General features: G+C 69.6%; 54 protein-coding genes and 4 tRNA genes (2 of these 58 cut by a window edge). 14 read left to right on the top strand and 44 right to left on the bottom strand.

All coding sequences use genetic code 11. The features are described 5' to 3' along the window. Together ORI94_RS23555 and gdhA are read right to left on the bottom strand one after the other, a co-directional pair. A protein-coding gene (locus ORI94_RS23555) for a cupin domain-containing protein (RefSeq protein WP_266078954.1) crosses the window boundary here: on the bottom strand, window positions 1-71 show its start. It extends 262 nt beyond the left edge of the window; only the first 71 of its 333 coding nucleotides appear in the window; its start codon is at window positions 69-71; its stop codon lies beyond the left edge, outside the window. 137 nt (window positions 72-208) lie between these two features. After that, on the bottom strand, window positions 209-1,564 hold the full coding sequence (gene gdhA, locus ORI94_RS23550; RefSeq protein ID WP_266078952.1) for an NADP-specific glutamate dehydrogenase: 1,356 nt from the start codon (window positions 1,562-1,564) through the stop codon (window positions 209-211). A gap of 418 nt (window positions 1,565-1,982) precedes the next feature. Here gdhA and ORI94_RS23545 point away from each other — a divergent pair, with 418 nt between their 5' ends. Continuing rightward, window positions 1,983-2,183, top strand: a complete 201-nt coding sequence (locus tag ORI94_RS23545; RefSeq protein WP_266078950.1) for a hypothetical protein — start codon at window positions 1,983-1,985, stop codon at window positions 2,181-2,183. Between the two features lie 124 nt (window positions 2,184-2,307). On the opposite strand, the gene ORI94_RS23540 is transcribed toward ORI94_RS23545, so the two are convergent. The 18 genes from ORI94_RS23540 to ORI94_RS23455 all read right to left on the bottom strand — a co-directional run bounded on the left by ORI94_RS23540 (window position 2,308) and on the right by ORI94_RS23455 (window position 22,949). Beyond that, entirely contained in the window at window positions 2,308-2,517 is a 210-nt protein-coding gene (locus tag ORI94_RS23540; protein WP_266078948.1) for a DUF397 domain-containing protein, read from the bottom strand. 84 nt (window positions 2,518-2,601) lie between these two features. Beyond that, complete coding sequence (locus ORI94_RS23535; RefSeq protein ID WP_266078946.1) at window positions 2,602-2,823, bottom strand: hypothetical protein; 222 nt, start codon at window positions 2,821-2,823, stop codon at window positions 2,602-2,604. 11 nt (window positions 2,824-2,834) lie between these two features. Next, the gene (locus tag ORI94_RS23530; RefSeq protein ID WP_266078944.1) at window positions 2,835-3,782 is read right to left on the bottom strand and encodes a hypothetical protein; all 948 of its coding nucleotides are present in this window, start codon (window positions 3,780-3,782) and stop codon (window positions 2,835-2,837) included. 203 nt (window positions 3,783-3,985) lie between these two features. After that, window positions 3,986-5,179: an elongation factor Tu gene (tuf, locus tag ORI94_RS23525; protein WP_266078942.1), complete on the bottom strand. Its 1,194-nt coding sequence runs from the start codon at window positions 5,177-5,179 to the stop codon at window positions 3,986-3,988. 154 nt (window positions 5,180-5,333) lie between these two features. Beyond that, the gene (gene fusA, locus ORI94_RS23520; protein ID WP_042165061.1) at window positions 5,334-7,460 is read right to left on the bottom strand and encodes an elongation factor G; all 2,127 of its coding nucleotides are present in this window, start codon (window positions 7,458-7,460) and stop codon (window positions 5,334-5,336) included. A 39-nt stretch (window positions 7,461-7,499) separates the two neighbouring features. Further along, complete coding sequence (gene rpsG, locus ORI94_RS23515) at window positions 7,500-7,970, bottom strand: 30S ribosomal protein S7 (RefSeq protein WP_003974303.1); 471 nt, start codon at window positions 7,968-7,970, stop codon at window positions 7,500-7,502. A gap of 2 nt (window positions 7,971-7,972) precedes the next feature. After that, complete coding sequence (gene rpsL, locus ORI94_RS23510) at window positions 7,973-8,344, bottom strand: 30S ribosomal protein S12 (protein WP_003948652.1); 372 nt, start codon at window positions 8,342-8,344, stop codon at window positions 7,973-7,975. A gap of 341 nt (window positions 8,345-8,685) precedes the next feature. Beyond that, window positions 8,686-9,267 carry a DUF1707 and DUF4190 domain-containing protein gene (locus ORI94_RS23505; protein WP_416237873.1) on the bottom strand — a complete coding sequence of 194 codons (582 nt, stop codon included), beginning with the start codon at window positions 9,265-9,267 and terminating at the stop codon, window positions 8,686-8,688. A 163-nt stretch (window positions 9,268-9,430) separates the two neighbouring features. Next, window positions 9,431-13,345 (bottom strand): DNA-directed RNA polymerase subunit beta', encoded by a 3,915-nt coding sequence (locus ORI94_RS23500; RefSeq protein WP_266078933.1) that lies wholly within the window; start codon window positions 13,343-13,345, stop codon window positions 9,431-9,433. A gap of 111 nt (window positions 13,346-13,456) precedes the next feature. Further along, complete coding sequence (gene rpoB, locus ORI94_RS23495; RefSeq protein ID WP_266078930.1) at window positions 13,457-16,942, bottom strand: DNA-directed RNA polymerase subunit beta; 3,486 nt, start codon at window positions 16,940-16,942, stop codon at window positions 13,457-13,459. Window positions 16,943-17,585: 643 nt separating this feature from the next. Further along, the gene (gene rplL, locus ORI94_RS23490; RefSeq protein ID WP_266078928.1) at window positions 17,586-17,966 is read right to left on the bottom strand and encodes a 50S ribosomal protein L7/L12; all 381 of its coding nucleotides are present in this window, start codon (window positions 17,964-17,966) and stop codon (window positions 17,586-17,588) included. Between the two features lie 115 nt (window positions 17,967-18,081). Then, the gene (rplJ, locus tag ORI94_RS23485; RefSeq protein ID WP_042165047.1) at window positions 18,082-18,612 is read right to left on the bottom strand and encodes a 50S ribosomal protein L10; all 531 of its coding nucleotides are present in this window, start codon (window positions 18,610-18,612) and stop codon (window positions 18,082-18,084) included. Between the two features lie 354 nt (window positions 18,613-18,966). Next, complete coding sequence (locus ORI94_RS23480) at window positions 18,967-19,929, bottom strand: hypothetical protein (protein ID WP_266078925.1); 963 nt, start codon at window positions 19,927-19,929, stop codon at window positions 18,967-18,969. Window positions 19,930-20,097: 168 nt separating this feature from the next. Then, window positions 20,098-20,823 carry a 50S ribosomal protein L1 gene (gene rplA / locus ORI94_RS23475; RefSeq protein ID WP_042165044.1) on the bottom strand — a complete coding sequence of 242 codons (726 nt, stop codon included), beginning with the start codon at window positions 20,821-20,823 and terminating at the stop codon, window positions 20,098-20,100. 84 nt (window positions 20,824-20,907) lie between these two features. Beyond that, the gene (gene rplK, locus ORI94_RS23470) at window positions 20,908-21,342 is read right to left on the bottom strand and encodes a 50S ribosomal protein L11 (RefSeq protein ID WP_024883170.1); all 435 of its coding nucleotides are present in this window, start codon (window positions 21,340-21,342) and stop codon (window positions 20,908-20,910) included. 189 nt (window positions 21,343-21,531) lie between these two features. Then, window positions 21,532-22,401 (bottom strand): transcription termination/antitermination protein NusG, encoded by an 870-nt coding sequence (gene nusG / locus ORI94_RS23465; RefSeq protein ID WP_266078920.1) that lies wholly within the window; start codon window positions 22,399-22,401, stop codon window positions 21,532-21,534. 81 nt (window positions 22,402-22,482) lie between these two features. Then, on the bottom strand, window positions 22,483-22,767 hold the full coding sequence (secE, locus tag ORI94_RS23460) for a preprotein translocase subunit SecE (protein WP_257851081.1): 285 nt from the start codon (window positions 22,765-22,767) through the stop codon (window positions 22,483-22,485). A gap of 109 nt (window positions 22,768-22,876) precedes the next feature. Continuing rightward, window positions 22,877-22,949: transfer RNA gene (locus tag ORI94_RS23455), tRNA-Trp, on the bottom strand. A 271-nt stretch (window positions 22,950-23,220) separates the two neighbouring features. On the opposite strand from ORI94_RS23455, the gene ORI94_RS23450 reads away from it, so the two are divergent. Together ORI94_RS23450 and ORI94_RS23445 are read left to right on the top strand one after the other, a co-directional pair. Then, on the top strand, window positions 23,221-24,447 hold the full coding sequence (locus ORI94_RS23450) for a pyridoxal phosphate-dependent aminotransferase (protein WP_266078916.1): 1,227 nt from the start codon (window positions 23,221-23,223) through the stop codon (window positions 24,445-24,447). Window positions 24,448-24,630: 183 nt separating this feature from the next. After that, window positions 24,631-25,671, top strand: a complete 1,041-nt coding sequence (locus tag ORI94_RS23445; protein WP_266078914.1) for an adenosine deaminase — start codon at window positions 24,631-24,633, stop codon at window positions 25,669-25,671. A 42-nt stretch (window positions 25,672-25,713) separates the two neighbouring features. Here ORI94_RS23445 and ORI94_RS23440 read toward each other — a convergent pair whose 3' ends face one another. The 8 genes from ORI94_RS23440 to ORI94_RS23405 form a co-directional block, all read right to left on the bottom strand. Beyond that, a complete protein-coding gene (locus ORI94_RS23440; protein ID WP_266078912.1) occupies window positions 25,714-26,769 on the bottom strand; it encodes a UDP-N-acetylmuramate dehydrogenase in 1,056 nt (351 codons plus the stop codon). Between the two features lie 78 nt (window positions 26,770-26,847). Continuing rightward, the gene (locus ORI94_RS23435; protein ID WP_266078910.1) at window positions 26,848-27,228 is read right to left on the bottom strand and encodes a DUF3291 domain-containing protein; all 381 of its coding nucleotides are present in this window, start codon (window positions 27,226-27,228) and stop codon (window positions 26,848-26,850) included. Window positions 27,229-27,386: 158 nt separating this feature from the next. Next, window positions 27,387-27,944 (bottom strand): TetR/AcrR family transcriptional regulator, encoded by a 558-nt coding sequence (locus ORI94_RS23430; protein WP_266078909.1) that lies wholly within the window; start codon window positions 27,942-27,944, stop codon window positions 27,387-27,389. 133 nt (window positions 27,945-28,077) lie between these two features. Further along, window positions 28,078-28,506: a MaoC family dehydratase gene (locus ORI94_RS23425; RefSeq protein WP_266079121.1), complete on the bottom strand. Its 429-nt coding sequence runs from the start codon at window positions 28,504-28,506 to the stop codon at window positions 28,078-28,080. An 8-nt stretch (window positions 28,507-28,514) separates the two neighbouring features. Beyond that, complete coding sequence (locus ORI94_RS23420; RefSeq protein WP_042165022.1) at window positions 28,515-28,973, bottom strand: MaoC family dehydratase N-terminal domain-containing protein; 459 nt, start codon at window positions 28,971-28,973, stop codon at window positions 28,515-28,517. Window positions 28,974-29,076: 103 nt separating this feature from the next. After that, window positions 29,077-29,241 carry a 50S ribosomal protein L33 gene (gene rpmG / locus ORI94_RS23415; protein ID WP_003948671.1) on the bottom strand — a complete coding sequence of 55 codons (165 nt, stop codon included), beginning with the start codon at window positions 29,239-29,241 and terminating at the stop codon, window positions 29,077-29,079. Between the two features lie 94 nt (window positions 29,242-29,335). Beyond that, a tRNA-Met gene (locus ORI94_RS23410) sits at window positions 29,336-29,408 on the bottom strand. A gap of 46 nt (window positions 29,409-29,454) precedes the next feature. Continuing rightward, window positions 29,455-29,527: transfer RNA gene (locus ORI94_RS23405), tRNA-Thr, on the bottom strand. A gap of 327 nt (window positions 29,528-29,854) precedes the next feature. Here ORI94_RS23405 and ORI94_RS23400 point away from each other — a divergent pair. Beyond that, the gene (locus ORI94_RS23400) at window positions 29,855-31,135 is read left to right on the top strand and encodes an amidohydrolase family protein (protein ID WP_266078858.1); all 1,281 of its coding nucleotides are present in this window, start codon (window positions 29,855-29,857) and stop codon (window positions 31,133-31,135) included. Window positions 31,136-31,259: 124 nt separating this feature from the next. Further along, window positions 31,260-31,916: an NAD(P)H-binding protein gene (locus tag ORI94_RS23395; RefSeq protein WP_266078856.1), complete on the top strand. Its 657-nt coding sequence runs from the start codon at window positions 31,260-31,262 to the stop codon at window positions 31,914-31,916. A 46-nt stretch (window positions 31,917-31,962) separates the two neighbouring features. On the opposite strand, the gene ORI94_RS23390 is transcribed toward ORI94_RS23395, so the two are convergent. Further along, a complete protein-coding gene (locus ORI94_RS23390) occupies window positions 31,963-32,175 on the bottom strand; it encodes a hypothetical protein (RefSeq protein ID WP_042165011.1) in 213 nt (70 codons plus the stop codon). A 104-nt stretch (window positions 32,176-32,279) separates the two neighbouring features. Beyond that, window positions 32,280-32,361, bottom strand: a tRNA-Tyr gene (locus ORI94_RS23385). 239 nt (window positions 32,362-32,600) lie between these two features. Here ORI94_RS23385 and ORI94_RS23380 point away from each other — a divergent pair. Continuing rightward, entirely contained in the window at window positions 32,601-33,089 is a 489-nt protein-coding gene (locus ORI94_RS23380) for a YajQ family cyclic di-GMP-binding protein (RefSeq protein ID WP_042165009.1), read from the top strand. A 139-nt stretch (window positions 33,090-33,228) separates the two neighbouring features. Here the strand turns inward: ORI94_RS23380 and ORI94_RS23375 are convergent, their stop codons facing one another. After that, window positions 33,229-33,495: a GlsB/YeaQ/YmgE family stress response membrane protein gene (locus ORI94_RS23375; RefSeq protein WP_266078851.1), complete on the bottom strand. Its 267-nt coding sequence runs from the start codon at window positions 33,493-33,495 to the stop codon at window positions 33,229-33,231. Window positions 33,496-33,637: 142 nt separating this feature from the next. Between ORI94_RS23375 and ORI94_RS23370 the strand changes: the two genes are divergently transcribed. Further along, a complete protein-coding gene (locus tag ORI94_RS23370; protein ID WP_266078849.1) occupies window positions 33,638-34,888 on the top strand; it encodes an APC family permease in 1,251 nt (416 codons plus the stop codon). Window positions 34,889-35,133: 245 nt separating this feature from the next. Here the strand turns inward: ORI94_RS23370 and ORI94_RS23365 are convergent, their stop codons facing one another. From ORI94_RS23365 to ORI94_RS23310, 12 genes are all read right to left on the bottom strand, one after another. Further along, window positions 35,134-35,526 (bottom strand): YccF domain-containing protein, encoded by a 393-nt coding sequence (locus ORI94_RS23365; RefSeq protein ID WP_266078847.1) that lies wholly within the window; start codon window positions 35,524-35,526, stop codon window positions 35,134-35,136. Then, complete coding sequence (gene htpX, locus ORI94_RS23360) at window positions 35,523-36,386, bottom strand: zinc metalloprotease HtpX (RefSeq protein ID WP_266078845.1); 864 nt, start codon at window positions 36,384-36,386, stop codon at window positions 35,523-35,525. Before htpX ends, ORI94_RS23365 begins: the two co-directional genes overlap by 4 nt. 330 nt (window positions 36,387-36,716) lie before the next feature. Continuing rightward, the gene (locus tag ORI94_RS23355; RefSeq protein WP_266078843.1) at window positions 36,717-38,216 is read right to left on the bottom strand and encodes an NADH-quinone oxidoreductase subunit N; all 1,500 of its coding nucleotides are present in this window, start codon (window positions 38,214-38,216) and stop codon (window positions 36,717-36,719) included. Continuing rightward, on the bottom strand, window positions 38,213-39,787 hold the full coding sequence (locus ORI94_RS23350; protein ID WP_266078841.1) for a complex I subunit 4 family protein: 1,575 nt from the start codon (window positions 39,785-39,787) through the stop codon (window positions 38,213-38,215). The genes ORI94_RS23355 and ORI94_RS23350 overlap by 4 nt, the downstream gene beginning before the upstream one ends. Before the next feature lie 6 nt (window positions 39,788-39,793). Next, entirely contained in the window at window positions 39,794-41,788 is a 1,995-nt protein-coding gene (locus tag ORI94_RS23345) for an NADH-quinone oxidoreductase subunit L (protein ID WP_266078839.1), read from the bottom strand. Beyond that, window positions 41,785-42,219: an NADH-quinone oxidoreductase subunit NuoK gene (gene nuoK / locus ORI94_RS23340; protein ID WP_266078837.1), complete on the bottom strand. Its 435-nt coding sequence runs from the start codon at window positions 42,217-42,219 to the stop codon at window positions 41,785-41,787. Before nuoK ends, ORI94_RS23345 begins: the two co-directional genes overlap by 4 nt. Continuing rightward, window positions 42,219-42,905 carry an NADH-quinone oxidoreductase subunit J gene (locus ORI94_RS23335; protein ID WP_266078836.1) on the bottom strand — a complete coding sequence of 229 codons (687 nt, stop codon included), beginning with the start codon at window positions 42,903-42,905 and terminating at the stop codon, window positions 42,219-42,221. Before ORI94_RS23335 ends, nuoK begins: the two co-directional genes overlap by 1 nt. After that, complete coding sequence (locus tag ORI94_RS23330; protein WP_266078834.1) at window positions 42,902-43,510, bottom strand: NuoI/complex I 23 kDa subunit family protein; 609 nt, start codon at window positions 43,508-43,510, stop codon at window positions 42,902-42,904. Before ORI94_RS23330 ends, ORI94_RS23335 begins: the two co-directional genes overlap by 4 nt. Before the next feature lie 2 nt (window positions 43,511-43,512). Further along, window positions 43,513-44,481, bottom strand: coding sequence for a complex I subunit 1/NuoH family protein (locus ORI94_RS23325; protein ID WP_266078832.1), 969 nt, complete (start codon window positions 44,479-44,481; stop codon window positions 43,513-43,515). Further along, window positions 44,478-45,986, bottom strand: coding sequence for an NADH-quinone oxidoreductase subunit C (locus ORI94_RS23320; RefSeq protein WP_266078829.1), 1,509 nt, complete (start codon window positions 45,984-45,986; stop codon window positions 44,478-44,480). The genes ORI94_RS23325 and ORI94_RS23320 overlap by 4 nt, the downstream gene beginning before the upstream one ends. Next, entirely contained in the window at window positions 45,983-46,705 is a 723-nt protein-coding gene (locus tag ORI94_RS23315; RefSeq protein ID WP_323056082.1) for an NADH-quinone oxidoreductase subunit B family protein, read from the bottom strand. The genes ORI94_RS23320 and ORI94_RS23315 overlap by 4 nt, the downstream gene beginning before the upstream one ends. Next, the gene (locus ORI94_RS23310) at window positions 46,696-47,088 is read right to left on the bottom strand and encodes an NADH-quinone oxidoreductase subunit A (protein ID WP_266079117.1); all 393 of its coding nucleotides are present in this window, start codon (window positions 47,086-47,088) and stop codon (window positions 46,696-46,698) included. The genes ORI94_RS23315 and ORI94_RS23310 overlap by 10 nt, the downstream gene beginning before the upstream one ends. Window positions 47,089-47,380: 292 nt before the next feature. Between ORI94_RS23310 and ORI94_RS23305 the strand changes: the two genes are divergently transcribed. From ORI94_RS23305 to ORI94_RS23285, 5 genes are all read left to right on the top strand, one after another. Further along, a complete protein-coding gene (locus ORI94_RS23305; protein ID WP_266078826.1) occupies window positions 47,381-48,607 on the top strand; it encodes a sensor histidine kinase in 1,227 nt (408 codons plus the stop codon). A 204-nt stretch (window positions 48,608-48,811) separates the two neighbouring features. Further along, complete coding sequence (locus tag ORI94_RS23300; RefSeq protein WP_266078824.1) at window positions 48,812-50,212, top strand: sensor histidine kinase; 1,401 nt, start codon at window positions 48,812-48,814, stop codon at window positions 50,210-50,212. A 355-nt stretch (window positions 50,213-50,567) separates the two neighbouring features. Beyond that, the gene (locus ORI94_RS23295) at window positions 50,568-51,239 is read left to right on the top strand and encodes a response regulator transcription factor (RefSeq protein ID WP_266078821.1); all 672 of its coding nucleotides are present in this window, start codon (window positions 50,568-50,570) and stop codon (window positions 51,237-51,239) included. A gap of 350 nt (window positions 51,240-51,589) precedes the next feature. Beyond that, complete coding sequence (locus tag ORI94_RS23290; RefSeq protein ID WP_266078819.1) at window positions 51,590-53,521, top strand: 2-oxoacid:acceptor oxidoreductase subunit alpha; 1,932 nt, start codon at window positions 51,590-51,592, stop codon at window positions 53,519-53,521. Continuing rightward, window positions 53,514-54,611 carry a 2-oxoacid:ferredoxin oxidoreductase subunit beta gene (locus tag ORI94_RS23285; RefSeq protein WP_416237872.1) on the top strand — a complete coding sequence of 366 codons (1,098 nt, stop codon included), beginning with the start codon at window positions 53,514-53,516 and terminating at the stop codon, window positions 54,609-54,611. The genes ORI94_RS23290 and ORI94_RS23285 overlap by 8 nt, the downstream gene beginning before the upstream one ends. A 46-nt stretch (window positions 54,612-54,657) precedes the next feature. On the opposite strand, the gene ORI94_RS23280 is transcribed toward ORI94_RS23285, so the two are convergent. Beyond that, a complete protein-coding gene (locus tag ORI94_RS23280) occupies window positions 54,658-55,059 on the bottom strand; it encodes a winged helix-turn-helix transcriptional regulator (protein ID WP_266079113.1) in 402 nt (133 codons plus the stop codon). A gap of 174 nt (window positions 55,060-55,233) precedes the next feature. Between ORI94_RS23280 and ORI94_RS23275 the strand changes: the two genes are divergently transcribed. Then, the gene (locus ORI94_RS23275) at window positions 55,234-56,088 is read left to right on the top strand and encodes an SDR family oxidoreductase (RefSeq protein ID WP_266078817.1); all 855 of its coding nucleotides are present in this window, start codon (window positions 55,234-55,236) and stop codon (window positions 56,086-56,088) included. A gap of 167 nt (window positions 56,089-56,255) precedes the next feature. After that, window positions 56,256-56,663 carry the 5' end (the start) of an EamA family transporter RarD gene (rarD, locus tag ORI94_RS23270; protein WP_266078815.1) on the top strand. It continues 672 nt past the right edge of the window, so 408 of the gene's 1,080 nt are visible here — the first part of the coding sequence; the start codon lies at window positions 56,256-56,258; its stop codon lies off the right edge, out of view.

Raw genomic sequence — 56,663 nt, 5'->3', positions numbered from 1 at the left:
CGGCCGGTGGAGGCGGCGGCCGCGCGTTCCAGGTGCTCGCGGGCGAGTGCGTCGAGGGAGAGCTTCTGCATGGGTCCGAGTCTCCCCGGCCGGGTCGTGCGGGCACCAGGGCCATGTGGGGCAGTCCCCGGTCCGAGCGGGGAAGGGCTTCTGCCCTCCCCCGCCAGGACCGGCACCGGCACCGGCGTCAGGACCGGCACCGGCACCGTCAGATGACGCCCTGCGCCAGAACCGCGTCCGCGACCCGCTCGAAACCGGCGATGTTCGCACCCGTGACGTAGTCGCCGGGGGCGCCGTAGCGCTCGGCGGTCTCGGCGCAGGTGCGGTGGATGTCGGTCATGATGCGGGCCAGCTCGTTCTCGACCTGGTCGGCCTTCCACGTCGTACGCGACGCGTTCTGCGTCATCTCCAGGGCGCTGACCGCGACCCCGCCCGCGTTCGCCGCCTTGCCGGGGCCGAAGGCGACTCCGGCCTGCTGGAGGAGCTGGACCGCCTCCGGTGTCGTGGGCATGTTCGCGCCCTCCGAGACGGCCTTCACGCCGTTGCGGACGAGCGTGGCGGCCGAGTCCTCGTTCAGCTCGTTCTGCGTGGCCGACGGCAGGGCGATGTCGGCCGGGACCTCCCAGACCCGTCCGCCGGGCACGAACCGCGCGGAGGAGCCGCGCCGCTCGGCGTAGGTGCTCACCCGGCCGCGCTCGACCTCCTTGATCTGGCAGAGCAGCTCCAGGTCGATGCCCTTCTCGTCGACGACGTAGCCGCTGGAGTCGGAGCAGGTCACCGGGTTGGCGCCGAGGGCGATCAGCTTCTGGATGGTGTAGATCGCGACGTTCCCCGAGCCGGAGACGACCGCGGTCTGGCCCTCGAGGTCCTCGCCGCGCTCGCGCAGCATCGCCTCGGCGAACAGCACGTTGCCGTACCCGGTCGCCTCCGGCCGGATCAGCGAGCCGCCCCAGCCGGCGCGCTTGCCGGTCAGGACGCCGCCCTCCCAGCGGTTGGTGATCCGCCGGTACTGGCCGAAGAGGTACCCGATCTCGCGCGCGCCGACGCCGATGTCGCCCGCCGGGACGTCGGTGTACTCGCCGATGTGCCGGTACAGCTCCGTCATGAAGGACTGGCAGAAGCGCATGACCTCCGTGTCGCTGCGGCCCTGCGGGTCGAAGTCGCTGCCGCCCTTGCCGCCGCCGATGCCGAGCCCGGTCAGCGCGTTCTTGAAGACCTGCTCGAAGCCGAGGAACTTGATGATTCCCAGGTTCACGGAGGGGTGGAAGCGCAGGCCGCCCTTGTACGGGCCGAGGGCGCTGTTGTATTCGATCCGGAAGCCGCGGTTGACGTGCACCCGGCCCTGGTCGTCCTGCCACGGCACCCGGAAGATGATCTGCCGCTCCGGCTCGATCAACCGCTCGACGAGCCCCGGGTCCCGGTACTCGGAGCGCGCCGCGAGCGCCGGCCCGAGGCTGTCCAGCACCTCGCGTGCGGCCTGGTGGAACTCGGGTTCGGCCGGATTCCGGCGTACGAGTTCGGCGCGGAGGTGGTCGAGTGAGGTGTTGGCGGGTCGCGTCGTCACGGGAGCCCTTTCTGGCACGGCTGCCACCGGAAGCCCGGCAGCCGGTACGTCCGGTCTGATCCGGTTCGGTGAGAGATGGCGCTCGGCGCCGTTGCCGCGCGCGGGACACTTCAGTGTGACGCTTGCGTGAACACGGTGGCCAGCGGCCCACGGCCCTTGCGTCACTATGTGAGACCGGGACGCCACAAATGATCCTAACGCCCCGATGTGCGTCGGCGCTCCGTTCGGGCTCCCGCGGGAGTGGTGTCGGTTCGCAGGGTTGCCGCGGGCGCCTTCGGCACCGAGGGCCGGGACAGTGCCGCAACGCGACCACCGGCACGCACCAGGATCCCGCGCGGACCGCCTTCCCGCGGGGTCCGTCCCCGGCCCCCGGCCGGGGACGGACCCCTCCCACCCGGAAGCGTGGCTCGGGGCGACGGTGTGCGGGACGCAGTACGCGTGGACCCTGCCGACCGGCTGGCTCGCGTTCACCCTCTTCGCCCCTCCCCAGACCGGCATCGCGGGACAGGTGGGCGGGTGGCTGCTCTTCCCGGCCGGTACGACGGCGGCCGCCTGGACCGCTTCCGTCCTTCTCGCGACCGGCCTCCTGCTGTACGCCACGGCGGGCCCGGGACGGTGACGGACGCCTTCCAAAACCGCCGGCCCGAGGCGGTCCCCCGGCCCCCCTCCGGCACCAACACGTCCGCCGCCGACGCAGCCCGCTCCCGGTGACGATCAGGCGCGGAGCGGGCGCCGTCGGGGTGTCAGCGATCCGAGGCGTACGCCCCGAAGACCACCCGGACATCCGGCGTGAGCGCGAGCCGAGGAGCTGCCACGTCCTTGGAGTCACGGACGTGGACGGCACGAGGTGCTCTCGCGATCCCGGCACAGGAGTTGCCGTCGGGACCGTCGTGGTAACTGCTTTTGAACCGGACCGGTTCGCAAGCGTCCCCGGCAGAAGACTTGCGGATCATGCCGCTTCCAGCACCTGCTCGATGAAGGCCGGCGCCTCCCGCGGGATGGGAGCCTGCGCCCGGATCGTCCCCTACCGCAGTTGTTCAGCCCTCCTGGCTGTTGAAGACACCGTCCGCCGAGGAAGCCGTGACGGCCCGCCTGAACCAGAGGTCCAGCGTGTCGAAGTCGGAGCAGCCCATGACACGCTCCCGCTCCTCGTCGGACAGTTCGACACCCCGATGGTCGAGCAGAAGCAGAATGTTCGCCGCCCGGCCTTCCACCCGGCCTTCCGCCCGAAGCCGCTGAGCGGTCTGCGACTGGAACAAGGAGAGGTCCCTCAGTCCGCGGGCCCCGCCTCCCCGGCCGGCGCGAAGACCTCCGCCGCCGACGTGGCCGTGATCGCCCGGGTGAACCAGACGTCCAGGGTGTCCAGGTCGCGGCAGCCGATGACGTGTTCCCGGTCCGTTTCCGGCACCTCGACGCCCCGGCCCTGAAGCAACCGCAGGATGTCCTCCGCCCGGCCCTCGATCCGGCCCTCGTCACGGCCTTCTGCCCGGCCCTCGTCACGGCCCTCGTCACGACCCTCCGCCCGGAGCTTCTGAGCAGTCTCCGACTGGAAGAAAGAGAGGTCGACAGCCATCAGGTGCCTCCAGAGATCCGCGGCCGGCGTCTTGCCGAGGCCTTGTTCGGTGAGTTCGATGAAGGTGCCCGCGGTGTCCTCGTCCTCGGCCGACAAGCCCTTCAGTGCCTTCGCCAGCGCGTTCAGTATGGCATCGGCGTCCGGATCCCGGCGGTGCAGAGCCGCCGACAGGACCGTGAGCGGAATGTCGCGGGCGGCCTCGTCGGGGCTGGCGATCACCGGCAGGCTGTCCGGCCCCAGGACCAGAGGGCGCAGGGTGAGCGAGGGCCACTGGGGCGGGCCGATGTCGACCTGTCGGGCCGCCCAGGCCGCGGTGGACCGGTCCGCGCACACAACGAGGAGGACCGGGGGAATGCCGTACTTGGCGTACAGGTGGGAGAGGTAGTACGCCCAGCTCGCGGGCTTGCCGGGGTCCCGCTTGCCCTGGGACTCGACTGCCAGGACGAACTCGCCGTCCTCGGTGTCCATCCTCAGCAGCGTGTCCACCCGTCGCTCCACCGGACGGTTCTCCGTGAGGTCGGTGGGCAGCGGGGAAGCGGAAACAGGCGGCGGAAAGGAAACGCCGAGCCCTCTGACGGCACGGGCGAAGAGACCCGGGTCTTCCTGGAAGATCCGGTGCAGGGCCTCATGGGATGAGCTGACCATGATCCGAAACTAGAACCGCACCTCACTTCACGGGCCGCATATGCCAACCCTTCCCACGATCGAGTGACAAGCAGAACGCGAAGGTGGACACCACCGGCCACCGGCTCCCGGCAACGCGAAAGGGCCCGCACGACCGAAGTCGTGCGGGCCCTCTCAGGTGCTCGCAGTGGAGCTACCAGGTCGGATCAGCAAGCAGCCGGAGCTTACTTGTTGATCTTGGTGACCTGGCCGGCGCCCACGGTCCGGCCACCCTCACGGATGGCGAACTTCAGGCCCTCTTCCATGGCGATGGGCTGGATGAGCTCCACCTTCATCTCGGTGTTGTCACCCGGCATGACCATCTCGGTGCCCTCGGGGAGGGTCACGACGCCGGTCACGTCCGTCGTACGGAAGTAGAACTGCGGACGGTAGTTGTTGAAGAAGGGGGTGTGACGGCCACCCTCGTCCTTCGACAGGATGTAGGCCTGGGCCTCGAACTCGGTGTGCGGGGTGACCGAACCGGGCTTGATGATGACCTGGCCGCGCTCGACGTCCTCGCGCTTGATGCCGCGGAGCAGCAGACCGACGTTCTCACCGGCCTGACCCTCGTCGAGCAGCTTGCGGAACATCTCGATGCCGGTGACCGTGGTGGTGGTCTTGTCCTGCTTGATGCCCACGATGTCAACGGTCTCGTTGACCTTGAGGATGCCGCGCTCGATACGACCGGTGACGACGGTGCCACGACCGGTGATCGTGAAGACGTCCTCGATCGGCATCAGGAACGGCTTGTCGACGTCACGCTCGGGCTGCGGGATGTTCTCGTCGACGGCCTTCATCAGGTCGAGGACGGTCTGACCCCACTCCTTGTCGCCCTCGAGGGCCTTGAGCGCCGAGACCTTGACGACCGGCAGGTCGTCGCCCGGGAACTCGTACTCGGAGAGCAGCTCGCGGACCTCGAGCTCGACGAGCTCCAGGATCTCCTCGTCGTCCACCATGTCGGCCTTGTTCAGGGCGACGACGATGTACGGCACGCCGACCTGGCGGGCCAGGAGCACGTGCTCCTTGGTCTGCGGCATCGGGCCGTCGGTGGCCGCGACCACGAGGATGGCGCCGTCCATCTGCGCCGCACCCGTGATCATGTTCTTGATGTAGTCCGCGTGACCGGGGCAGTCGACGTGGGCGTAGTGCCGCGTCTCGGTCTGGTACTCGACGTGCGCGATGGAGATGGTGATACCGCGCTGGCGCTCTTCGGGAGCCTTGTCGATCTGGTCGAAGGCCGAGGCCTCGTTCAGCTCGGGGTACGCGTCATGCAGCACCTTGGTAATGGCGGCCGTGAGGGTCGTCTTACCGTGGTCGATGTGACCGATGGTGCCGATGTTGACGTGCGGCTTAGTCCGCTCGAACTTCGCCTTCGCCACTGGGGTCCTCCTGTGGAGTGGTTCTGTACGCCTTACTCATCGGCGCCAGGTGATCTTTGCTGGAAAGCCCGGGGCCGGGGGCATTCCGCCGGGTTCCGGCGGAATGCCCCAAGCAGGCTCCGGGGTCAAGCCTAAAGCGTGCGAACGGTGTCCGTTACTCGCCCTTGGCCTTCGCGATGATCTCCTCGGCGACGTTCCGCGGAACCTCGGCGTAGGAGTCGAACTGCATCGAGTAGCTTGCGCGACCCGACGTCTTGCTGCGGAGGTCCCCGACGTAGCCGAACATCTCCGAAAGGGGCACGAGGCCCTTCACGACGCGGGCACCGGCCCGCTCCTCCATGGCCTGGATCTGGCCACGGCGGGAGTTGATGTCGCCGATGACCTCACCCATGTAGTCCTCGGGCGTGGTGACCTCGACGGCCATCATCGGCTCGAGGAGCACGGGCGAAGCCTTGCGCGCGGCCTCCTTGAACGCCTGCGAACCGGCGATCTTGAAGGCGAGCTCGGAGGAGTCCACCTCGTGGTAGCCACCGTCGATGAGCGTGACGCGGACGCCCGTCATCTCGTAGCCGGCGAGGATGCCGAACTGCATGGCCTCCTGCGCACCGGCGTCCACCGAAGGAATGTACTCCTTCGGGATGCGGCCACCGGTCACCTTGTTCACGAACTCGTACGAGGCGTCGCCGCCCTCGATGGGCTCGATCGCGATCTGCACCTTGGCGAACTGACCGGTACCACCGGTCTGCTTCTTGTGGGTGTAGTCCACGCGCTCGACGGTCTTGCGGATCGTCTCACGGTAGGCGACCTGCGGCTTGCCGACGTTGGCCTCGACCTTGAACTCACGGCGCATACGGTCGACCAGCACCTCGAGGTGCAGCTCGCCCATACCGCCGATGATGGTCTGGCCCGTCTCCTCGTCCGAGTGAACCTGGAAGGACGGGTCCTCCTCGGCCAGGCGCTGGATCGCGACGCCCAGCTTCTCCTGGTCACCCTTCGACTTGGGCTCGATGGCGACCTGGATGACCGGCGCCGGGAAGTCCATGGACTCCAGGATCACCGGGCTCTTGTCGTCGGACAGCGTCTCACCGGTGGTGGTCTGCTTCAGGCCCATGACGGCGACGATGTCACCGGCGCCCACCGACGCGATCTCCTCACGCTTGTTCGCGTGCATGCGGTAGATCTTGCCGATGCGCTCCTTCTTGCCCTTGACGGAGTTCAGCACGGCGGTGCCGGACTCCAGGCGGCCCGAGTACACCCGGACGAAGGTGAGCTTGCCGAGGTGCGGGTCGCTCATGATCTTGAAGGCGAGGGCCGCGAGCGGCTCGTCCTCGGACGGCTTGCGCTTGACCACGACCTCGGGGTCCTTGACGTCGTGGCCCTCGATGGCCTCGACGTCGAGCGGGGTCGGGAGGTAGCGCACGACCGCGTCGAGCAGGGGCTGGACGCCCTTGTTCTTGAACGCGGTGCCGCAGAACACCGGGGTGACCGTGGTGTCCTCGGACTTGCCGGAGGCGATGGTGATGCGACGGATCGCGGCGTACAGCTGCTCCTCGGTGGGCTCCTGGCCCTCCAGGTACAGCTCCATGATCTCTTCGTCGTTCTCCGCGACGGCCTCGACCAGCTTGCCGCGCCACTCCTCGGCGGCCTCGGTGTGCGTGGCCGGGATGTCGACGGTGTCGTACATCTCGCCCTTGGCCGCGTCGGCGGACCACACGAGCGCCTTCATGCGGACCAGGTCCACGACGCCCTTGAAGTCGGCCTCGGCACCGATCGGCAGCTGCATGACCAGCGGCTGCGCGCCCAGGCGGTCCTTGATCATGTCGACGCAGCGGTGGAACTCCGCGCCGGTGCGGTCGAGCTTGTTGACGAAGCAGATACGCGGCACGCCGTAACGGTCGGCCTGACGCCACACCGTCTCGGACTGCGGCTCGACACCGGCGACGCCGTCGAACACGGTCACGGCACCGTCGAGCACACGCAGGGAACGCTCCACCTCGACGGTGAAGTCGACGTGCCCCGGGGTGTCGATGATGTTGATCGTGTAGTCGTCGTCCTCGAGCGGCCAGTGACAGGTGGTCGCAGCAGACGTGATCGTGATGCCACGCTCCTGCTCCTGCTCCATCCAGTCCATCGTGGCAGCGCCGTCGTGGACCTCACCGATCTTGTACGAGACGCCGGTGTAGAACAGGATCCGCTCGGTGGTGGTCGTCTTGCCCGCGTCGATGTGGGCCATGATCCCGATGTTGCGGACCTTGGCCAGGTCAAGTGAAGTGGTAGCCATAAGGCTTCAGTCTTCTCTCGGTCTCGATGTGGGTAGCGACTACCAGCGGTAGTGCGCGAAGGCCTTGTTGGACTCGGCCATCTTGTGCGTGTCCTCGCGCTTCTTCACCGCGGCACCGAGGCCGTTGCTGGCGTCGAGGAGTTCGTTGAGCAGACGCTCGGTCATGGTCTTCTCGCGACGGGCGCGGGAGTAACCCACCAGCCAGCGCAGCGCCAGGGTGTTGGCACGGCCGGGCTTGACCTCGATCGGCACCTGGTAGGTGGCGCCACCGACACGGCGGGACTTGACCTCGAGGGTCGGCTTGATGTTCTCGAGAGCGCGCTTCAGCGTGATGACCGGGTCGTTGCCCGTCTTCTCGCGAAGGCCCTCCATGGCGCCGTAGACGATGCGCTCGGCGGTGGAGCGCTTGCCGTTCAGCAGCACCTTGTTGATGAGCGACGTGACAAGAGGAGAACCGTAGACCGGGTCGATGATGACCGGGCGCTTCGGGGCGGGGCCCTTACGAGGCATTCTTACTTCTCCTTCTTGGCGCCGTAGCGGCTGCGGGCCTGCTTGCGGTTCTTGACACCCTGGGTGTCGAGCGAACCGCGGATGATCTTGTAGCGAACACCCGGCAGGTCCTTCACACGGCCGCCGCGCACGAGCACGATGGAGTGCTCCTGCAGGTTGTGTCCCTCACCCGGAATGTAAGCGGTGACCTCGATCCCGCTGGTCAGACGCACACGCGCGACCTTACGCAGGGCCGAGTTCGGCTTCTTCGGGGTGGTCGTGAACACACGCGTGCAGACACCGCGACGCTGGGGCGAACCCTCGAGCGCGGGCGTCTTGTTCTTCTCGACCTTGTCCTGCCGGCCCTTCCGGACCAGCTGCTGGATCGTAGGCACTACTTCTCCGGTTTCTGTGTGCCGAATGGTGAAGCTAACCTGGAACGTCGCCGACCCACGCGGTCGGGTGTGTCGAATCCCGCGGACTCCCACCGCCAGGCAGAAAGAGACGCATGATCACGGTGGCCGTTCACAGCCCCCGATGCGGGTGATGGCACGCGCGGAGGCCAGGGCACACCCCAGGCACAAGGTCTGAGCGTACCTACAGCATCGGCTGCGGTCAAAACAAATGGGCCTTCACCCCACCGCCGCGCGAAGCAAGTGAAGCCGGGGCATGGTCAATGATCTTCGAATGGGCGCCCTTCGGCCCTCCCGGCCACCGCCCACCGGCCGGCCGGACGTCAGCCGGACGCGCCGACCAGGACCATCAGCATGATCACCAGGGCCCAGCCGGCCGTGGACAGCCAGCCGAGCACCAGCCCGGTCATCGCGTACGCGTCACCGTTCTCCCCCGTCCGCCGGATCTCCCCGCGGGCCACGTGCCCGAGGATCACGGCCGGAATACCGGTCAGGCCACCCGTCGCCAGGCACAGCACCCCGCACACCATGGCCCCGACGGCCTTCTCGTTGGTCTTCGGCGGCCGGGCCAGGAACGTCGCCGGCGGCATGACGGGAACGGCGTGCTGCATCGCGGCGGTCTGCGGTACGGGGCCCTGCGGCAGGTCGGCCACCAGCAGCGTCAGGTCCGCCACCGTACGCGCCTGGTAGGCCCGCGCCACCCGGCGCTCGAGCTCCTGCTGGTCCAGCCGGCCCTCGGCGTACCCGGCCCGCAGCACGTCCACGGTCCGCTCCCGGTCGGCGTGCGAGGCCAGCATCGGGGGCCCGCCCTGCGGCGGTCCGACCGGTCCACCCGGTCCGCCCCACGGCTGCGGAACGCCTCGCCCCTGCCAGGGCTGCCACGACGGATACGGCGACTGCGACACCAGGTACCTCCCCCAACTGCACGTGTCATCCATGATGCGCCCCCGCGATGCCATCCGGCACCACCGCGCGTCACGAAACCGGTACAGGTCACGGGAACGCCGCAGGGCGGCCACCCCCGTACGAAACGGAAGTGACCGCCCTGCGGTACGTCGAGCGACCCGCTTACTGGTTGTACGGACCGTAGTCGTAGTCCTCCAGCGGAACGGCCTGGCCGGAGCCGGTGCCGAACGGCGAGTAGTCGATGTCGTCGTAGCCGACGGCCGAGTACATCGCGGCCTTGGCCTCCTCGGTCGGCTCGACCCGGATGTTGCGGTAGCGGGACAGGCCCGTACCGGCCGGGATGAGCTTACCGATGATGACGTTCTCCTTGAGGCCGATCAGGGAGTCGGACTTGGCGTTGATCGCCGCGTCCGTGAGGACCCTGGTCGTCTCCTGGAAGGACGCCGCCGACAGCCACGACTCGGTCGCCAGCGAGGCCTTGGTGATACCCATCAGCTGCGGACGGCCGGAGGCGGGGTGACCGCCCTCCTGCACCACACGACGGTTCTCGGTCTCGAACTTCGACCGCTCGACCAGCTCGCCGGGCAGCAGCTCGGCGTCGCCGGACTCGATGATCGTCACACGGCGGAGCATCTGCCGGATGATGATCTCGATGTGCTTGTCGTGGATCGACACACCCTGCGAGTTGTAGACCTTCTGGACCTCGCCGACCAGGTGGACCTGGACGGCCCGCTGACCCAGGATGCGCAGCACGTCGTGCGGGTTGGTGGCACCCACGGTGAGCTTCTGGCCCACCTCGACGTGATCGCCCTCGCCGACCAGCAGACGGGAGCGCTTCGAGATCGGGAACGCCGTCTCGTCGCTGCCGTCGTCCGGGGTGACGACGATCTTCTTCGTCTTCTCGGTCTCCTCGATCCGGATGCGGCCGGCGGCCTCGGAGATCGGGGCGACACCCTTCGGGGTACGGGCCTCGAAGAGCTCGACGACACGCGGCAGACCCTGCGTGATGTCGTCACCGGCCACACCACCGGTGTGGAAGGTGCGCATCGTCAGCTGGGTACCGGGCTCGCCGATGGACTGGGCGGCGATGATGCCGACCGCCTCACCGATGTCGACCAGCTTGCCGGTGGCCAGCGAACGGCCGTAGCACATGGCGCAGGTGCCGACCGCGGACTCGCAGGTCAGGATCGAACGGGTCTTGACCTCCTCGACGCCGTGGTGCACCAGCTGGTCGATGAGCACGTCACCGAGGTCCACGTTGGCCGGCGCGATCACCTTGCCGTCGATGACGACGTCCTCGGCGAGCATGCGGGCGTAGACGCTGGTCTCGACGTCGTCCGTCTTGCGCAGGGTGCCGTCACCATCGCGCTGGGCGATCCGCAGCTTCAGACCGCGCTCGGTGCCGCAGTCCTCCTCGCGGATGATGACGTCCTGGGAGACGTCGACCAGACGACGGGTGAGGTAACCCGAGTCGGCGGTCCGCAGAGCGGTGTCCGCCAGACCCTTACGGGCACCGTGCGTGGAGATGAAGTACTCCAGCACGGACAGACCCTCACGGAACGAGGCCTTGATGGGCCGCGGGATCGTCTCGTTCTTCGCGTTCGACACCAGACCACGCATACCGGCGATCTGACGCATCTGCATCATGTTGCCTCGTGCGCCCGAGTTCACCATCATGAAGATCGGGTTGGTCTTCGGGAAGTTGTCGTTCATCGCCTCGGCGACCTCGTTGGTCGCCTTGGTCCAGATCGCGATGAGCTCCTGCGTGCGCTCGTCCTTGGTGATCAGACCGCGCTCGTACTGCTTCTGGACCTTCTCGTCCTGCGCCTCGTACCCGCGGACGATCTCCTTCTTCGCCTCGGGAACGACGACGTCGGAGATGGCCACGGTGACGCCGGAACGGGTCGCCCAGTGGAAGCCGGCCGCCTTCAGGTTGTCGAGCGTCGCCGCCACGATGACCTTCGGGTAGCGCTCGGCGAGGTCGTTGACGATCTCGGAGAGCTGCTTCTTGCCGACCTCGTAGTCGACGAACGGGTAGTCCTCGGGCAGCAGCTCGTTGAAGAGCGCGCGGCCCAGCGTGGTGTTCAGCCGGAAGCTGTCACCCTGCTGCCACTCCCGCTCCCCGGCGCCCTCGTCGCCCTCCTCCCGCGCCGGCGGCATCCAGCCACGCGGCGGGATGGTGCCGACCGGGAAGCGGACGTCGATCCGCGACTGGAGCGACAGCTCGCCCGCGTCGAAGGCCATGATCGCCTCGGCGACCGAGGCGAAGGAACGCTCCTCGCCCTTGAGGTCGCGCATCTCGCCGTCGGTGGTGAGGAAGAACAGACCGAGGACCATGTCCTGGGTCGGCATCGTCACCGGACGGCCGTCGGCGGGCTTGAGGATGTTGTTCGAGGACAGCATCAGGATGCGGGCCTCGGCCTGCGCCTCCGCGGACAGCGGCAGGTGCACGGCCATCTGGTCACCGTCGAAGTCCGCGTTGAACGCGGTGCACACGAGCGGGTGGATCTGGATGGCCTTGCCCTCGACCAGCTGCGGCTCGAAGGCCTGGATGCCGAGGCGGTGCAGCGTGGGCGCACGGTTCAGCAGAACCGGGTGCTCCGCGATGACCTCTTCGAGCACGTCGTACACGACCGTGCGGCCGCGCTCGACCATGCGCTTGGCGCTCTTGATGTTCTGCGCGTGGTTCAGGTCGACCAGGCGCTTCATCACGAACGGCTTGAACAGCTCCAGCGCCATCGCCTTCGGCAGACCGCACTGGTGCAGCTTCAGCTGCGGACCGACGACGATCACGGAACGCGCCGAGTAGTCCACGCGCTTGCCGAGCAGGTTCTGACGGAAGCGACCCTGCTTGCCCTTGAGCATGTCGGACAGCGACTTCAGCGGACGGTTGCCGGGGCCCGTCACCGGACGGCCACGACGGCCGTTGTCGAAGAGCGCGTCGACGGCCTCCTGGAGCATGCGCTTCTCGTTGTTCACGATGATCTCGGGCGCGCCGAGGTCGAGAAGCCGCTTCAGGCGGTTGTTGCGGTTGATGACACGGCGGTACAGGTCGTTCAGGTCGGAGGTCGCGAAGCGGCCACCGTCCAGCTGCACCATCGGACGCAGGTCCGGCGGGATGACCGGCACGCAGTCCAGCACCATGCCCTTGGGGCTGTTGCTGGTCTGCAGGAACGCGGAGACGACCTTGAGGCGCTTGAGCGCACGGGTCTTCTTCTGGCCCTTGCCGGTACGGATGATCTCGCGGAGACGCTCGGCCTCCTCCTCGAGATCGAAGGACTCCAGGCGCTTCTGCAGCGCCGCGGCACCCATCGAACCGTCGAAGTACGTGCCGAAGCGGTCACGCAGCTCGCGGTAGAGCAGCTCGTCGCCCTCCAGGTCCTGGACCTTGAGGTTCTTGAACCGGGTCCACACCTCGTCGAGACGGTCGATCTCGCGCTGCGCACGGTCGCGCAGCTGCTTCATCTCACGCTCGGCACCCTCGCGCACCTTGCGGCGCACGTCGGCCTTGGCACCCTCGGCCTCGAGCTCGGCCAGGTCGGTCTCGAGCTTCTTGGCCCGGGCCTCCAGGTCGGCGTCGCGACGGTTCTCCACCTGCTGACGCTCGACGGAGACGTGCGCCTCCAGCGAGGGCAGGTCGCGGGTGCGGCGCTCCTCGTCGACGAACGTGATCATGTACGCCGCGAAGTAGATGACCTTCTCCAGGTCCTTCGGGGCGAGGTCGAGCAGGTAGCCGAGGCGCGACGGAACGCCCTTGAAGTACCAGATGTGCGTGACGGGGGCGGCGAGCTCGATGTGGCCCATCCGCTCACGGCGCACCTTGGCGCGCGTGACCTCGACGCCACAGCGCTCACAGATGATGCCCTTGAAACGGACACGCTTGTACTTGCCGCAGTAGCACTCCCAGTCCCGGGTCGGACCGAAGATCTTCTCGCAGAAGAGTCCGTCCTTCTCGGGCTTGAGGGTGCGGTAGTTGATGGTCTCGGGCTTCTTGACCTCGCCGTGGCTCCACTGACGGATGTCGTCCGCGGTGGCCAGGCCGATCCGGAGCTCATCGAAGAAGTTGACGTCGAGCACTATGCGTCAATCCCTCTCAGGGTTGTAAGTCATGGGGTCTGATACGGGGGTCCTGGGGCCGGCCGGAGGTTCAGGGATCTTCATCGCCGAACCTCCTGGCCAAAACTCCCGTCAGACCTCTTCGACGCTGCTCGGCTCGCGCCGGGACAGGTCGATGCCAAGCTCCTCCGCAGCGCGGAAGACGTCCTCGTCGGTGTCGCGCATCTCGATGGACATGCCGTCCGAGGACAGCACCTCCACGTTGAGGCACAGGGACTGCATCTCCTTGATGAGCACCTTGAAGGACTCGGGGATGCCGGGCTCGGGGATGTTCTCGCCCTTGACGATGGCCTCGTAGACCTTCACGCGGCCGGTGACGTCGTCGGACTTGATGGTCAGCAGCTCCTGGAGGGCGTAAGCGGCGCCGTACGCCTCCAGCGCCCACACCTCCATCTCACCGAAGCGCTGGCCACCGAACTGGGCCTTACCACCCAGCGGCTGCTGGGTGATCATCGAGTACGGACCGGTCGAACGGGCGTGCAGCTTGTCGTCGACCAGGTGGTGCAGCTTGAGGATGTACATGAAGCCGACCGAGATCGGCTCCGGGAACGGCTCACCGGAGCGGCCGTCGAACAGCCTCGCCTTGCCGGAGGGGAGCACCATGCGCTCGCCGTCCCGGTTCGGGATGGTGTGCTGCAGCAGGCCGGCCAGCTCGTCCTCACGCGCACCGTCGAAGACGGGGGTGGCGACGTTGGTACCGGGCTCGACCTTGTCGGCGCCGATCACCTGCAGGCGCTGCGCCCACTCGTCGGCGAGGCCGGAGACGTCCCAGCCGCGGCTGGCGAGCCAGCCGAGGTGGATCTCCAGGACCTGCCCCGGGTTCATCCGGGACGGCACACCGAGGGGGTTGAGGATGATGTCGACCGGGGTGCCGTCCTCCAGGAACGGCATGTCCTCGATCGGCAGGATCTTCGAGATGACGCCCTTGTTGCCGTGCCGGCCGGCGAGCTTGTCACCGTCGGTGATCTTGCGCTTCTGCGCGACGTAGACGCGCACCAGCTGGTTCACACCGGGGGGAAGCTCGTCGCCCTCCTCGCGGTCGAAGACGCGCACGCCGATGATCTTGCCGATCTCGCCGTGCGGCACCTTCAGGGAGGTGTCACGGACCTCGCGGGCCTTCTCGCCGAAGATCGCGCGCAGCAGGCGCTCCTCCGGGGTCAGCTCGGTCTCGCCCTTGGGCGTGACCTTGCCGACGAGGATGTCGCCGGCGACGACCTCGGCACCGATGCGGATGATGCCGCGCTCGTCGAGGTCGGCGAGGACCTCCTCGGAGACGTTCGGGATGTCCCGGGTGATCTCCTCGGGGCCGAGCTTGGTGTCACGGGCGTCGACCTCGTGCTCCTCGATGTGGATCGAGGAGAGGACGTCGTCCTGGACGAGGCGCTGCGACAGGATGATCGCGTCCTCGTAGTTGTGGCCCTCCCACGGCATGAACGCGACCAGCAGGTTCTTACCGAGCGCCATCTCGCCGTTCTCGGTGGCCGGACCGTCGGCGAGGACCTGGCCCTCGATGACGCGGTCGCCCTCGTTGACGATGACCTTCTGGTTGACCGAGGTGCCCTGGTTGGAGCGGGCGAACTTGGCCAGGCGGTACGTGATGTACGTGCCGTCGTCGTTGGTCGTGGTGATGTAGTCCGCGGAGACCTCCTGGACCACACCCGCCTTCTCGGCCTTGACCACGTCACCGGCGTCGGCGGCGGAGCGGTACTCCATGCCGGTGCCGACGAGCGGGGACTCGGAGCGGATCAGCGGCACGGCCTGACGCATCATGTTCGCGCCCATGAGGGCACGGTTGGCGTCGTCGTGCTCGAGGAAGGGGATCATGGCGGTCGCGACCGACACCATCTGGCGCGGCGAGACGTCCATGTAGTCGACCTCGTCGGGGCTGACGTAGTCGACCTCGCCGCCCTTGCGGCGGACCAGCACGCGGGCCTCGGCGAACCGCAGGTCGTCGTTGAGCGGCGCGTTGGCCTGCGCGATGACGAAGCGGTCCTCCTCGTCGGCGGTCAGGTAGTCGACGTCGTCGGTGACCTGGCCGTCGACCACCTTGCGGTACGGGGTCTCGACGAAGCCGAACGCGTTGACCCGGCCGTAGGAGGCGAGCGAGCCGATCAGACCGATGTTCGGTCCTTCGGGGGTCTCGATCGGGCACATGCGGCCGTAGTGCGAGGGGTGCACGTCACGGACCTCGAAGCCGGCCCGCTCACGGGAGAGACCACCCGGGCCGAGCGCGGACAGACGACGCTTGTGCGTCAGCCCGGACAGCGGGTTGTTCTGGTCCATGAACTGGGACAGCTGGCTGGTGCCGAAGAACTCCTTGATGGAGGCGACGACCGGCCGGATGTTGATCAGGGTCTGCGGCGTGATCGCCTCGACGTCCTGCGTCGTCATGCGCTCGCGCACGACGCGCTCCATCCGGGCCAGACCCGTACGGACCTGGTTCTGGATGAGCTCGCCGACGCTGCGCAGGCGGCGGTTGCCGAAGTGGTCGATGTCGTCCGTCTCGACGACGATGTTCTGGCCGCTGTCACCGACGGTCTCGATCTCGCCGGCGTGCAGCTTCACCAGGTACTTGATCGTCGAGATGACGTCCTCGACGGTCAGCACGCCCGCGTCGAGCGGTGCGTCGGCACCCAGCTTCTTGTTGACCTTGTAACGGCCGACCTTGGCCAGGTCGTAGCGCTTCGGGTTGAAGTAGAGGTTCTCGAGCAGCGTCTGCGCGGCCTCACGGGTGGGGGGCTCGCCCGGACGCAGCTTGCGGTAGATGTCGAGCAGCGCGTCGTCCTGCCCCTGGGTGTGGTCCTTCTCCAGGGTGGCGCGCATGGACTCGTACTCGCCGAACTCCTCGAGGATCTGCTCGGTGGTCCAGCCGAGCGCCTTGAGCAGGACGGTGACGGACTGCTTGCGCTTGCGGTCGACGCGGACGCCGACCATGTCGCGCTTGTCGATCTCCATCTCCAGCCAGGCACCCCGGGAGGGGATGATCTTGGCGGAGAAGATGTCCTTGTCGGACGTCTTGTCGATGCTGGAGTCGAAGTAGACACCCGGCGAACGGACCAACTGCGACACCACGACACGCTCGGTGCCGTTGATGACGAAGGTTCCCTTGTTCGTCATGAGCGGGAAGTCGCCCATGAAGACCGTCTGGGACTTGATCTCGCCGGTCTCGTTGTTGGTGAACTCGGCGGTGACGAAGAGCGGCGCCGCGTACGTGAAGTCGCGGTCCTTGCACTCGTCGATGCTGTTCTTCGGGGGCTCGAAACGGTGGTCGCGGAAGGTCAGCGACATCGACCCGGAGAAGTCCTCGATCGGGGAGATCTCCTCGAAGATCTCCTCCAGGCCGGACTTGGTGGGGACGTCCTGACCGTTCTCCAGAGCGGCCTCGACGCGAGCCTTCCAGGCGTCGTTGCCGAGCAGCCAGTCGAAGCTCTCGGTTTGCAGCGCGAGGAGGTTCGGAACCTCGAGGGGCTCCCTGATCTTTGCAAAGGAGATGCGCAGCGGGGCGGTGCTGGCAGCGTTGTTCGTATTCGAGGTCGAGGCATTGCGCGAGGCGGCCAAGAGGGGGTCCTTCCGAGGGCTCGGACTCACTACGCGCGTACCGGCCCCTCACGGGACACAACGGCAGACACTTCGCTTCCCGGCGGAAAGGGCCAGGTCGGACAGGTCTGATCGTTCATGCTCAAGTGAGGGCATGCCCCTGGTGACGGGCAGGGGACAGCTAACAGGCAGCGCAAAGGGTCAGTGTAGCCACTTGGCACACTGATGTCCAGTGCGGGTTTTCGAGACCCTCGAAGGCCCTCGTTGCTCTCAACTCCTGCGACCGACTGTTGTGACTGTGCGACACGGTCGTGCCCTCAACGCACCGTGATCCTGCCCTCTTCGCCGCCGATCCATGCCTCGGATTCGGATCCTTGTGGCGACGCGTCCTGAGAATTGCGCGCCACGTGCGGTTCGTCAAGGCCCCCTTGCCCGAACCGCCTTCCACAGGCGACCCTTCGCGGCCCGCGCGGGGCCACAACGAAGATCACCCTACCCCCCGCCGTCCCGGGTTCGAGGAAGCCGCCGCCGGGCCCGGAGACACCGAAGAGCGACCACCCGGATGGATGATCGCTCCTCGGCGCTTACGCGTTACACGCCCTGCTGGACGCGGTGCGGATCCGGCACTGCCGGACCGCGGGGGTCCTGTCGGACCCGGAAGGTACTACTTGACCTCGACGGAGGCACCGGCGCCCTCGAGGGCCTCCTTGGCCTTGTCCGCGGCTTCCTTGTTGACCTTCTCGACGACGGGCTTCGGCGCACCGTCGACCAGGTCCTTGGCCTCCTTCAGGCCGAGGGAGGTCAGCTCGCGCACGACCTTGATGACCTGGATCTTCTTGTCGCCGGCGCCGGTGAGGATGACGTCGAACTCGTCCTTCTCGGCCTCGGCCTCGACCGCGGCGGCCGGACCGGCCGGGGCCACGGCGACCGCGGCGGCGGCGGTGACGTCGAACTTCTCCTCGAAGGCCTTCACGAACTCGGAGAGCTCGATGAGGGTCATGCCCTCGAACTGGGCCAGCAGCTCGTCCTGGGTGAGCTTCGCCATGATGGCGGTCCTTCCACTAAATCGGCAGGTGCCGGGTGTACTGGGTGAGGCGGGCGTACATCGGGCCCGCTATGACCCTTGCCTCATGTCGGCGAGGGCCGGAAAGCGAGCCGAATTACTCGGCACCGCCCTGCTCGTCCTGCTTGGCGCGAAGCGCGTCCACGGTGCGGACGAGCTTCGACGGAAGCGCCTGGAAGAGCTGAGCAGTCTGGGACTGCTTGCCCTTGAAGGCACCCGCCAGCTTGGAGAGCAGAACCTCGCGGGACTCGAGGTCCGCGAGCTTCTTGATCTCATCGGCGGACATCGCCTTGCCGTCAAGGACACCGCCCTTGATGACGAGATTCGGGTTGTCCTTGGCGAAGTCACGAAGACCCTTCGCCGACTCCACCGGGTCACCGGTGACGAAGGCGACTGCCGTCGGACCGTTGAACAGGTCGTCCAGCGTCGTGATCCCGGCCTCGTTGGCCGCAATCTTGGTCAGCGTGTTCTTCACCACGGCGTACTGGGCGTTCTCACCGAGCGAACGGCGCAGCTGCTTGAGCTGTGCCACGGTGAGACCGCGGTACTCGGTCAGCACGGCGGCGCTCGAGTTGCGGAACTGGTCCGTCAGCTCGGCAACCGCGGCAGCCTTGTCGGGCCTCGCCATAGAGCCTCGGCCTCCTTCCGGGTGATTCGGACCGCGCGGACCCGAAGGAGGACTGGGGAAAACGAAACGCCCCGGGCGCAGGCGCACGGGGCTGGGCTCAACCGGTTGTCTCGCATCCTCGCGGCCGCGAGTTCCGGGAACTCTTCCACTGTCACCTGCGCGGGTCGTCCGCAGTTCAGCGGATCCTTCGGCCACCGTACCCTCTTGCAAGCGCACGGTAACGACCAGCGGTCTTTGGCTTCTTCTGGAGAGTACGGGAACGGATCGCCGCGAGGCAAATCCGTTCCCGGTGGGACGTCCAGGCCCGGCAGTCAAGGCGTCAGGACGGACGGGTCGTCGGGACGGTCACGGCACTCAGACGTCGGCCCCGGCGTCCGCGAGCCCTTCCTCGAGGCCCTGCAGCACCTCGAAGAGATCGACCGTGTCCTCGGCCGGCGGCGCCTCGACCTCGGCCTGGGCCCCGTAGTCGGAGTAGTGCGTCGTGATCTCGACCGTGCCCTCGCCCGACTCCACGCCGAGGACCATCCTGACCGGGTAGTCGTCCTCGTTGACCCAGACCTCGGTGTCGTAGCCCTTCACACCCGACTTCTCGGCGCTGGCGACGAGCTCCTCGCGCTCCTCCTCCGAGAGGAAGTCGAAGGACCCGTCGCTCTTGATGATCTCCTCGAAGGTCAGGGTGCCCTTGTAGTGCTGCGCCTGGACGCCGTCGACCTTCTGCGGGCCGACGTGCTTCAGGTTCGGCGACTCGAGCAGCAGGGCCAGCTGCTGGGCCGGGTCCTGGTTCATGCTCTCCAGGCTGCCGGTCATCTGCTTCTGCAGTTCCTCGCTTCCGGCCTCCTCGGCGATGGCCCGGAAGTCCAGCTTCATCCAGCGCTTGCCGTCCGTCTCGGCGGCCTGCTCCGCACCCATGTCCGCGTACATGACGTCGTCCAGCATGATCACGCGGGTCTCGGAGGGCGCCTCGGGATCGGCCTCCCCGACGTCGGATCCCTTGATGGTCAGATCCATGACCGCCGGGTCCCAGCCCTGGACTCCGGTCATCTCCATGGTGCCGTCGCCCGCGATGCCCATCATGTCCCCCATGCCCTGCGCTCCGGCGGGCACCGACATGGTCATCCGGACCTTGGCCGACTTCGCCTCGGCCGTCTTCTCGAAGGCGGTCCGAAGGACCTCGGACGCCTCGCCCCGGGACAGGACCTTGGGCTCCGCCGCCTTCCCCTCCGCTCCCCCGCCGCCGGCCTGACAGCCCGAGACGCCCGCGACCACCGTCACGGCCGCCACGCAGACGCCCACCCGCTTCCCTGCGGACATGCCCATGAGTCCCACCCCTGTTGTGCTGTGCCTGGTCTGTGAAGTCCGTTGAACCGTAACCCGGCCGACTGACACGAACATACGAAAAAAGCCCGTCCCCGCGCCTCTGAAGGCGTGGGGACGGACTCACGGTGTGCTCGGTGAGCGCGGGCCGGTCGGACCGGCCCGAGGGGCTCAGACCGCCGCCGGGTCCTCTTCGACGAGGAGGTTGCGGGTGCGGTTCGGGTCGAGCGGAACGCCGGGGCCGATCGTGGTGCTGATCGCGGCCTTCTTGATGTACCGGCCCTTCGCGGCGGACGGCTTCAGACGGAGGATCTCCTCCAGCGCGGCGCCGTAGTTCTCCACCAGCTTGGCGTCGTCGAAGGACGTCTTGCCGATGATGAAGTGCAGGTTCGAGTGCTTGTCGACGCGGAACTCGATCTTGCCACCCTTGATGTCGTTGACAGCCTTGGTGACGTCCGGGGTGACGGTGCCGGTCTTGGGGTTCGGCATGAGACCACGGGGACCGAGCACGCGGCCGAGGCGGCCGACCTTGCCCATGAGGTCCGGGGTGGCGACGACGGCGTCGAAGTCCAGACGGCCCTTCGACACCTCGTCGATCAGTTCGTCGGCGCCGACGATGTCGGCGCCCGCGGCACGCGCGGCCTCGGCACGGTCGCCGGTCGCGAAGACCAGGACCCGGGCGGTCTTGCCGGTGCCGTGCGGGAGGTTCACGGTGCCACGGACCATCTGGTCGGCCTTGCGCGGGTCAACGCCCAGGCGGAAGGCGACCTCGACGGTGCCGTCGAACTTCGAGGTGGAGGTCTCCTTGGCGAGACGGACGGCCTCGAGCGGGGCGTACAGCTTCTCCCGGTCGATCTTGGCGTCCGCAGCGCGGAGAGACTTGCTGCGCTTGCTCACGTGTAGCTCCTGTGGGTTCTTAGGAGTCGTGGTCCGGGCCGAGCGGGCCCTTCCACACTTCTGCTTGGCTTACGGGGGTGGAGGTCAGCCCTCGACCGTGATGCCCATGGAACGGGCGGTGCCGGCGATGATCTTCGACGCGGCGTCCAGGTCGTTGGCGTTGAGGTCGGGCATCTTGGTCGTGGCGATCTCACGGACCTGGTCGGCGGTGATCTTCGCGACCTTGGTCTTGTGCGGCTCGCCGGAGCCCTTCTCCACACCCGCGGCCTTGAGGATCATCTTCGCGGCCGGCGGGGTCTTGGTGATGAAGGTGAAGGAACGGTCCTCGTAGACCGTGATCTCCACCGGGATGACCCAGCCACGCTGCGACTCGGTCGCGGCGTTGTAGGCCTTGCAGAACTCCATGATGTTGACGCCGTGCTGACCCAGCGCGGGGCCGACCGGCGGAGCCGGGTTGGCGGCACCGGCCTGGATCTGGAGCTTGATGAGCCCCGTGACCTTCTTCTTCTTGGGAGGCATGGCTCTCCGGGTCCTTTCGGTTCGGGTCCTGCCCGTGCACCGGGAAACAACCCGGACACAGGCATACCGCACAACGATAGCGGGTACGGATGTGCGGCCAAAAACCGAGCAGGTCAGGCAGACGCCTGAGCGTTCGCCTGACCTGCCCGGAAGCTGCTGTCCAGAATGTTCGTACTGCCCAGAACCGGGTCAGTTCTTCTGGATCTGGTCGAAGGAGAGCTCGACCGGCGTCTCACGACCGAAGATCTCCACCAGGCCCTTGACCTTCTTGGAGTCGGGGTTGATCTCGTTGATGGTCGCCTGGAGGGTGGCGAACGGGCCGTCGGTGACGGTGACCGAGTCGCCGACCTCGAAGTCCAGCACCTGGACCTCGACCTTGCGCTGCGGAGCCGGCTTGCCCTCGGCCTCGGCGGCCTCGCGGGCGGCCTTCTCCTCGGCCTCCGGGGCGAGCATCTTGACGATCTCGTCCAGGGTCAGCGGGTACGGGTCGTAGGCGTTGCCCACGAAGCCGGTGACACCGGGGGTGTTGCGGACGACGCCCCAGGACTCGTTCGTCAGGTCCATGCGGACCAGGACGTAACCCGGGAGCTTGTTCTGCTTGATCGTCTTGCGGTCGCCGTTCTTGATCTGGACGACCTCTTCCTGCGGCACCTCGGCCTGGAAGATGAAGTCCTCGACGTTCAGCGAGACGGCACGCTGCTCCAGGTTGGTCTTCACCCGGTTCTCGTACCCCGCGTACGTGTGGATGACGTACCACTCGCCGGGCAGCGTCCGCAGTTCCTCGCGGAGCTTCTCGACCGGGTCGCGGTCGTCCTGGACCTCTTCGACCTCTTCGGCCTCGTGCTCGACGGCGTCGGTCTCGGCGGAGTCCGCGGCGTCGGCCTCATCGGCGTCGGGGGCCGGATCGGCCGCCGTTCCGGACTCGTCCGCGGCGGCGTCGGCAGCCTCGACCTCGGCGGAGGCCTTGGAGGCCTCGCTGTCCGCGCCCCCGACGGTGTCGAGCTCGTCCTCGACGGACTCGACCGGCTCGATGGCGTCGTTCACGTTCGGGTCAGACACGGTGGCTGCTTCTTCCTGGATACATAGGGGTGGAACACGCGAAAAGGAGCGCCGGGTACCTCGGCGCTCTTCGCAGGCGGCTCAGCCGAAGACGTACTTGGCGACGTGGCCGAGCCCGTAGTCGATCAGAGTGATCAGGCCGATCATGACGACCACAAAGATGATCACTGCGGTTGTGTACGACGTCAGCTGGTTCCGGGTCGGCCAGACAACCTTGCGAAGCTCCGCCACGATCTGGCGGTAGAAGAGCGCAAGACGCTTCAGAGGGCCCTTCTTGGCCCTCTTTCCGCCCTTGCGGTTCTTCTTGGAGTCCGGCGCCTCGTCCTCGGCATCAGGCATGTCGATGGAGCCCACGGCGTCCGTCACTCGTCCTCACCTGATTCCGGGTCATGGCCGTGCCGCGCCCGGTATGAGCCGCACGGCGGTGCATTGCTGTACGTACATGCGTACACATCCTGGCTAAGGTTGTGTGTAGCAGGGCCGGAGGGACTTGAACCCCCAACCGCTGGTTTTGGAGACCAGTGCTCTACCAATTGAGCTACGACCCTTTGTGTGTACCCCAACGTACCGCATCCGCCCGGATGCTTGGTGTGCACCCGGTGAGTGCGGCCGCAGAAGGCCAACGAGGTGTGAGTGTACGTGTTCCGGAGCCGGGCGTCGAACAGAAAGCGCCCGCGACCGGTCCCGCGGTCGAAGATCGTCCTGGTCCGAGCGGTCCTGCGGGACGGATCCGGACTGGTGTCCGGAGGCCGGCCGCGACCTGTTCAGTCCGTGAAACCCCCGTGCCGGGCAGGTTTCCGGTCTGGAACGATGGACCCCATGAGCTCTGCAACCCCTCCCACCGAGCGCCGGGTCTCCGCCCGGGTCGGTGCGATCTCCGAGTCCGCCACCCTCGCCGTGGACGCCAAGGCCAAGGCCCTCAAGGCAGCCGGGCGTCCGGTGATCGGCTTCGGCGCCGGTGAACCCGACTTCCCGACTCCGGACTACATCGTCGACGCCGCGATCGAGGCGTGCCGGAACCCGAAGTACCACCGCTACACGCCGGCCGGCGGGCTGCCCGAGCTGAAGGCCGCGATCGCCGCGAAGACGCTGCGCGACTCCGGCTACGAGGTGGACCCCGCCCAGGTCCTCGTCACCAACGGCGGAAAGCAGGCCATCTACGAGGCCTTCGCCGCGATCCTCGACCCGGGCGACGAGGTGATCGTCCCGGCCCCGTACTGGACGACGTACCCGGAGTCGATCCGGCTGGCCGGCGGCGTCCCGGTCGAGGTCGTCGCGGACGAGACGACCGGCTACCGCGTCAGCGTGGAGCAGCTGGAGGCCGCGCGGACGGAGAAGACCAAGGTCGTCCTGTTCGTCTCCCCCTCGAACCCGACCGGCGCGGTCTACAGCGCCGAGGACGCCGAGGCGATCGGCCGCTGGGCGGTCGAGCACGGTCTGTGGGTGCTGACCGACGAGATCTACGAGCACCTGGTCTACGGCGACGCCGCCTTCACCTCGCTGCCCGCCGTCCTGCCGGAGCTGCGGGACAGGTGCATCGTGGTCAACGGTGTCGCGAAGACGTACGCGATGACCGGCTGGCGGGTCGGGTGGATCATCGGTCCGAAGGACGTCGTGAAGGCCGCCACCAACCTGCAGTCGCACGCCACGTCGAACGTGTCGAACGTCGCCCAGGTGGCGGCGCTGGCCGCGGTCTCCGGCTCCCTGGACGCGGTCGCCACGATGCGTGAGGCCTTCGACCGCCGGCGCAGGACCATCGTGCGGATGCTCAACGAGATCGACGGCGTGGTCTGCCCCGAGCCCGAGGGCGCGTTCTACGCCTACCCGTCGGTGAAGGCCCTGATCGGCAAGGAGATCCGGGGCCGGCGGCCGCGGAACACCGTGGAGCTGGCCGCGCTCATCCTCGAGGAGGTCGAGGTCGCGGTCGTACCCGGCGAGGCCTTCGGCACTCCGGGATACCTTCGGTTGTCCTACGCGCTGGGCGACGAGGACCTGGTGGAGGGCGTGAGCCGGATCCAGAAGCTGCTGGCGGAGGCACAGGACTGAGTCCTGTCTCACTCGCACGAGTGAGACAGGAGTGACCGAAATCCACTCGACCGAGTGATTTGCGGGCTGTTTCCCTCCATGAGGGAAACAGCCCGCTTCTGTTTCCTCACACTGACGTGCGAGCAAGACCACGTTCAGGGAAAGCGCTACCGGCGCCGCCGGGAGGTGCGGCAGGATCCTGGAATGGAACGTGTACGTGACCTCTCCCTGCTGCCGAAGGCCCATCTGCACCTGCACTTCACCGGGTCGATGCGCCCCGCCACCGTGCTGGAACTTGCCGACAAGTACGGCGTGCGCCTCCCCGAGGCGCTGACCGACGCGCTGACCAGCGGGGAGCCGCCGAGTCTGCGGGCCACGGACGAGCGGGGCTGGTTCCGGTTCCAGCGGCTGTACGACGCGGCGCGCTCGTGCCTGAGGGAGCCGGAGGACATCCAGCGGCTGGTACGGGAGGCCGCGGAGGAGGACCTGAAGGACGGCTCGGGCTGGCTGGAGATCCAGGTCGATCCGACGTCGTACGCGCCGCGGCTGGGCGGGCTGATCCCGGCGCTGGAGGTCATCCTGGACTCGGTGGACTCGGCGCGGCGGGACACCGGGCTCGGGATCCGGGTGCTGGTCGCCGCGAACCGGATGAAGCACCACCTGGACGCGCGCACGCTGGCCCGGCTGGCGGTGCGGTACGCGGACCGGGGCGTCATCGGGTTCGGACTGTCCAACGACGAGCGGCGTGGCATGGCCCGGGAGTTCGACCGGGCGTTCGCCATCGCGCGCGAGGGCGGGCTGCTGTCCGCGCCGCACGGCGGTGAGCTGAACGGGCCCGCGTCCGTGCGGGACTGCCTGGACGACCTGGAGGCCGACCGGATCGGGCACGGGGTGCGGGCGGCGGAGGATCCGCGGCTGGTGCAGCGGCTCGCGGACCGGCAGGTGACGTGCGAGGTGTGCCCGGCGTCGAACGTGGCGCTGGGCGTCTACGAGAAGCCGGGCGACGTGCCGTTGCGGAAGCTGTTCGAGGCGGGTGTGCCGCTGGCGCTGGGGGCGGACGATCCGCTGCTGTTCGGCTCCCGGCTGGCGGCCCAGTACGAGATCGCGCGTGAGCACCACGGGTTCACGGACGCCGAGCTGGCCGAACTGGCACGGCAGTCGGTGCGCGGGTCGGCGGCGCCGGAGGCGGTCAAGGCGGAGCTGCTGGCGGGGGTCGACGCGTGGCTCACCGCGCCGGCGGGATGACGGGACGGTGGGCCTCCGCCCGGTGGGGCGGGCCGGACCCGGTCAGAGGCCGACCCCGATCGTCACCGGCTCGTTGACCAGCGTGATGCCGAAGGCTTCGCGCACGCCGGCGACCACCTCCCGGGCGAGTGCCAGCAGGTCCTCGGTGGTCGCCTCGCCGCGGTTGGTGAGGGCGAGGGTGTGCTTGGTGGAGATGCGGGCGGGGCCGGTGCCGTAGCCCTTGGTGAAGCCCGCCTTGTCGATCAGCCAGGCGGCGGAGGTCTTGGTGCGTCCCTCGCCGACGGGGTAGGCGGGGGGCTCGGTGCCGGCGCCGAGGTGCTGCCGTGCCCGGGTCCGGAAGGTGACGAACTCCTCGTCCGTGAGGATCGGGTTGGTGAAGAAGGAGCCGGCCGACCAGGTGTCGTGGTCCTCGGGATCCAGGACCATGCCCTTCCCGGCACGGAGCTTCAGGACCGTCGCGCGGGCCGTGGGCAGAGGGACGCGCTCGCCCGGCGCGACGCCGAGGACGCGGGCCGTCTCGGCGTACCGGACGGGTCCGGAGAGGCCGTCGGCGTCCTCCAGCGCGAAGCGGACGCGCAGGACGACATACCGCTCGGGGTCCGCCTTGAAGCGGCTGTGGCGGTAGGAGAAGGCGCATTCCTCGTTGGTGAGGGTGACCGTCTCGTGTGCCCGGCGGTCGTAGGCGACGACCTCGGTGACGGTGGAGGAGACCTCCTGGCCGTACGCACCGACGTTCTGGATGGGGGTGGCACCCGCCGAGCCGGGGATGCCGGCCAGGCACTCGACGCCGGCCAGGCCGGCTTCCACGGTGCGGGCGACGGCGTCGGTCCACACCTCTCCGGCCGCGAGTTCCAGACGCGTGCCGTCCAGGGTGAGGCCCTTGGTGGCGACGACGAGTGCTGTGCCGTCGAAGCCCTTGTCGCCGATGACCAGGTTGGAGCCGCCGCCGATGACCAGCAGGGGCGTACCCGCGGAGTCGGCCTCGCGGACGACGGCGATCACTTCGTCGTCGGTCGTCGCGGTGACCAGCCGGGTCGCGGGTCCGCCCAGGCGGAACGTGGTCAGCGGGGCGAGGGGAGCGTCGTGGAGTTCCTGCACGGGCTCAAGACTAAGGCCCCCGCCGGGCGGGCCTGCGGGGGCGGCGTGCGCGTTCGGGGCGCACGCGCGGGGCGTTCATCAGGTGAGGCGGCGCTGCACTTCGGTCCAGTCGACGGGGAGGTCCTCGCTCTTCGCGGTCCAGCCGGCGAACTTGGCGTCGCGCATCTGCGGGGCGAGCCCGCGGGCGGTCGGCGCGTGCGGGCCGGTACAGGCGAAGGCACCGAGGGCCTCCGGGGACTCCCAGGCGGACACGGTCCAGAACGTCCGCCGCAGCGGCTGTGCCTTCAGGGAGGCCCCGTACGCGCCGGGAGCCCTGCTCACCTGCCGCCACACGCCGGGGGTCCCGAGGAAGAACCGCAGGGCCCCCCGGAGGGTGCGGGTCTCGAAGCGGGAGGCGAAGACGTGCACTTCGGTGTGGGGCGGCGGGGTGTTCGGGACGGTCCAGGGAAGCGTGGGCATGACCGGGTCCTTCCGTGGTCGGTGAAGGGGTTCCGTCGGGTCCCGGGGCTGGGGATCCCGCGATCCTGATGATTTTTTAGTTATTGATTACTAACTTTCACGCACAAGGAAGAGGGCGGGGTCCGACTCACCGAATCACCGAATCACCGACTCATCGGCTAACCGCCGAGCCGTGCCGACGGGTCCAGCCCTTCCCAGATCCGGTGACCGGACGGGAACCCCATGGCGGACAGGCAGTTGATGAGCATGCCGTGCGCCATGAAGGTCGTCGTCTCCCTGGCGTCGGCCCCCAGGGCGAGGTGGGCGGTGCCCCACAGCCGCAGCCAGCCGGCACGCACGGTCGCGCCGAACTCCTGATCGCCCTCCTGCTCGGCGGCCGCCACCGCGAGGTACATCTGCATCTGCATCATGAGCAGCTCGGGCCGCTCCGTGATGGCCCGTGTGTAGGCGCTCGCCATGGCGTGCAGGGCCTCCTCGCCCTCCAGCCCCGCGGAGGCCTCCGCGAACATGCGGATGGTGTCCTCCACGCAGCGCTCCGCCGCCGCCAGGAAGATGGCCTTCTTGTCCGGGAAGAGCCGGAAGAGGTACGGCTGCGAGACGCCGACCCGCTTGGCGATCGCCTCGGTCGACGTGCCGTGATAGCCGCCGCGGGCGAACTCGGTACTCGCCGCGCGGATGACGCTCTCACGCCTCTCCGCTGCACTCATCCTGACCATGCCGATAAGTTAGTGCTCAATCACTAACCACGTCAAGGGGTGGACTGCCCACGGGACCCGGCACGAGACGAGGGGCGCTCCCCCTGGGGAGCGCCCCTCGCCTCGTACGTCATGCCACGGCTCCGGTGCCGGGTCAGGCGAGTCGTACGACCGCCCGCGACATCCCCAGCACTTTCTGCCCGGCGCTGGTGGCCGTGAGGTCGACACGGACCGTGTGGTCGTCGAGCTTGGCCGCGACCTTGCCGCTGACCTCGATGGTGGCGCCCCGGTCGTCGTCGGGAACAACGACCGGCCTGGTGAAGCGGACGCCGTACTCGACGACCGCCCCCGGGTCACCCACCCAGTCGGTGACCACGCGGATCGCCTCGGCCATGGTGAACATGCCGTGCGCGATGACGTCCGGCAGGCCGACTTCCTTGGCGAACCTCTCGTTCCAGTGAATGGGGTTGAAGTCGCCGGAGGCGCCCGCGTACCGGACGAGGGTGGCCCGGGTCACGGGGAACGTCCCCGTGGGCAGTTCGGTACCGACCTCGACGTCCGCGTAGGAGATCTTCGCCGTCATGATGCCGCTCACGCCCCCTCGTTCTCGCCCGCGCGGGCCACCAGCTTGATCCAGGACGTCACGACGTGCTCGCCGGCCTCGTCGTGCACCTCGCCACGGACGTCCAGGATGTCGTTGCCCGCCATCGACTTGATCGCCTCGATGGTCGAGGTGACCGTGAGCCGGTCACCGGCGCGCACCGGACGGCGGTAGGCGAACTTCTGGTCGCCGTGCACCACCCGGCTGTAGTCCAGGCCCAGCCGGGGGTCGGCGATGACGTCCCCGGCGGCCTTGAAGGTGACCGCGAACACGAAGGTCGGCGGGGCGATCACATCGGGATGGCCGAGCGCCTTGGCGGCCTCCGCGTCCGTGTACGCCGGGTTGGTGTCCCCCACCGCTTCGGCGAACTCGCGGATCTTCTCCCGGCCCACTTCATAGGGATCGGTGGGCGGGTAGCTCCGCCCCACGAAGGACTGGTCGAGCGCCATGCGCGCGGCACCTCCTGTGTCTCGTGCGGCCGTGGTCGGCCGGTGGGAAGAACGACGCGAGGCCGCCCCCGGCTACGGGGACGGCCTCGCGTACGAGCCTGATTTATCGCGTTTCGCGGTGCGCGGTGTGCGCATTGCAACGCGGGCAGTGCTTCTTCATCTCCAGACGATCCGGGTTGTTACGCCGGTTCTTCTTGGTGATGTAGTTCCGCTCCTTGCACTCCACGCAGGCCAGCGTGATCTTCGGGCGGACGTCGGTGGCAGCCACGTGAGTGCTCCTTGACGAACGGGATAGTAGAGACTGAATGAACGCAGAAAGAGTAGCCGATCGAAGGACCGACCCCACAATCGGCTACTGTGTGTAGCGGTGACCGGACTTGAACCGGTGACACAGCGATTATGAGCCGCTTGCTCTACCGACTGAGCTACACCGCTGTGATGCGATCGGATCCCGCCTCGCGACGGGAACCTCACACACCAGAGCCCCAAAACGGAATCGAACCGTTGACCTTCTCCTTACCATGGAGACGCTCTGCCGACTGAGCTATTGGGGCGAGCGAGGAAGACATTACACGCTTCGCCGCCGTTCACCCAAATCCGTTTCGCGGCCCCTGTCCCGCCCTGCCGACCGCTCCCTCCCGAGAGTCCCGGACGTCGCACCCGCCCCTCCGCGACGCTCCCACCGCACCGCGGCCGTACTCCGTCCGGCCCCTGGCCGGCCCTCACCGGAACACCCGGGACCTCACCGGTACGACTATTGCTGACTCCTGTGCTCCTGCCGCCGGGAGGCGAGCCGCCACCCTAGGCTCGACTCACTCTGCGTGATCTTCCCTCTGTGTGATCCTGCGACAGCCGTGCGCAGTCCGAGCCTCAGGAGCGCGATGCCCGACAGCCGGCCGCAGCCGCCGCCCCCCTCGTCGCCCTCGCCGCCCCCTGGCCCGGCCGGCCCGGCGCCGCTCCTGCTGTGCGGTGCGCGGCTCACCGACGGCCGGACCGTGGACGTACGGCTGGGCGGCGGACGCATCGAGGCGGTCGGCACGGCCGGCAGCCTGACCGTGGACGGCACCCCCGCGGGCGGCACCCGGGTCGATCTGACCGGCCATCTGCTCCTCCCGGCCCCCGCCGAACCGCACGCCCACGCCGACACCGCCCTCTCCGCCGAATCCGACGGCCCCGTCTCGTACGACTCCCGCGACGTCCGGCGCCGGGCGACGGAGGCCGCGCTGCTGCAGCTCGGGCACGGGGCGACGGCGGTGCGGGCACACGTGCGGGTGGACGACATGACCGGGCTCGACGCGCTCACCGCCGTACTGCAGGCGGGGCGTTCACTGCGCGGGCTGACCGAGCTGGCCACGGTGGCGATGCCGCGCGTACTGACCGGGGTGGCCGGGGCCGACGGGATCGCGATGCTGCGGGACGCGGTGAAGATGGGCGCGTCGGTGGTGGGCGGCTGCCCGGACGTCGACCCCGACCCCACGGGGTACGTGGAAGCGGTCCTGGAGGTCGCCGCCGAGCACGGCTGCCCCGTCGACCTGCACACGGACACCGCCGACCCCGCCCGCGTGGCCCGGCTCGCCGCGATGGCGGGCGGGCTGCGGCCGGGAGTGACGCTCAGCCCGTGCGGCGGCCTCGGCCGGCTGCCCACCGAAGCGGCCTCACGGACCGCGGACCAGCTGGCGGCGGCCGACGTGGCCGTGGTGTGCCTGCCCCAGGGCGGCTGCGGGGGCGTCGACCGCCGGGGCACGGGCACGGCTCCGGTACGGCTGCTGCGCGCGGCGGGCGTGCGGGTCTCGGCCGGGAGCGGCGCCCTGCGGGACGTGTCGAACCCGGTCGGCCGCGGCGACCCGCTGGAAGCGGCCTACCTGCTGGCCTCCCGCCACGGACTGTCGCCCGAGGACGCCTACGAGGCGGTGAGCACGTCGGCCCGGGCCGCCCTCGGGCTGCCCGAGGTACGGGTGGAGGCGGGCTTCCCCGCCGAACTGCTCGCGGTCCGCGGCGACCGACTGCCGGCGGCGCTGTCCCTGGCGTACAGCCGGATCGTGGTGCACCGGGGGCGCGTGGTCGCGCGGACGAGCGCGGTACGGGAGTACTGCGCCTCCTCGGCGACGACCACGGAGACGGCATCGGGCCTGCCCCGACAGGGCCGGGGAGGGACGCCGTAACCTCTCCGACCGGCCCCCCGCTCCTCCTGCGGTCCCTCCTCCTGCTCCTCCTGGTCCTCCTGCCGTTCTCCTTCCGGGCCGTGCCGTGCGGCGGATGCCATCGTCGCGGCGTACGGTCGAAGGCATGCGCATTGTCATCGCTGGTGGTCATGGTCAGATCGCGCTGCGGCTGGAGCGGTTGCTCGCCGCGCGCGGGTACGAAGTGGCGGGCATCATCCGCAAACCCGAACAGGCCGACGATCTGCGGCACCTGGGCGCCGAGCCGGTCGTGCTCGACCTGGAGTCGGCATCCGTGGAGGAGGTCGCGGAGCAACTCCGGGGCGCGGACGCCGCCGTGTTCGCCGCGGGCGCCGGGCCGGGGAGCGGCGCGGCGCGCAAGGAGTCGGTGGACAAGGCCGCGGCGGTCCTCTTCGCCGACGCGGCGGTCCGCGCGGGTGTGCGGCGGTTCGTGGTCGTCTCCTCGATGGGCGCGGACCCGGCCCACGAGGGCGACGAGATCTTCGACGTGTACCAACGCGTCAAGGGCGAGGCCGACGCCTACGTCCGCGGCCTGGACGCCCTCGACTGGACGATCCTGCGCCCCGGCTCGCTCACCGACGACGCCGGCACCGGCCTGGTCCGCCTGGAAGCCCGCACCGGCAGCGGCCCGATCCCCCGCGACGACGTGGCCGCCGTCCTGGCCGAGCTGGTGGAGGACTCCTCGACGGCCGGCCTGACCCTGGAACTGATCAGCGGCCCCTCACCGGTCCCGGTGGCGGTGAAATCGGTGGCGGGCGAATGAGCCGGGGAAGGGGTCCTGGAGGGCCCGGAAAGCTGCGCGAGGACGGCTAGAACAGCGGCATCTGCCCCGGAAACTCCGGGACGACGTACCCGTCCAGCGACGGCTGTTCGACGCCGGCCCGGGCGTACCGGCGGGACCCGGGACACGAGGTCAGCGCCCCGTGTTCCCGAGCGCCGGGCGGATCATGCCGCGCGTACCGCCCGGCCACGACGGCGATCTCACGACGACACTCGGGGCAACGCCTACGACGCGACGACATCCCGCCAGTGTCTCCCGAGCGGCCTGCCCCACGCACACCCCACCGCGAACACGGAAGACCCCCTCCGGACCGCGTCTCGCGGTCCGGAGGGGGTCTTCCCCTTGTGGCGGCGCCAGGATTCGAACCTGGGAAGGCTGAGCCGGCAGATTTACAGTCTGCTCCCTTTGGCCGCTCGGGCACACCGCCAAGGCTGCTGCCCTCGAACCGCCTTGCGGCGGCGCTCCGTGGCAACGACGTAAACGATACCTGATGAGGAGGGGTGCTTCGCCACCCGATTGATCGCCACCCGGGGACCCCGGGGTGGCTAGGCTTGTGCGGATGCGGCCCGGGACCGATACCGGGCTCGACGGCCGCCCGTACGCCGGTAGCCGGTACGCATCCGGCTCTCAGCCCGATACGCACCCCGATACAAGGAGCCACAGGACATGGCCGACTCCAGTTTCGACATCGTCTCGAAGGTCGAGCGGCAGGAGGTCGACAACGCCCTCAACCAGACCGCCAAGGAGATCTCGCAGCGCTACGACTTCAAGGGCGTGGGAGCCTCGATCTCGTGGTCCGGGGAGAAGATCCTTCTGGAGGCGAACTCCGAGGACCGGGTGAAGGCCGTCCTCGACGTCTTCCAGTCCAAGCTGATCAAGCGGGGCATCTCGCTGAAGTCCCTGGACGCCGGTGAGCCGCAGCTCTCCGGCAAGGAGTACAAGATCTTCGCATCGATCCAGGAGGGCATCTCCCAGGAGAACGCGAAGAAGGTGGCGAAGCTCATCCGGGACGAGGGCCCCAAGGGCGTGAAGGCCCAGGTGCAGGGCGAGGAACTCCGGGTCTCCTCCAAGAGCCGCGACGATCTCCAGACCGTCATCTCCCTGCTCAAGGGCCAGGACTTCGACTTCGCCCTGCAGTTCGTGAACTACCGCTGAGCCGGGTCAAAGGACGAAGCCGCGTGCGCCGTGGGCGTCGCGCGCACATCTGTCTGCGTGTGTGCGGGAGGGTGGGTGCCGCCGGGCGCCCGCCCTTCTCGGCTGTCGACGGCGTCCGGAGCGGCCCCGGCGCCGGGGCTCAGTCGCGCGAGTGGCCGAAGAGGATGCGGTAGGCGATCAGGAGGACCAGGGAGCCGCCTATCGCGGCGGCCCAGGTGGCGCCGTCGTAGAAGTCCTTGGTGATCGGGTGGTCGAGCCAACGGGCCGATACCCAGCCGCCGATGAACGCTCCGGCGACGCCGATCAGGGTCGTGCCGATGAGGCCGCCCGGATCGCGGCCCGGCAGCAGGAACTTCGCGACCGCTCCGGCCAACAGCCCCAGAATGATCCAACTGATGATCGTCATTCTCTGATCCCTGTCCTTTCGTGCCGCGCCCTCACCTGTCGCGGCCTGTGATTCCGGTCCGATCCCGGTGTTCATCCCGTCCTGGGGTGGAGGACGACGTGGGTACGCGTGACGGTTGCCGCGATCAGTAGGGTGCGGCCTCATGACATCCCCTTCCGGTTCCGGACTGCGCCGCACGCTCGGTGTGGGAGACGCCGTCGTCATCGGTCTCGGCTCCATGGTGGGGGCCGGGATCTTCGCCGCTCTGGCGCCCGCCGCGCACGCGGCCGGCTCCGGGCTCCTCCTCGGACTCGCGGTCGCCGCCGTGGTCGCCTACTGCAACGCCACGTCGTCGGCGCGCCTCGCCGCGCTGTATCCCGCCTCGGGCGGCACCTATGTCTACGGGCGGGCGCGGCTCGGCGAGTTCTGGGGGTACCTCGCAGGCTGGGCGTTCGTGGTCGGCAAGACCGCCTCCTGCGCGGCGATGGCCCTCACCGTCGGCGCGTACCTCTGGCCGGGGCAGGCCCATGCCGTGGCCGTCGCCGCGGTCGTGGCGCTGACCGCGGTGAACTACGGCGGTGTGCAGAAGTCCGCGTGGCTGACGCGGGTGATCGTGGCCGTGGTCCTCGCTGTCCTCGCCTCCGTGGTGGTCGTGTGCCTGACCTCGGGGCAGGCCGATGCCGGGCGCCTCTCCTTCGCGGCACCGGACGGCGTGGGCGGTGTACTTCAGGCCGCCGGTCTGCTGTTCTTCGCCTTCGCCGGGTATGCGCGGATCGCGACCCTCGGCGAGGAGGTGCGGGATCCTGCGCGCACCATCCCGCGCGCGATCCCGCTGGCTCTGGGTATCGCGCTGGTCGTGTACGCGGCTGTCGCGGTCGCCGTCCTTTCGGTGCTGGGGGCACAGGAACTGGGTGACTCGGGCGCGCCGCTCGCCGACGCGGTGCGGGCGGCCGGGGTTGCGGAACTGACGCCGCTGGTACGGGTGGGGGCGGCCGCGGCCGCGCTGGGATCGCTGCTCGCCCTGATCCTGGGTGTTTCACGGACGACGCTCGCCATGGCCCGGGACCGGCATCTGCCGGGGTCCCTGGCAGCCGTCCACCCCCGGTTCCAGGTGCCGCACCGGGCCGAGCTGGCCGTGGGAGCGGTGGTCGCCGTCCTGGCCGCCACGGTGGACGTACGGGGCGCGATCGGGTTCTCCTCCTTCGGGGTGCTGGCGTACTACGCGGTGGCCAACGCGTCGGCCTGGACGCTTCGGCCGGGGCCGGCGGCGCGGGTGCTGCCGGCGGTCGGGCTCGCCGGGTGTCTGGTCCTGGCGTTCTCACTGCCGAGGATGTCCGTGGCCGTCGGCGCGGGGGTGCTGGCGGTGGGTGCCGCCGCTTACGGGGTACGGCGGTGGAGGGCAGCCGGGCAGTAGCTCTCCCGGGTCCGGGCCGGTGGGGCCCGCAGGGCGCAGGGCAGCCCACAGGCGGAGCGGAGACGGGGTCTTCGGGGTGGGGTGGGGCCCGCCCTTCCGGGCCTTCCGGAACACGGACGCCACCTGGAGTCGGAAGCCGATCACGTTCGGTCATGGCCCCATGGTGCACGCCGGCTCCGACGGTCGGAGCAGCCTGTGGACAACCCCCGCCGACGCGCTTGCGAACTGTGGAGAACCGAGCCGGGCTAGCGGGCTGCGAACGGTTGGTCGGTGCGTACGATCTCGCGGCCCATCGGGAGCAACGAGACCGGGATCAGCTTGAAGTTGGCGATGCCGAGCGGGATTCCGATGATCGTCACGCACAGGGCCAGGCCGGTGACGATGTGGCCGATGGCCAGCCACCAGCCCGCGAGGACCAGCCACAGCACGTTGCCGACGCAGGAGGCGGCGCCCGCGTCCCCGCGCTCGACCGCCGTGTACCCGAACGGCCACAGGGCGTAGACACCGATCCGGAAGGCGGCGATCCCGAAGGGAATACCGATGATCGTGACGCACAACAGGACACCGGCGAGCAGGTAGCCGAGGAACAGCCAGAAGCCGCTCAGAACGAGCCATATGACGTTCAGGATGGTCTTCACTGCGTTCGACCTGCCATCTTCTCGAGTCGGGCGATGCGTTCCGCCATGGGCGGGTGGGTCGAGAACATCTTCGCGAACCCCTGGCCCGGCCGGAACGGGTTCGCGATCATCATGTGGCTGGCGGTCTCGATGCGGGGCTCGGGGGGCAGGGGAAGCTGCTTGGTGCCCGTTTCCAGCTTGCGCAGGGCGCTTGCCAGGGCGAGAGGGTCGCCGGTCAGCTGGGCGCCGGAGGCATCGGCCTCGTACTCCCGGGAGCGGCTGACGGCCAGCTTGATGAGGGCGGCGGCGAGCGGGCCCAGGATCATGATCAGCAGCATGCCGAGGATGCCGGGGCCGTCGTCGTCGTTGGAACGGCCGACCGGGATCAGCCAGGCGAAGTTGACCAGGAACATGATCACCGAGGCGAGGGCGCCGGCGACCGAGGAGATCAGGATGTCCCGGTTGTAGACATGGCTGAGCTCGTGGCCGATGACGCCGCGCAGTTCGCGCTCGTCGAGCAGGCGCAGGATTCCTTCGGTGCAGCACACCGCGGCGTTGCGCGGGTTGCGGCCGGTGGCGAAGGCGTTGGGTGCCTCGGTCGGGGAGATGTACAGGCGGGGCATGGGCTGGCGGGCCTGTGTGGAGAGCTCGCGGACCATGCGGTACAGGCCGGGGGCCTCGAACTCGCTCACGGGGCGGGCCCGCATCGCGCGCAGGGCGAGCTTGTCGCTGTTCCAGTACGCGTACGCGTTGGTGCCCAGCGCGATCACGACAGCGACGACGAGGCCCGTGCTGCCGAAGAAGCTGCCGATGACGATGATGAGCGCGGACAGTCCCCCGAGGAGGACCGCGGTCTTGAGCCCGTTGTGCCGGCGGTGCACGGTACGCCCTCCAAATCGTGCGGCAGGGAGACCCTTGTCGGCCGATCTTCCTTCTGACCTGCGACGTCCCCGGGTGTCTTGGCCTCACGTCCAGTGGACCCTCCCGTATTCGTCAACGCCAGGCGAGCGGCACAGGTTCCCTGGGACGCGTGGTGGCACGTGTGAACCGCCCGGGTGACGGCGGCTCCCGGCGCCGTGCCGCCGCGCCCGTCCGCTGGTCCGGAAGCGCGACCGGTGGATCGGGACAGGGGTGCCGGAGGAGGCCCGGTGAGCACGGAAGATCGTGGGGCGTCGGGTGCCGGCGGGGCGGCGCGGCCCCGGGGCGTCGGGTCAGAAGAGCCCGGTGCCGGTGAAGCGCAGGATCAGTTGGGGTGCGCCGGACAGGACGATGCCGAGGACGCCGGTCAGAGTGATCGCGGCGGTGAGCGGGAGCGGGACGCGGCGCACGGCCGGTTCGGCCTCGGATGCGTGGAACAGCAGGGCCGTCCAGCGGAGGTAGTAGACCAGCGCGATGACGACGTTGACGGCCATGACGACGGCGAGCCAGCCGAGTCCGGCGTCGACCGCCGCGGAGAAGACGGTGACCTTGGCGAAGAGGCCGACGATGCCGGGCGGGAGTCCGGCAAGACACAGCAGGAAGAAGGCCAGGAGCAGGGCGGTGAGCGGGCTGGAGGCGTACAGGCCGCGGTAGTCGGAGACCCGGTTGAGGGGGTTCGTCCGGCCTACCAGGGCGGCGACGGCGAAGGCGCCGAGGTTCACCGCGCCGTACATGAGGGCGTAGGCGAGGGTGGAGCCGATCGACTTCTCGGCGTCACCGGAGTACGCGGCGGCGGCGATCGGCACCAGGAGGTAGCCGGCCTGACCGACTGAGGACCAGGCCAGGAGCCGTACCGCGCTGTACGCGCGCGTGGCCTGCTGCGCGAGGGCCCCGGCGTTGCCGACGGTCATGGTGAGGGCGGCGAGCGCGGCGAGGGCCGGGCCCCATACCTCGGCGTACGACGGGAGGGCGACGACGGTGACGAGGATCAGGCCGGTGAAGCCGACCGCCTTGCCGATGACCGACAGGTAGGCGGCGATCGGCAGGGGGGCGCCGACGTAGGTGTCGGGCACCCAGAAGTGGAAGGGGACGGCGGCCGTCTTGAAGGCGAAGCCGACGAGGGTGAGGACGACACCGGCCTGGGCGAGGGTGTGGAACTGTCCGTCGACGGTCTGGACGCGTTCGGCCACCAGGGTGAGGTGGAGGGTGCCGGTGGCCGCGTAGACGAAGCTGATGCCGAGGAGGCTGACCGCGGTGGCGGTGACCGAGGACAGGAAGAACTTCAGCGCCGCTTCGGACGACTTCCGGTCGCCGTGCCGGAGGCCGACCAGGGCGAAGGCGGGCAGGGAGGCGACTTCCAGGGCGACGACGAGGGTCGCGAAATCGCGGGAGGCGGGCAGGAGGGCGGCGCCCGCGACGGAGGACAGGAACAGGAACCAGTACTCGCCCTCGGGGAGCCGTTTGTCGGCGTCCTTGAGGGCGGTGACCGACAGAAGGGCGGTCAGGAGCGCGCCGCCGAGCACCAGCAACTGGATGACGAGGGTGAACCGGTCCACGGTGTAGCTGCACACTCCGGGGTCGCCGACCAGGCAGAACGTGCTGCGGTCGGCATCGAGGAGGGGCAGCAGCATGAGTGTGGCGGCGGCGAGTCCGGTCACCGCGAGGCGGCCGAGGAGCGGTTTCCTGGACTCGTCGAGGAACAGGTCGGCGACGAGGACGGTGAGTCCGACGACGGCCGCGACGGCGGGCGGTGCGACGGCCAGCCAGTCGACGGACTGGACGAGGGAGCTCATCGGGTGCCTCCTGCGAGGAGCTGCTGCACGGCCGGGTCGGTCAGTCCGATCAGGGCCCCGGGCCACAGTCCGGCGACGACGGTGAGGACGACGAGCGGGGTCCAGGCCGCGAACTCGTAGCCGCGCACGTCGGTGAGCGCGGGGGCCTGTTCCTGCGGGGGGCCCATGCAGACCCTGCGGACCACGACGAGCAGGTATGCCGCGGTCAGCAGGGTGCCGAGGGCGCCGACCGACATGAAGACGAGGAAGGCGGGGCGGCTGAGCCCTTCGGCGGGGTCGAACGCGCCGAAGAGGGCCAGCATCTCGCCCCAGAACCCGGCGAGGCCGGGCAGGCCGAGGGAGGCGACGGCGGCGAAGGCGAGCAGACCGCCGAGGCGCGGTGCCCTGCCGTAGAGGGCGGCGCCGGTCCGCTGGGCCAGGGTGTCGAGGTCGACGGTGCCGGTGCGGTCCTTGAGGGCGCCGACGAGGAAGAAGAGGAGACCGGTGATGAGGCCGTGGGCGATGTTGGCGAAGAGGGCACCGTTGACGCCGGTCGGGGTCATGGTGGCGATGCCGAGGAGGACGAAGCCCATGTGACCGACGGAGGAGTAGGCGACGAGGCGCTTGAGGTCGCCCCTGGCGCCCTGCCTCGCGAGGGCGAGACAGGCGAGGGATCCGTAGATGACGCCGACGACGGCGAAGGCGGCGAGGTAGGGCGCGAAGGTGCGGAAGCCGTCCGGTGCGGTGGGGAGCAGGATCCGCACGAACCCGTACGTGCCCATCTTCAGCAGGACTCCGGCCAGCAGGACGGAGCCGACGGTCGGGGCGGCGGTGTGGGCGTCGGGCAGCCAGCTGTGCAGCGGCCACATCGGGGTCTTGACCGCGAGCCCGGTCCCGACCGCCAGTACGGCGACGAGCTGCACGGATACGCTCAGTGACCGTCCGTTGTCAGTGGTGAGTGCCACCATGTCGAATGTGCCCGCCTTGATTCCGATCAGGAGCAGGCCGAGCAGCATGACCACGGAGCCGAGCAGCGTGTAGAGGATGAACTTCCAGGCGGCCTCGGCCCGGCCCTCGCCGCCCCAGCGGGCGATGAGGAAGTACATCGGGATCAGGACCATCTCGAAGGCGAGGAAGAACAGGATCAGGTCGAGGACGGCGAAGGCCGCGAGGGTGCCGGACTCGAGGACGAGCAGCAGGGCGACGAAGGCCTTCGGGGACGGGCCCGCGGGCGGTTTGACGTACGTGTAGACCGCGCTGAGGAAGGTCAGCAGGGCGGTCAGGACCAGAAGGGGGAGGGAGATGCCGTCGGTGCCGAGGTGGATCCGCACGTCGAGTGCGGGGATCCAGCTGATGTCGGTGGTGGCCTGCATCTTCGACGGCTGGTCGTGGTCGAAGCCGAGCGCGAGGACGGTAGCCGCGATGAGGACGGCGCCGGTGACGGTCACACCGTGCCGGAGCACGGCCTGGTCGGGTGACGTCCCCTTGAGTCCGGGCGGGGCCGGAAGGAGAGCGGCGGCGGCACCGAGGAGCGGGCCGACGACGAGGAACGCCAGAAGGAACTGCATCACGGACTCGCTGATATCGATCACGTCTGGTCACGCTCCCGTGGCGGCGAGGACGACGGCGACCGCGAGAATGACGGTGCCGGCGAGCAGCGCGCTCACATAGGTCTGCAGATTGCCGGTCTGGGCACGTCGTACGGCGGTACCGAGCCACCGGGGCAGTGTTTCCGCGCCGCGTACGTAGGTGTCGACGACCTCGCGGTCGAGGAACCGGACGAGACCGGCCGCCGCCTGGACGGGCCGCACGAAGAGGGTCGTGTACACGGCGTCGAGGTGGAAGCCGGCGGCCGCGTGGCGGTGCAACGGGCCGAGCAGCAGGCGGCCGGGGTCGGCCGGGTCGGACGCGTACGCGATGTCTCCGTAGGCGGGTTCGTGGGTGGCGATGGCCTCGGCCTCGACCTGTCCGGCGCCGGCCTCCGGGTGGGCGGCCACGGCGCCGGGTGGGGGGTGGGCGGCGTGGGCGGTGGTGTGCCGCCAGGCGGCGTAGGTGATGATGCCGCCGGTCAGGGCCGCACCGGTGCCGAGCATCGAGGTGGTGAGGGTCGGGGCGAGGTCGTGGCCGTCGAACCAGTCGGGCAGCACGCGGAAGGCGAGGGCGCCCAGGGTGAGGGAGGGGATCGCGAGCACCCACAGCACGGCGGTCATGGTGAGGGGCTGCCTGCCGTGGTCGGGGGCCCCGGTGCCGTGTCCGCGGAAGACCAGCAGCCACAGGCGTGCCGCGTAGGCGGCGGTGAGCAGGGCGGTGGCCAGGCCGGAGAGGAGGACGATCCAGCCCGCGGCGGCGGGGGCCTGCCCGGTGTGGCCGGTGACGACGTGTTCGGCGGCTCCGAGAACGGCCTCCTTGGAGAAGAAGCCGCTGAACGGCGGGATCGCGGCGAGCGCGAGGAGCGCCACGGTCATCGTCCAGTAGGCGTCGGGTACGCGGTCGCGCAGGTGGCTCATGCGGGACATGGCGGCCAGCGAGTTGGTGCCGGCCGCGTGGATGAGCACGCCGGCGGCGAGGAACAGGAGCGCCTTGAAGGCGCCGTGGGACAGGAGGTGGAAGACGGCGGCTCCGCGCTCGCCGACGGCGAGGGCTCCGGTCATGTAGCCGAGCTGGCCGATCGTCGAGTAGGCGAGGACGCGTTTGATGTCGTCCTGGGCGAGAGCGGCGAGCGCCGAGCCGGCCATGGTGACGGCGGCCATGACGGCGAGGACGGTCATCGCGGCCTGTGAGACCTGGAAGAGCGGGAGGAGACGGGCGACGAAGTAGACACCGGCGGCGACCATCGTCGCGGCGTGGATCAGCGCGGAGACGGGGGTCGGGCCCGCCATCGCGTCGGGGAGCCAGGTGTGCAGCGGGAACTGCGCCGACTTGCCCGCCACGCCCGCCAGAAGGAGCAGGGCGACCGGGGTGGGGTGCTCGATGCCGCCGTTCGCGACGGTGTCGAGGACATGCGTGATCCGGAAGGAGCCCGTCTCGCCGGCGAGGGCGAACAGGCCGATGAGGAAGGGGACGTCCCCGAGCTTGGTGACCAGGAAGGCCTTGAGGGAGGCGGCGCGGGCCTCGGGGGTCTCCCAGTAGTGGCCGACGAGGAAGTAGGAGCAGATGCCCATGACCTCCCAGCCGACCAGCAGCACCATCAGGTCGCCGGAGTAGACGACGAGGAACATCGCGGAGGTGAACAGGGAGACGAGGGCCGCGTAGGAGGGGTAGCGCGGGTCGTCGCGGAGGTAGCCCGTCGAGTAGATCTGCACACAGGTGGCGACGGCGCCGACCACCACGGCGGTGAGGGCGGCGAAGCCGTCGATGTGCAGGGCGAGTTCGACGGGGACGGAGCCGGTGGGGGTGAGCTCGGTTGCGGCGTCGAGGGCCCGGCCGCCGCCCTGGCGCGCGGCGACCACGGCGGCCAGGGCGAGGGCGGTGAGCATGGGGAGGACGGCGAGCGGACGGACGAAACCGGGGGCCGCGCGGCCCAGGAGCAGTCCGGCGATCGCGCCGAGGAACGGAAGGAGGGGGACGAGGACGGCGAGGGTGGTCGTGGTCACGCGGTGGCCTCGGCCTTCGTGACGGCCGCCCGGGTCGTGGGGGCGTCGCTGTCGGAGTCGGGGCCGACCGGCCCGCCGGGGCTGCCCGTACCGTCGGGGGCGTCGGGGCCGTGGCCCTCGGCGGTGTCGCGGAGCTTGTCGATGTCCGCGGTGCCGCGGTTGCGGTGGACGGCGAGGACGATCGCCAGGCCGATGCCGATCTCGGCGGCGGCGATGGCGATGGTGAACAGGGCGAGGGCCTGACCGGAGTGCAGGGTCTCCTCGGCGGTCTTGCTGAGCCAGACGTCGAAGGCGACCAGGTTCAGGTTGACGGCGTTGAGCATCAGTTCGACCGACATCAGCACCAGGATCGCGTTGCGGCGGGCGAGGACCCCGTACAGGCCGGTGCAGAAGAGGAGCGCGGACAGCACGACGGGATAGGCGAGGTGCATCAGCGGTTCCCTTCCGCATCACGGCGGGGGCGGGAGGCCGGCCCGTCGGTGACTCCGGCGGCCGTCTCCCGCGCCTGGGTTTCCCGTGCCGCGGCGGCCGTCTTCGCTCTGCGGGAGAGGACGATCGCGCCGACGAGGGCGGCGAGGAGGAGGACGGAGAGGGCCTCGAAGGGCAGGACCCAGTGCTGGAAGAGACTGGCGCCGGTCACGTCGGTGGAGCCGGCGGGCGCGCCGTCCAGGTCGATCCAGGTCGTACGGAAGGCGTCGACGACGACCCAGACCAGGGCGACGCCCGCGGCGACGGCCACGCCGAGGGCGACCCGGCGGTTGCCGGAGTCGGCGTCCGGGGAGCGGCCGACGGGCGCTCTGGTGAGCATCAGACCGAACAGGAGGAGGACGACGACCGAACCCACGTAGATGAGGACCTGCACCCAGGCGATGAACTCGGCGGTGAGCAGGAGGTATTCGACGGCGAGTCCGCCGAGGGCCACCACCAGCCACAGGGCGGCGTGCACCAGCTGCCTGGTGGTGACGGTGACGACGGCTGCGCCGAAGGTGACCAGGCCGACGAGGAGGAAGGCGATCTCCACTCCGGTCGGGGAGAGGAAGCCCTGTGTCCCGGTGGCGGCGTCGACGGTGGCGGTCGTGGCGTGCGCGACCGTGCCGGCGGCTGCGACGAGGGTCACGACTCCTCCCCCCGCGGGTCGGGCTGCGGGTCGGCCTGCGCGGCCGACGGCGGGCCGGGTCGGGGGGCGGCCCGGTCGGCGGCCAGTTTGTCGGCTGACTTGCGGGCGGCGGCGATTTCCTTCGGTTCCTCGGCGGCGGAGTCGAGGGCCGGCGGGGCCGGAACCGTCCACATCCACTCGCGGAGCTTGTCGCGTTCGTGGGTGAGTTCGCGGATGTCGGTCTCGGCGTACTCGAACTCGGGGGACCAGAACAGGGCGTCGAAAGGACACACCTCGATGCAGATACCGCAGTACATGCACAGGGAGAAGTCGATGGCGAACCGGTCGAGGACGTTGCGGCTGCGCTCACGGCCGCCGGGCGTCGCCGCCGGAACGGTCTCCTTGTGGGAGTCGATGTAGATGCACCAGTCGGGGCACTCGCGGGCGCACAGCATGCAGACCGTGCAGTTCTCCTCGAACAGGCCGATCACCCCGCGGGTGCGGGGCGGGAGGTCGGGCTGGGTGTCCGGGTACTGGGCGGTGACGGATTTCTTCGTCATCGTCCGCAGGGTGACGGCCAGGCCCTTGGCCAGACCGGAGCCGGGGAAGCCGGGAAGAGGAGCCATGGCTAGGAGATCACCACCTTGACGACGCCGGTGAGGGCGATCTGGGCGAGGGCGAGGGGAACGAGAAGGGTCCAGGACAGCTTCTGCAACTGGTCCTCACGCAGGCGGGGATAACTGACGCGGAGCCAGATCACGACGAAGGCGAGGACCGCGGTCTTCAGCAGGGTCCAGATCCAGCCGAGGCCGTCGGCGCCCCACGGACCGTGCCAGCCGCCCAGGAAGAGAACGGTGGTCAGGCCGCACAGGACGACGATCCCGGCGTACTCGGCGAGGAGGAAGAGGGCGAACCGCAGACCGGTGTACTCGGTGTAGGCGCCGAAGATGATCTCCGAGTCGGCGACGGGCATGTCGAAGGGCGGCCGCTGGAGTTCGGCCAGTCCGGCGACGAAGAAGACGATCGCGCCGACGATCTGCCAGGGCAGCCACCACCACTCGAAGGCGCCGAGGATGCCGACGAGCGAAACGGTGCCGGCCGCCATCGCCACCGAGGCGGCGGTGAGCAGCATCGGCAGTTCATAGGCGAGGAGCTGAGCTGCGGTGCGCAGGCCGCCGAGGAGGGAGAACTTGTTGGCGGAGGCCCACCCGGCCATGAGCGAGCCGAGGACGCCGACGCCCATCACCGCGAGCACGAAGAACACGCCCGCGTCCAGCACCTGCCCGACGGCGCCCTCGCCCGGCCCGACCGGGATCGCGAGCAACACGAGGAGGTACGGCAGGAGGGCGACAGCAGGGGCGAGTTGGAAGACACGGCGGTCGGCACCGGCCGGGACCACGTCCTCCTTCTGCGCGAACTTCACGCCGTCGGCGACGAGCTGGGCCCAGCCGTGGAAACCGCCCGCGTACATCGGGCCCAGGCGGCCCTGCATGTGCGCCATCACTTTGTGCTCGGTCTGACCGACGATCAGCGGGAAGGTGAGGAAGACGACGAAGACGATCAGGAGTCGCAGGGCGACGTCGAGTACGTCGTTCACCGCGGACCTCCTGAGGGGGTGTCGGGGGCCGAAGGGCCGGAGGGGCCCGACTCCGGCTCCGGCTCCGACTCCGGGTCGGGCTCCGGGTCGGGATCGGCCTTGCGGGCGGACTCGCGCTCAGTCTGCGCTTCGGACGCGGGTTCCACCCGTGTTTCGGATTCGGATTCGGGTTCGCTGTAGGCCGGGCGGGCGTGGTGCCAGGGGGCGTCCGGGCTGCGCGGTGGGGCGGAGGACTCGGTGCCCGATACTGCTGTCCGGTCCGGCGCCTCCTCCGTCTCTTCCGACGCCCCGGTGATGTCCGGCGTCCCTGCCCCGTCCGGCGCGCTGCGTGACCGGCCGGGGCCTCGTGCATCGGCGGGCCCCGTTCCGGCGGGCTTCGGCGTTGCCGTCCGAGGGCGTTGGCTCGCGGAGCCTTCGGAGGCGCTTCGCGTGCGGCGTACCGCCGCCGGTGCTTCGGTTGCCGGTGCTTCGGTTGCGTCGGTGCCGGGGCGGGCATCAGGGGCGACCGCGCCCTCTGCGGCTTCCGTGGCTTTCCCGGACGCGGCTGCCGTCGACGGCCCGCGCTGGGAAGCCGAACCCTCACTCGCGCTCCGGGCACGGCGCGTCCGGGGTGCGGCCGACGGAGGCGTCCCGGGCTGCGCCGCGGTGTCGGCAGCAGGTGACCCGCCCGGTGACGCGGCAGTCGGTGACTCCGTGGCGGGCGCGGTCTGCTGGCTCGCGGAGCCCTCCGCCGCCGTGCGGTTCCGGCGCGGCGGCCGTGCGGGACGGCCCTCGCTCTCGGCTCCCGCGGGGACGGCCTGGCTCGCGGAGCCCTCCGCCGCCGTACGGGTTCGGCGTACCGGGCGGTCGCCGGGTGCCCGTCCTGCGGCGGCTTCGCCTCCGGCGCCGGTGGCCGCCCTGCCCCCGCCGCGGGCCGGACGGGACGGGGCCTGGGGAAGCCGGCCTTTCAGGGGACCCCACTCGTTGGGGTCGGGGACCCCTGGGGGAAGCATCTGGCGGCGTTTGGGCCCGCCGTGCTCGGACTCGCCGGGTTCCTTGGCGCCGGGCCAGGCCTTGGCGACGCGGGCGGCGAGGACGAAGTCCTTGCGCAGGGGGTGGCCCTCGAAGGTGTCCGGCAGGAGCAGGTGGTCGAGTGCGGGGTGACCGGTGAAGTCGACGCCGAACATCTCGTACGTCTCGCGCTCGTGCCATGCGGCCCCCGCGTAGACCTCCACGGCGGAAGGCAGCACCGGTGCCTCGTGCGGGACGGTCGTACGCAGCAGCAGGCGCCGTACCGGGGAGAGAGCCACGACGTGGGCGGCGACGCGGAAGCCCGTGCCTGGCTCGTCGACCGCGCTCAGCCAGTCGAAATACGTGCAGCCGAGCCGGTCACGCGCGGTTTCCAGGGCCGGGAGCCAGGAGGCGGGCGGAACGTCGACGGTGAGGACGTCGTACGACTCCTCGGCCGCGGCCTCCGTACCGAACAGTTCTTCGGCGTCGGTGGGGAGCCAGCCGGCCGCGGTCATCGGTCCTCCCCCTGGCCGGACCGCACCGCACCGGGCTCCACCGCACCGGGCTCGCCCGGCGCCGGCGGCTTCACCAACCCGCTCTGCAGGGCAGCCGCGGAGGCACCCCGCCCACCGGACCCGTACCGCTCCCCCAGCGACTCCCGCGCGATCTTCTCCTGGAGTTTCAGGATTCCCTGGAGCAGCGCCTCGGGCCGCGGCGGGCAGCCGGGGACGTAGACGTCGACCGGGATGATCTGGTCGACGCCCTTGGTGACGGAGTAGGAGTCCCAGTACGGGCCGCCGCAGTTGCTGCACGCGCCGAACGAGATGACGTACTTCGGCTCGGGCATCTGCTCGTACAGGCGCTTCACCGCGGGCGCCATCTTGTCCGTGACCGTGCCGGAGACCACCATCAGGTCGGCCTGACGCGGCCCCGGTGCGAAGGGAATGACGCCGAGGCGGATGAAGTCGTGGCGGGCCATCGACGCGGCGATGAACTCGATCGCGCAGCAGGCGAGGCCGAAGTTGAAGACCCAGAGCGAGTAGCGGCGGCCCCAGTTGAGGATCACCTTCATCGGCTGGGGGGCGAGTCGGGCGAGCGCGCCGAGCCTTCCGCTGTCCTCGGCGGGGAGCACGGCGGGCTCGGGAAGCAGCACCGGTCCGGAAACCTGGTCCGAGCCCGAGTGCGCGCCCGACGGGGCGGTGGCGCCCGGTGGGTTCGCGGGGGTCACGTCCATGTCAGGACGCCCTTCTTGTATGCGTACAACAGCCCGACGGCGAGGAAGCCGAGGAAGATGAACATCTCCACGAGCGTGGTCGCGCCGTAGCCGTCGGCGGCGAAGACGGTCGCCCAGGGAAAGAGGAAGATCGAGTCGACAGCGAAGATCACGTAGAGGAAGGCGTAGACGTAGTAGCGGACCTGCGTGTGGGCCCAGCCCTCGCCGACGGGGTCGACTCCGCACTCGTACGTCATGAGTTTCTCGGGCGTGGGGACCACCGGCCGCAGCAGGCGTCCCGCGCCGAAGGCGAAGGCGACGAACAGCACGCCGAGGACGGCGAGCAGTCCGACGACCGAGTACGCCTGGAAGTAGTCGGCCGCCGCGACCTGGTTCGAAGCGATCACGGCAGCCGGATCGCCGCCGGCCGGATCGAAGCCGGTCGTGTCGAAGCCGGCCGGATCGAAGCCGGTCGTACCGATGGAGGTCGGGTCGAAGCCGGTCGGATCGACGCCGGTCTGTTGCCGCACGTCCGCCCCTCGCTGTTCGACGATCTGTATGCACGGGAGTCTAGGCCCTGATAAGTGCCCCGTAAGCAGCCCGTCACCCCCTGGTAGGCGGGGTGGGGATTTCCCCCGTGGATATCAGGGGTCCACCTCATGGCGCGGACCCTCGTGGCCGGGCACGCTATGACACATGACCGATCCCTCCCCTTCTCCCGACGACCGCCCGCCACCGGCGCGCTTCGCCTACGACCGGCACACCTGGAAGGAGATCGCCCACCTCCTGGCGAACCTTCCGGTGTCGTTGGTGGGCTTCACATACGTCGTGACCGTGCTCCTCCTGGGCCTCGGGCTGACCGTCACCGTGGTCGGGTTCCCGCTGCTCGCCGCCGGTCTGATGGGGACGCGGCTGCTGGGCAGGGGCGAGCGGGCGCGGGCCAGGGCGCTGCTCGGGGTGCGGGTGGAGGAGCCGAGCCGGCTGCCGCTGCACGGTGCCGGAGGGGCCCTGCCGCGGCTGTGGATGGCGCTGAAGGACCCGGTGGGCTGGCGTACGGCGCTGTACGAGGTGATACGTCTGCCGTGGGGCATCGTCACCTTCACCGTCACTCTGGCCTCGTTGTTCGTGCTGTGGCCGGTACTGCCGTTCATCGCGCGCGGGCTGGCCAACGCGGACCGGGCGATGGTGCGTGCCCTGCTGTCGCCGTCCGACGAACTGGAGCGGCGTATAGCCGAGTTGGAGTCCGACCGGGGGGTCGTGGTCGACACGGCCGCGGCGGACCTGCGGCGGATCGAGCGCGACCTGCACGACGGGGCACAGGCCCGGCTGGTGAACCTGGCCATGGGGCTGGGCCTGGCCAAGGAGAAGCTGCTGGAGGATCCCGACGCGGCGGCGTCGATGGTCGAGGAGGCGCACGGTGAGGTGAAACTGGCGTTGCAGGAGCTGCGGGACCTGGCCCGCGGCATCCACCCCGCGGTCCTGACCGACCGCGGTCTCGACGCGGCCCTGTCGTCGGTCGCCTCGCGCTGCACGGTGCCGGTGAGGGTGGCGGTCGATCTCACCGAACGGCCGGCCGCGGCCATCGAGGGCATCGCCTACTTCACCGTCTCGGAGCTGCTGCAGAACGTCAGCAAGCACAGCGCCGCGCGTACGGCCTCGGTCGAGGTGTGGCGTTCGGCCGGCCGTCTGCTCATCCAGGTGGAGGACGACGGCCGCGGCGGCGCGAGCCTGGACGGCGGCACGGGGATGCGGGGTCTCGCGGATCGGATGGGGGCGGTCGACGGCCTGTTCGTCGTGGAGTCGCCGGAGGGAGGTCCGACGACGGTGACGGCGGAGCTGCCGTGGCGGGACCGCTCCGGCGCCCTCACCGAGGACACGCGTACGCGTACACCCACGCGGGACTCCCTACGGCCGGCCACGTAACCGCGCCCCACGTGTGCGCGTGCCCCGCGTGCCCCACGTGTCCGCGCGCGACCCGGCCCGCGCCCGCACGGCCGTCCGCCCCGGTCGGAGGTAGGGAAAACCCCCCGTCCAAGACTGCGACGTGCTCCATGGTCCGCCGACCTGCTGCGGAGGAGTCTGGGGATACGACAGCACAGCCGCCGGACGAGGAGAAGGACGACGCCGATGGCCACCGAGTACGGACAGGGCTACGGGCTCTGCAGCACGCCCACCGGACACCCCGGGAGCGCCGGGAGGGCCGGTGAGCGTCGGCACCGGGTGCCGGCAGTGCTGCGGGCACCGATCGAGGGACGGACCTGGCGCGAGCTGGTGTACGTCCTGCTGAGTCTGCCGGTCGGCGTGCTGCTCTTCACCTACGCGGTCACGATGGTGTCGCTGGGTGCCGGTCTGCTGGTGACGTTCCTCGGCGTACCGGTGCTGGCCGCCGGGCTCGCCGGATGCCGCGGGTTCGGGGCGCTGGAGCGGATGCGGGCGCGGGGCCTGCTGGACCTGGACGTGGCCGAGCCGGAGCCGCTGCGGGTGAAGCGCCGGGGGGTGATGGCCTGGACGGGGGCGGTGCTGAAGAGCGGTGCCTCGTGGCGGTCGCTGCTGTACGCGGTGCTCCACCTGCCGTGGGCGGTGTTCGCCTTCACCGTCACGGTGACCCTCTGGTCGATCGGCTGGTCGCTGCTGACGTACCCCCTGTGGTTCTGGGTCTTCCCGATGTACACCGGTCAGGACGGGATACAGCTGTACGGCGACGGGCAGCACCAGATCTATCTGGACAACCCGTTCGAGATCACGGTGACCGCGCTGGTCGGACTGCTGTTCACCATCGCCACGCCGTGGATCGTGCGGGCGCTGACCATGGTGGACCGGCTGTTGGTGCACGGGCTGCTCGGGCCGTCCCGGCTGGCGACGCGAGTGGTGGAGCTTGAGTCGGGCCGGGGCGCCGTGGTGGACACGGCGGCGGCGGACCTGCGGCGCATCGAGCGCGACCTGCACGACGGGGCGCAGGCCCGGCTGGTGAACCTGGCCATGGACCTGGGGCTGGCGAAGGAGAAGCTGCGGGAGGACCCGCAGGCCGCGGCGCACATGGTGGACGAGGCGCACGGCGAGGTGAAGACGGCGCTGCAGGAGCTGCGGGACCTGGCCCGCGGCATCCACCCGGCCGTGCTGACCGACCGGGGCCTTGACGCGGCCCTGTCGTCGGTGGCCTCCCGGTGCACGGTCCCGGTGGGGGTCGACGTGGATCTGACGGAGCGCCCGGCGCCGGCGATCGAGGGGATCGCCTACTTCACCGTCTCGGAGCTGCTGCAGAACATCAGCAAGCACGCGCGGGCGACCCGGGCGACCGTGGAGGTGTGGAGGACGGAGAACCGGCTGATGGTGCAGGTCGAGGACAACGGTGTGGGCGGTGCCGAGGTGTCCGGGGGTTCCGGACTGGCCGGACTTGCGGAGCGGCTGGACGCGGTGGACGGAATCCTGGTGGTCGACTCCCCGGCCGGCGGCCCGACCCGGGTGACGGCGGAGCTGCCCTGGCGGGCGGATCAGACGCGGCGAGCAGGTGAGCGCACCGGCGGGTGAGCAGACCGGCGGCCACCGGATCAGCAGGCCCGCAGTCCAGTAGACCAGTCAGGCCGACGCACGAGCGCGTGAGCGCGTGAGCGGCGGCTGAAGACGCGGAAGCGGCCGACAGGTGTGCGGGGACGAGCGGCGCGGTGCGGGCCCGTCCCCGCACACACTCCTGCACCGGGAAACAGCCCTCGGGCCGTACCAGGACATGCCCCCGCCACCGATGCGGCCGCCTGCCCGCGAAGACTTCTCTCGCGTTGGCTGCGTCACCCCTCCGCATCGGCCACCGGATGCTGGGATGCTGGTCCCGTCAGCCGGGCCCGCCGTACGGGCGGGCCCGGATGAGGGGCGTGGGGGCCGAGGATTCATGGAGGACAGAGTGCGTGTGGTCATCGCCGAGGATTCAGTGCTGCTGCGGGAGGGCCTGACCCGGCTGTTGACCGACCGGGGGCACGATGTCGTGGCCGGGGTCGGCGACGGCGACGCGCTGATCAAGACGATCAACGAGCTGAACGACCAGGGGGAGCTGCCGGACGTCGTGGTGGCCGACGTACGGATGCCTCCGACGCACACCGACGAGGGCGTGCGGGCCGCCGTCCAGCTGCGCAGGACGCATCCGGGCGTCGGGGTGCTGGTGCTGTCGCAGTACGTGGAGGAGCGCTATGCCACGGAGTTGCTCGCCCATTCCAGCCGAGGCATCGGCTACCTGCTCAAGGACCGGGTGGCCGAGGTACGGGAGTTCGTGGACGCGGTGGTGCGCGTGGCCGAGGGCGGCACGGCCCTGGACCCCGAGGTCGTCGCGCAGTTGCTCGGCCGCAGCCGCAAGCAGGACGTGCTCGCGGGACTCACCCCGCGGGAGCGGGAGGTCCTGGGGCTGATGGCGGAGGGGCGGACGAACTCGGCGATCGCCCGGCAACTGGTGGTGAGCGACGGAGCCGTGGAGAAGCACGTCAGCAACATCTTCCTGAAGCTGGGGCTGTCCCCGAGCGACGGCGGTCACCGCCGGGTGCTCGCGGTCCTGACCTACCTCAAGCCCTGAACCGGACCCAATCGATCCACTTACGGGTGACGTCGGCGGGCGAGGGCTGATGTCGGCGGCAGGCGGCTGAACCGCCGGCGTGCGGGCGGCGTCCTGGAATGCAGGGGTCGGCGGGTCGACGACCAGGGAGAACCCGGGCAGGAGGCGCGAGGCGTCGGCGCTCCGCACGTCGCACCGACGCTTCGCGAAGAGGCCGCGCAGTGCTCGCGTAGTGGCCGCGGGACATCTCGAAGTCGTGTCCAAGATGCGAATCACCCGAGGAAGGCGACCCTTACGGACGTAGGGTTGATCCAGGGACGGCCCGCGGGAGGGCCAGTCCCGGACAGCCGCCCTCGAGGAGGTCCAGTTCAGTGACCAGTCAGGTCAGCAGCCCAGCGGAGCAGGCCGACGAAACAGTCCCAGGAGAGCAGCGCAAAGCGGCGGGTACGAAGGACGTCCGCCGTCTGGATCGGGTGATCATCAGGTTCGCGGGGGACTCGGGTGACGGTATGCAGCTCACCGGTGACCGCTTCACCTCGGAAACGGCTTCCTTCGGAAACGACCTGTCGACCCTGCCGAACTTCCCCGCCGAAATCCGTGCGCCGGCCGGCACCCTGCCGGGTGTCTCCTCCTTTCAGCTCCACTTCGCCGACCACGACATCCTCACTCCCGGTGACGCGCCGAACGTGCTGGTGGCGATGAACCCGGCCGCGCTGAAGGCGAACATCGGGGACCTGCCGCGCGGCGCGGAGATCATCGTCAACACGGACGAATTCACCAAGCGTGCGATGCAGAAGGTCGGCTACGCGAGCAACCCGCTGGAGGACGGCTCGCTCGACGGCTACAGCCTCCATCCGGTGCCGCTGACGACGCTGACGGTCGAAGCGCTGAAGCAGTTCGACCTCACCCGCAAGGAGGCCGAGCGCAGCAAGAACATGTTCGCGCTCGGCCTGCTGAGCTGGATGTACCACCGGCCCACCGAGGGCACGGAGAGGTTCCTGAAATCGAAGTTCGCCAAGAAGCCGGACATCGCGGCGGCCAACCTCGCCGCCTACCGGGCGGGCTGGAACTTCGGGGAGACGACGGAGGACTTCGCCGTCTCCTACGAGGTGTCCCCGGCCGCCACGGCGTTTCCGCCGGGCGTCTACCGGAACATCTCCGGCAACCTGGCCCTGGCGTACGGTCTGATCGCGGCGTCCCGGCAGGCGGATCTGCCGCTGTTCCTGGGGTCGTACCCGATCACGCCGGCCTCGGACATCCTGCACGAGCTGAGCCGGCACAAGAACTTCGGCGTGCGGACCTTCCAGGCCGAGGACGAGATCGCCGGCATCGGTGCCGCGCTGGGGGCGGCTTTCGGCGGTTCGCTGGCGGTGACGACCACCAGTGGCCCCGGGGTGGCGCTCAAGTCCGAGACGATCGGTCTCGCGGTGTCGCTGGAGCTGCCGCTGCTGATCGTGGACATCCAGCGTGGCGGCCCGTCCACGGGTCTGCCCACCAAGACCGAGCAGGCGGACCTGCTCCAGGCGATGTACGGGCGCAACGGCGAGGCACCGGTCCCGGTGGTCGCGCCGCGTACGCCGGCCGACTGCTTCGACGCGGCGCTCGAGGCGGCCCGGATCGCGCTGGCCTACCGGACGCCGGTGTTCCTGCTCTCCGACGGCTATCTGGCCAACGGCAGCGAGCCGTGGCGCATCCCGGACGCGGAGGAGCTGCCGGACCTGCGAGTGCGGTTCGCGCAGGGCCCCAACCACACGATGGACGACGGCACCGAGGTGTTCTGGCCGTACCAGCGGGACCCGCACACGTTGGCCCGGCCGTGGGCGATCCCGGGCACACCGGGTCTGGAGCACCGGATCGGCGGCATCGAGAAGCAGGACGGCACGGGCAACATCTCGTACGACCCGGCCAACCACGACTTCATGGTGCGTACCCGGCAGGCGAAGATCGACGGCGTCGACGTCCCCGATCTGGAGGTCGACGACGCGGACGGCGACGCCAGGGTCCTGGTGCTCGGCTGGGGGTCCACCTACGGGCCGATCACCGCGGCCGTACGGCGCATCAGGGGCGCGGGGGGCGCGGTCGCGCAGGCCCATCTGCGCCACGTCAACCCCTTCCCGCGGAATCTGGGGGAGGTCCTGCGGCGTTACGAGAAGGTGGTCGTACCCGAAATGAACCTCGGCCAGCTCGCGACCCTGATCCGGGCGAAGTACCTGGTCGACGCCCACTCCTACAACCAGGTCAACGGCATGCCGTTCAAGGCGGAGCAGCTTGCCGATGTGCTGAAGGAGGCCATCGATGACTGAGACGATGACAGGCGGCCCGACCCCCCTCGGCGACTCTCCGTTCGGCGAGGCGCTCGCCCTGGTGCCCAAGGCCGAGGGCAGGCAGTCGATGAAGGACTTCAAGTCCGACCAGGAGGTGCGCTGGTGCCCGGGCTGCGGCGACTACGCCGTCCTGGCCGCCGTGCAGGGCTTCATGCCCCAGCTCGGCCTGGCGAAGGAGAACATCGTCTTCGTCTCCGGCATCGGCTGCTCGTCCCGGTTCCCGTACTACATGAACACCTACGGGATGCATTCCATCCACGGCCGCGCTCCTGCGATCGCGACGGGCCTGGCGGCGTCCCGGCGCGACCTGAGCGTGTGGGTCGTCACCGGTGACGGGGACGCGTTGTCCATCGGCGGCAACCATCTGATCCACGCGCTGCGCCGTAACGTCAATCTGAAGATCCTGCTGTTCAACAACCGGATCTACGGTCTGACCAAGGGGCAGTACTCGCCGACGTCCGAGATCGGCAAGATCACCAAGTCGACGCCGGTGGGTTCGCTGGACGCGCCCTTCAACCCGGTGTCGCTGGCGATCGGCGCGGAGGCGTCCTTCGTGGCCCGTACGGTCGACTCGGACCGCAAGCACCTGACCGAGGTACTGCGGCAGGCCGCGGCCCACCCGGGCACCGCCCTGGTCGAGATCTACCAGAACTGCAACATCTTCAACGACGGTGCCTTCGAGGTCCTCAAGGACCGGCAGCAGGCCGAGGAGGCGGTGATCCGGCTGGAGCACGGCAGCCCGATCCGCTTCGGTGCGGACAGCGCGAAGGGCGTCGTCCGGGACCGGGTCACCGGCGACCTGGAGGTGGTGGCGGTGACGCCGGAGAACGAGGCGGAGATCGTGGTCCACGACGCGCGCTCGGCGTCCCCGACCACCGCGTTCGCGCTGTCCCGGCTCGCCGATCCGGACACCCTGCACCACACTCCGATCGGTGTCTTCCGCTCCGTGGACCGTCCGGTCTACGACACGCTGATGGCCGAGCAACTGGACACCTCCGTCGAGCAGCACGGCAAGGGCGACCTCGGCGCACTGCTGGCGGGCAACGACACGTGGACGGTCGTCGGCTGAGCGGCTGCCCGCTGAAAGCCGGAGTTCCGCACGAGGCCCGGACGCTTCAGAGCGTCCGGGCCTCGTCGCGCGTCCGCCGGGCCTCGTCGTACGCCTGGCGGGCTTCGTCGTACGCCTGGCGGGCTTCGTCGTACGTCTGACGGGCGGCCAGTACGTCGTCCATGCGCCGCTCGGTCCACAGGGCCAGCGCGCGCACCTGTTCGGCGGCCTCGCGCCCCAGATCGGTGAGGGAGTAGTCGACGCGCGGCGGGATCACCGGTGTGGCGTCACGATGGACGAGGCCGTCGCGCTCCAGCGTCTGGAGGGTCTGGGTGAGCATCTTCTCGCTGACCCTGCCGATCGCCCGGCGCAGCTCGCTGAAGCGGTAGGGCCGCTCCTGGAGCCGGATCAGCACGAGCACCCCCCAGCGGCTCGTCACGTGTTCCAGGAGCAGGCGCTGCGGGCACATCGCCTCCCGCGCGCTCCACAGCGGTCCGGGAAAAGGCGCCGGTGCAGGCTCCGTGGGCACGGCCACACCCTCACTTACCGTCATACCAGTACCTTACTTCAAAGTGGGTACTTACGAAAAGTTAGCGTTGGCTTTAGCGTTGAGGGCACCGCACCCCCACAAGGAGTTCTGATCATGAGCATCGTCGTCACCGGAGCCACCGGACACCTCGGCCGCCACGTCGTGGAGCAGCTGCTGGAGAAGGTTCCGGCCGAGCAGGTCACCGCCGTCGTCCGCAACCCGGAGAAGGCCGCCGATCTGGCGGAGCGCGGCGTGCGTCTCGCGGTCGCCGACTACAGCGCCCCCGAGACGTTCGACGGCGTGTTCGCGGCGGGCGACAAGGTGCTGCTGATCTCGGGCAACGAGTTCGACAAGGGCCGGGTGCAGCAGCACCGGGTGGTCATCGAGGCCGCCAGGGCGGCCGGCGTCGCACTGCTCGCCTACACCAGCGCCCCCGGCACGCTGACCGCCGCGCTCGCCGACGACCACCGCGGCACCGAGAAGGCCCTGCTGGAGTCCGGCGTGCCGTACGTCCTGCTGCGCAACGGCTGGTACCACGAGGTCTACACCGAGAACCTCGCCCCGGTGCTGGAGCACGACGCGGTCGTCGCCGCCGCCGGTGAGGGCCGCGTCTCCTCCGCCGCGCGCGCCGACTACGCCGCGGCCGCGGTCACCGTGCTGACCGGCGAGGGCCACGAGAACAAGACCTACGAGCTGGGTGGCGACGAGGCGTGGAGCCTCGCCGAGTACGCGGCCGAGCTGAGCCGGCAGACCGGCAGGAAGATCGCCTACAAGCCGGTCACGGTCGGGGAGCTCACCGGCATCCTGGCCGGTGCCGGACTGCCCGAGCCGATGGCCGCCGTCTTCGCGGGCGTGGACGCCTCCATCGCGAAGGGTGAACTGGTCGTCACCGGTGGCGACCTGACCCGCCTGGCCGGCCGCCCGACCACGCCGCTCGCGGACGCCGTCGCCGCCGCGCTGAAGGGCTGACCTCAGCACGGGCCCGCGGCCCGGCCACCCCCCTGCCTGTCATGCCCGTTTTCCGATACGGAAATGACAGGCTGGGGGGTGCGGCGTTACCGGCGGCCGGGCGGGCGTCGCCCGCCCGGACGGCAGGCGTCGAACGCCCCGGACGCAGCAGGTGAGAAGGAGGACCCGTGACCGAGAAGTCGGCCCACGAGCGGCGCAAGGGACTGCTGAACGGCTTCGCGGCATACGGCATGTGGGGACTCGTCCCCCTCTTCTGGCCGCTCCTCAAGCCCGCGGGGGCCGTGGAGATCCTGGCCCACCGGATGGTCTGGTCGCTGTTCTTCGTGGGCGCCGCACTGCTCGTCGTACGCCGCTGGGCCTGGCTCGGGGAGTTGCTGCGGCAGCCCCGCCGACTGGCCCTGATCACGGTCGCCGCGGCGGTCATCACCGTGAACTGGGGCGTCTACATATGGTCGGTGAACTCCGGGCACGTGGTCGAGGCCTCCCTCGGCTACTTCATCAACCCGCTGGTCACCATCGCCATCGGCGTCCTGCTGCTGAAGGAACGGCTGCGGCCCGTGCAGTGGACAGCGGTC

Source organism: Streptomyces sp. NEAU-W12 (assembly GCF_026242095.1).
Classification (GTDB): Bacteria; Actinomycetota; Actinomycetes; order Streptomycetales; family Streptomycetaceae; genus Streptomyces.
This window is presented reverse-complemented; position numbering and strand designations above follow the sequence as displayed.

Bases quoted from the DNA above. Each gene is read 5' to 3' on its own strand.
- ORI94_RS23400 (WP_266078858.1), top strand. From the start codon at position 29,855: ATGCCCGACAGCCGGCCGCAGCCGCCGCCCCCCTCGTCGCCCTCGCCG.
- ORI94_RS23430 (WP_266078909.1), bottom strand. From the start codon at position 27,944: ATGGTCAGGATGAGTGCAGCGGAGAGGCGTGAGAGCGTCATCCGCGCG.
- ORI94_RS23355 (WP_266078843.1), bottom strand. From the start codon at position 38,216: ATGAGCTCCCTCGTCCAGTCCGTCGACTGGCTGGCCGTCGCACCGCCC.
- ORI94_RS23450 (WP_266078916.1), top strand. From the start codon at position 23,221: ATGAGCTCTGCAACCCCTCCCACCGAGCGCCGGGTCTCCGCCCGGGTC.
- rplJ (WP_042165047.1), bottom strand. From the start codon at position 18,612: ATGGCGAGGCCCGACAAGGCTGCCGCGGTTGCCGAGCTGACGGACCAG.
- fusA (WP_042165061.1), bottom strand. From the start codon at position 7,460: ATGGCTACCACTTCACTTGACCTGGCCAAGGTCCGCAACATCGGGATC.
- ORI94_RS23380 (WP_042165009.1), top strand. From the start codon at position 32,601: ATGGCCGACTCCAGTTTCGACATCGTCTCGAAGGTCGAGCGGCAGGAG.
- ORI94_RS23285 (WP_416237872.1), top strand. From the start codon at position 53,514: ATGACTGAGACGATGACAGGCGGCCCGACCCCCCTCGGCGACTCTCCG.
- ORI94_RS23330 (WP_266078834.1), bottom strand. From the start codon at position 43,510: ATGGCTCCTCTTCCCGGCTTCCCCGGCTCCGGTCTGGCCAAGGGCCTG.
- ORI94_RS23320 (WP_266078829.1), bottom strand. From the start codon at position 45,986: ATGACCGCGGCCGGCTGGCTCCCCACCGACGCCGAAGAACTGTTCGGT.
- rpsG (WP_003974303.1), bottom strand. From the start codon at position 7,970: ATGCCTCGTAAGGGCCCCGCCCCGAAGCGCCCGGTCATCATCGACCCG.
- ORI94_RS23305 (WP_266078826.1), top strand. From the start codon at position 47,381: ATGACCGATCCCTCCCCTTCTCCCGACGACCGCCCGCCACCGGCGCGC.
- ORI94_RS23480 (WP_266078925.1), bottom strand. From the start codon at position 19,929: ATGGGCATGTCCGCAGGGAAGCGGGTGGGCGTCTGCGTGGCGGCCGTG.
- rplL (WP_266078928.1), bottom strand. From the start codon at position 17,966: ATGGCGAAGCTCACCCAGGACGAGCTGCTGGCCCAGTTCGAGGGCATG.
- ORI94_RS23395 (WP_266078856.1), top strand. From the start codon at position 31,260: ATGCGCATTGTCATCGCTGGTGGTCATGGTCAGATCGCGCTGCGGCTG.
- ORI94_RS23435 (WP_266078910.1), bottom strand. From the start codon at position 27,228: ATGCCCACGCTTCCCTGGACCGTCCCGAACACCCCGCCGCCCCACACC.
- rplK (WP_024883170.1), bottom strand. From the start codon at position 21,342: ATGCCTCCCAAGAAGAAGAAGGTCACGGGGCTCATCAAGCTCCAGATC.
- ORI94_RS23530 (WP_266078944.1), bottom strand. From the start codon at position 3,782: ATGGTCAGCTCATCCCATGAGGCCCTGCACCGGATCTTCCAGGAAGAC.
- ORI94_RS23445 (WP_266078914.1), top strand. From the start codon at position 24,631: ATGGAACGTGTACGTGACCTCTCCCTGCTGCCGAAGGCCCATCTGCAC.
- ORI94_RS23295 (WP_266078821.1), top strand. From the start codon at position 50,568: ATGGAGGACAGAGTGCGTGTGGTCATCGCCGAGGATTCAGTGCTGCTG.
- ORI94_RS23375 (WP_266078851.1), bottom strand. From the start codon at position 33,495: ATGACGATCATCAGTTGGATCATTCTGGGGCTGTTGGCCGGAGCGGTC.
- ORI94_RS23370 (WP_266078849.1), top strand. From the start codon at position 33,638: ATGACATCCCCTTCCGGTTCCGGACTGCGCCGCACGCTCGGTGTGGGA.
- nuoK (WP_266078837.1), bottom strand. From the start codon at position 42,219: ATGCACCTCGCCTATCCCGTCGTGCTGTCCGCGCTCCTCTTCTGCACC.
- ORI94_RS23420 (WP_042165022.1), bottom strand. From the start codon at position 28,973: ATGGCGCTCGACCAGTCCTTCGTGGGGCGGAGCTACCCGCCCACCGAT.
- ORI94_RS23280 (WP_266079113.1), bottom strand. From the start codon at position 55,059: ATGTGCCCGCAGCGCCTGCTCCTGGAACACGTGACGAGCCGCTGGGGG.
- ORI94_RS23425 (WP_266079121.1), bottom strand. From the start codon at position 28,506: ATGACGGCGAAGATCTCCTACGCGGACGTCGAGGTCGGTACCGAACTG.
- ORI94_RS23390 (WP_042165011.1), bottom strand. From the start codon at position 32,175: ATGTCGTCGCGTCGTAGGCGTTGCCCCGAGTGTCGTCGTGAGATCGCC.
- ORI94_RS23300 (WP_266078824.1), top strand. From the start codon at position 48,812: ATGGCCACCGAGTACGGACAGGGCTACGGGCTCTGCAGCACGCCCACC.
- ORI94_RS23275 (WP_266078817.1), top strand. From the start codon at position 55,234: ATGAGCATCGTCGTCACCGGAGCCACCGGACACCTCGGCCGCCACGTC.
- ORI94_RS23315 (WP_323056082.1), bottom strand. From the start codon at position 46,705: ATGGACGTGACCCCCGCGAACCCACCGGGCGCCACCGCCCCGTCGGGC.
- ORI94_RS23540 (WP_266078948.1), bottom strand. From the start codon at position 2,517: ATGATCCGCAAGTCTTCTGCCGGGGACGCTTGCGAACCGGTCCGGTTC.